The organism is Profundibacter sp. (genome assembly GCF_965277155.1).
In the GTDB taxonomy this organism is placed as follows: domain Bacteria; phylum Pseudomonadota; class Alphaproteobacteria; order Rhodobacterales; family Rhodobacteraceae; genus Profundibacter.
On record NZ_CBDIBV010000013.1, the window covers coordinates 581,709 to 639,379 of the forward strand.

The window sequence follows — 57,671 nt, forward strand, 5'->3', positions numbered from 1 at the left end:
GGGACGAGCCGATGGATATCGGGTTTGTTGATGAAAGCTCGATGCTGACCAGCGATCAACTGGACGATTTGAAGGAAATATTCCCGACGCTGGTGCTGTTTGGCGATCCGGCGCAGTTAGCGCCGGTTGGCCAATCCGGCGAGATGGTGTTTGACAATTTCAAAGGCAAACAAAAGCTGGTGCTGCACCGTATCCACCGGCAGGACGCGGATAACCCGATCCTTGATCTGGCCCATGCGCTTAGCGACGAAAGCCTGCAATTCCATGATTTTGAGCGCATGGTCGAGGATGCCTCGAAACGCGATGATCGTGTGATCTTTGCGCGGCGGGTCGAGGCGGACATGATGGCGCGCTCGCCCGTACTGGTCTGGACCAACAAAACGCGCGTGCGTTTGATACAGGCGTTTCGCGGGGCATTTGGGGCGCCACCGGATGAATTGCTGGCGGGCGAGCCGCTGATTTGCGACGGGATTGAACTGCCCCTGAAACACCGCAAGAAACGCATTGATCTGGAAGCCCGCGGGCTGATCAAGGGCGCGCAGGTGATCTATCTGGGGCCGGGGCGCAAGGCAGGATTTTCGCGCCTGCATGTGATCGGGGCCGAGGACCCGCAAGTCTCGGCCGCGTCAATCATCAAGATCGAACTGCCGAACGAGGAAGAGCCGTTCATCCCCTTCGCCGCGCGTATGGGGGCGGCGTTTTTGCATGGCTCGGCTGTGACGATCCACAAGGCGCAGGGGTCGCAGTGGGAGGACGTGCAGGTGTTCGCCCCCGATCTGGCGATTGCTGCGCGGATGGGGCGCGTCGAGGCCGGACAGGCGCTGTGGAAACGGCTGGCCTATGTGGCGATCACGCGGGCGGAAAAGCGGCTGTTCTGGGTAACACGCAACATGTTGGCGCGGCCTACAGGGCCACTGCGGGTGGATGATCTGGTGGTGGCCCCGGCGCCGCTGAAACTGGATGGAGGCGAAGAATGAGCAAAGCAATTGTTATCACCGGTGCCAGTTCAGGCATTGGCGCGGCCACGGCCAAGGTGTTTCTGGACACCGGTTGGCAAGTGGGTTTGATTGCACGCCGGCGCGAGGCATTGGAGGCCGTTGCAGCAGGACATCCGGCAGCGCATGTGTTGCCTGCCGACGTGACGGACGATGCGGCGCTAGAGGCTGCGTTTGACGGGTTTGCCAGGGCCACGGGGCGGGTGGATGTGTTGTTCAACAACGCGGGCACTTTTGGGCCTGCGGGGTTGATTGACGAAATCCCTGTGGATGAATGGCGCCAAGTGGTGGACCTGAATCTGACGGGGATGTTTCTGGCGGCGCGGTTTGCCTTTGCACAGATGCGGCGGCAAAAACCGATGGGCGGGCGGATCATCAACAACGGGTCGGTTTCAGCCCATGCACCACGACCCGGATCGGTGGGCTATACCAGCACCAAACATGCGATCACGGGGTTGACCAAAACGCTAAGTCTGGACGGACGGGCGTTCGATATTGCTTGCGGTCAGATCGACATTGGCAATGCACAGACCGAATTGCTGGACCAGTTGAACGCGCGGGCGCTAAAAGCCAATCCGGATGTGCCGGTTCAGCCAATGATGGATGTCGGGATTGCGGCAGATGCCGTGTTGAAAATGGCACAGCTGCCGCTGTCGGCCAATATGCAGTTTATGACATTGATGGCGACCAAGATGCCTTTGATCGGGCGCGGGTAGAGGCCCCGGATCAAGCCCGGGGCAACACAAATCTTAGCGTTTGAAGTAGCTGAAGACTGCCGAAGCGGCCCAACCGGCTACAATCGCGATGAACAGCGACATCAGCCCGTAATAAAGCGCATTTTCATGGGCCAGATTATAGAGCCAGCGTTCCAGTCCGACCTTGTGAATATCCAGTTTGGTTTCGAATACATCCACCACCTGTTTGTCACGGGTGATCAGGATGCGGGCGGTGTACACACCAGCGGTTAGGTTCGAAGGCAGGTCGATTGATGTGCTGAACAATGTGCCCGATTTCAGTTCCACCGCGCCTTCGCGCACATGATACAGGTTGTTGTTTGTCCGGATGCGGATCAGGGCTTCGGTAAATTCGGCCGCATGGCCCGAGGCAATCTGCGCACCGATGGATTCGATTGCGCGCCGGATCGAGACCTTGTATTTCAGATCGGCTTCGTCAGACAGAATCTCTTTTAGAGGGGCTGTTGTGGCCACAGAGTAAAAACTGGGCGCTTCGTCAATCAGCACCGATGCGCTGTTGACCCAGATGATCCCTGCGCGTTTGTCTTTGCGGCGTACTGTCACTGGTTCCAGAGGGCCGGAAACTGACACAACCACTTGCAGAGGACTCCCGCCGGGGGCAGGGGCATCGCGACTAATCGCGCCAAAAATCAAGATATCGGAGCCATCAAACGTGGCCGAGATGCCGACGCGGCTTTGTGACAGGTCGGCGATTATTTCTTCTCCGGCATCCAAGGGTAGGGCGAACAGGAGGAACAGGGCAATGTAACGCAGCATCTAGTGGCCTCCACCGGCGCCAAGGGAATATATTTCGCCTGGCTGCAGCAGCAGATCAAACGCCAGTTTGCCACAAACCGTCAGCACCATCAGGGCCAGCAGAATGCGCAATTGTTCGGCTTTCATTTTGACCCCGATGCGGGTGCCGATCTGCGCACCAATTACGCCACCGACCAGCAGCAAAACCGCTAACACAATGTCTACGGTAAAGTTGGTCGTTGCGTGCATCAATGTGGTAAAGGCGGTCACAAAGATAATCTGATACAGTGATGTTCCGATAACAACTTTGGTCGGCATGCCGATCAGATAGATCATAGCAGGCACCATAACAAAGCCGCCGCCAACCCCCATAATCGCAGCCAGAACACCAACGAAAATACCAACAATAAAAGGAGGGATCACCGAGATATAAAGCCCTGATGTGCGGAATTTCATTTTGAATGGCAGGGCATGAATCCATGTGTGTTTCTTGCGCTTGCCAGTCATGCCGGTTTTCTGGGCGCGCCGGATGGCGTTTAGGCTTTCGACAAACATCAGCGAACCGATGATGCCCAGAAATACAACGTAGCTGAGCTTGACCAGAAGATCGACCTGCCCAAGACTTTTAAGGTAGTTGAATAACAGGATACCAAGGTAGGCACCTATCAAGCCGCCAATCAGCAGCACAGTGCCCATTTTCAGATCCACCGTCTTTCGCTTGAAATGCGCCAGCACACCGGAAAAGGACGAGGCAACAATCTGGTTGGCCTCGGTTGCCACAGCCACGGCTGGCGGGATGCCTATGAAGAACAGCAGGGGCGTCATCAAAAAGCCGCCACCAACGCCGAACATGCCCGACAGGATACCAACAAGCCCGCCAAGACCGAGTAAAAGAAATGCGTTTACCGAGATTTCGGCGATAGGAAGATAAATCTGCATATAACTACCTAGGACAAAAAGACCCGCCCAGACAATAGCTCTGGGCGGGTTTTGCGCGTAATAGATGCAAAAATTCGTATATATGCGGTTCTTTTACCGCTCTTTTACATATGGCTCGCCGCCTGCACGGGGGGGAATCGCCTTGCCGACAAAGCCTGCAAGAATCACCACAGTCAGGATATAGGGCAGGGCTTGGGTGAACTGGACCGGGATTTCAAACAGTCCAAACACGTTGATATTGGGGAACAGGTTGCTGATTGCTTCCAGAAAACCGAACAGCAAACAGGCCATCAATGCATACCACGGACGCCACTTTGCAAAGATCAGCGCCGCCAGCGCGATAAAGCCGCGACCGGCTGTCATTTCCTTGCCAAAGGCGGCCCCTTGGGAGGTTGACAGATAGGCCCCGCCCAATCCGCACAACACTCCGGCAATCAGTACAGCGGCATAGCGATAGCGAACGACCGAAACACCGGCGGTGTCCACAGATGCGGGGTTTTCCCCGACTGCCCGTAAACGCAGACCAAAACGGGTGCGATACAGCAGCCACCATGTCAGCGGCACAATCAGCATCGCAACATAGACCAGTAATTTGTGACCCGAGATCACGTCGGCATAGATTGGTCCCAACACCGGCACATCACGCAGCGCATCGGCAAAGGGCAGGGTGATTTCATGGAACCGCCCGGCATCGCTCAAAGGGGGGGTCAGGCCACCCTTTTTGAACCATGCATGGCCGATCACCACTGTCAGACCCGAGGCCAGAAAGTTTATCGCCACACCGGAAATCAGCTGATTGCCGCGGAAGGTGATCGAGGCCACGCCGTGGATCAGCGCAAACACCATCGAAGCGGCGACCCCTGCAGCGACGCCATACCAGATATAGCCGGTCTGGTAAGAAACGGCGGCAGTGAAAAATGCCGAGATCAACATTTTACCCTCAAGCCCGATATCAAAGATACCGGCGCGTTCAGAATACAGTCCGGCAAGGCAGGCGAATATCAGAACCACGGACACACGGATTGTCATATCGGCGGTCAAAAGGGCCTGTAGGAAGAAGTTTGCAGTATCCATCGCCTAGGCTCCCTTTTTCATGCGCAGGAACAGTTTTTCGACCGGTCCCCGCACCATGTAATCCAGTGCGCCGGTAAACAGGATGATCATCCCCTGAATCACCAGCACTACTTCTTTGCTGATATTGGGCATTTCCCACAGCAGTTCGAACCCGCCCTGTGTCAGCATCCCGAACAGGATGGCCGCAAGGATAATGCCGACCGGGTGGTTACGCCCCATCAGGGCCACGGCGATGCCGACAAAACCGGCGCCTTCCACGAATTCCTTGATCAGACGTTCTTGTTCGCCCATCACCACGTTTATTGATAGCATTCCGGCCAAAGCGCCGGAAATGAACATCGAGATCATGATGATCTTGAAGGCCGAAATACCGGCGTATTTCGCCCCCTTTTCGGATTGGCCAAAGGCGCGGATCGAATAGCCAAGGCGCGTACGCCACAGCAGGAACCACACCAAAAACGCGCAAAGCAGGGCCAGCAGAAAACTGATGTTCAACGGTGCGGATTTCGAAAAGTTGATGCCAAGCGGGGCCAGCATTTCATGTGCTGTGGGCAGATGCGCCCCGGCGGGAAATTTCACCGTTTCGGCGTTTTGCGTGTTGGGGTTTTTCAGTACCCCGTTCAGCAGGAACCCCATGACGGCGGCGGCGATAAAGTTGAACATGATTGTGGTAATCACGATATGGCTGCCGCGTTTGGCTTGCAAATAGGCCGGAACAGCCGCCCAAAACCCCCCAAATACCGCCGCTCCCAGAATGGCAAACGGCAAGGCCAACGCCCAGTGCGGCCAGTCAAAGGCAAGGATAACAAGGGTTGCGCCAACACCGGCAATTGCTGCCTGACCTTCGCCACCGATGTTGAACATCCGCGCATGAAATGCCACGGCAACGGCAAGCCCCGTGAACATATAGTTGGTGGCATAATAGAGCGTATAGCCAAGGCCCGAAGTGGACCCCAGCGCACCCTTGACCATAACAGTGATGGCCTGAATCGGGTTTTCCCCGATCGCCAGCACTACAAGGCCAGACGCCGCAAATGCAAGCATCAGACTGATCAGCGGGATCAGGACGACATCGGCCCATCTTGGCATCTTGTCCATCAGTTCGCCCCCCCGTTGGTTTCCATACCGGCCATCAGCATTCCCAGTTCTTTTTCATCAGTTTTTGCGGGGTCGCGTTCGCCCATGATATGCCCGTCAAACATCACAAGAATGCGGTCCGACAGTGACAGGATTTCCTCAAGTTCAACGCTGACCAGCAAAATTGCTTTGCCTTCGTCGCGCAATTCGACAATCCGCTGGTGGATGAATTCGATCGCACCGATGTCTACGCCACGGGTGGGCTGGCCAACCAGCAGCAGATCGGGGTTGCGCTCGATTTCACGCGCCAGCACGATTTTTTGCTGGTTGCCGCCGGAAAAGTTTTTCGCCTTAAGCGCGGGGATTGGCGGACGCACATCAAAGCGTTCCATCTTGGCAGCCGTTTCCTTGCGGATTGCCGCGTTGTCCATCATCAGGGCATTTTTGTTATAGGCGGGGTCATTGTGATAGCCGAAGATCATATTTTCCCACGCGGAAAAATCCATGATCAGCCCTTCGGACTGCCGGTCTTCGGGCACATGGGCAATGCCGCGATTGCGGCGGGATTGACCATCGGAATGTTTGCCTGTCAGATCAATTTCGGTACCATTGATACGGATGGTGCCGCTGGCAGGCATATAGCCGCCAAGTACTTCCAGCAATTCGGTTTGCCCATTGCCCGAAACACCGGCGATGCCAAGGATTTCACCTGCTCGAACCTCAAGTGAAATGCCTTTCAGACGCTTGACCCCCTTTTCATCGGTGACTTCCAGATCTTTGATTTCCAGAATATCCGCGCCGGGTGTGGCCGGTTTCTTGTCGATATGCAGCAGAACCTTGCGGCCGACCATCAGCTCGGCCAGCTGCTCGGGGCTGGTTTCGGCGGTTTTCACAGTTGCCGTCATTTCACCACGGCGCATCACGGATACGGTATCGGTGATCTCCATGATTTCGCGCAATTTATGGGTAATCAGGATGATGGTTTTGCCCTGCTCCTTCAGCCCTTGCAGGATTCGAAACAGGTGGTCGGCCTCGGCCGGAGTCAGAACGCCGGTGGGTTCATCCAGAATTAGAATGTCGGCCTTGCGATACAGCGCTTTCAGGATCTCGACGCGCTGTTGGTGGCCAACAGACAGGTTTTCGACCAGCGCGTCGGGATCGACGCTAAGTTCGTATTCATCGGAAAGCTGTTGCAGCAGCTTGCGCGCCTTTGCCAGTGACGGGCGCAGCAGCGGGCCGTCCTCCATGCCCAGAATGACATTTTCTAGGACGGTGAAATTCTCGACCAGCTTAAAGTGCTGGTGCACCATGCCGATACCGGCTGCAATCGCGGCAGAACTGTCAGGGATAGGGGTTTTCTTGCCACCGATATAAATCTCGCCTGCGTCTGCCTTGTAAAACCCGTAAAGGATCGACATCAGTGTGGATTTTCCGGCGCCGTTTTCGCCAACGATCCCGTGGATCGAACCGCGCGCAACAGAAAGCGAGATGTCCTTGTTTGCCTGCACTGGCCCGAAAGCCTTGGAGATGCCGACAAGTTCTATAGCGGGAGCGGCAGTTTCCTGCCGCTCCTTAAGTTGTGCATTAGCCATGAGTGCTTATTTCACCGGGCAAGAGTTGTCGGACATATAGTCGTAAACCTCGATCTCGCCAGCAATGATTTTGGCTTTGGCATCATCTACCGCAGCTTTCATTTCAGGTGTAACTAGGTCTTTGTTGTATTCATCCATTGCATAGTCAACCCCGCCTTCGGCAAGACCGAGCACGTTGAAGCCGGGCTTCAGGTCGGGGCCAGCCGAGAATGCGTTATAAACAGCCACATCAACACGCTTCATCATGGATGTCAGCATATGACCCGGGTGCAGATAGTTCTGGTTTGAATCGACGCCGATGGCCAGAATATCCTCGTCAGCAGCGGTTTGCAGCACGCCAAGGCCGGTGGAACCGGCTGCGGCATAAACGACGTCGGCACCCTGTGCGATCTGTGCTTTGGTCAGTTCGCCGCCTTTGACCGGATCATTCCATGCGGCAGGTGTTGTGCCGGTCATGTTCTGGATAACCTTTGCATCGGGGTTTACTGCCTTGACGCCCTGCACATAGCCACAGGCGAATTTGCGGATCAGCGGAATATCCATACCACCGACAAAGCCGACAGTGCCGGATTTGCTGGCCATAGCGGCCATCATGCCAACCAGATACGAGCCTTCTTGCTCTTTATAAACGACCGATTGCACGTTTGGCTGATCAACAACCATGTCGATGATGGCGAATTTGGTGTCGGGGAAATCGGGGGCCACTGTATCCAGCGATGATGCAAAGGCAAAACCGGTCATGACAACGGGGTTATAGCCGGCTTCGGCAAAACGGCGCAGGGCCTGTTCGCGCTGGGCTTCGGATGTCAGTTCGATTTCGCGGAACGAACCGCCGGTTTCTTCGGCCCAGCGTTTGGCACCGGTAAACGCGGCTTCGTTGAACGATTTGTCGAATTTACCACCAAGGTCAAAGATGATGGCCGGATCGGCCAGCGCGGCACCTGCGGACAGGGCAAGCGTGGCAGCAGCACCAAGGAATTTCTGCATAAGGGTCATATTTTCTCTCCCGATTTTTGTTTTTGGGTTGCCGCCGGAATGGGGCAGAACCCAAGTAAGCGAGCAGATCGTTTTTCAAGATCATCTGCAATTAAGCGCGCAGTGGGCGGGGAGCGTCAATAGCTTTTTACCATTTGGTAGCGCCTAAGGCGGGGTTTTTGCGGTTGATGGCCTGATTGGCTGAAAATCTTGACTCAAATCAGGGCCTTACGCATCAAGATTGCGTCGATTTTCTCGCCTTGTGGTGGAGTGTAATACAACGGGCGGCGCCCAGATTCGCGGTATCCGACGAGTTTATACAAGCTGCGGGCAGCGAAATTGGATGCGGCGACTTCCAGCAGGGCCTCGGTTGCGCCGCGTTTGCGGGATTCGGCCTCGAAGGCGGTTAACAGGCGGCGGCCGTGGCCTTGGCGTTGCAAGGCTGGATCGACCGCAAGGGTCAGCAATTCGGTTTCGCCCGCTATTTCGCGACCCAATGCGAAACCGGCGGGTGAGGTTTGCAAAAAGATGCCTTTTGACGTGAGCAGCGCGGCGAACTCAGCCGCCGACCATGGGCGCGGCATGGTAAAACATCTGGCGTGCAGGGCCGCGAGGGCAGCAGGGGTCATGGCAGGATGACAGGCGCCGGATCCCGCGGCGGCGCAGCGTCGGGTGCGCGGACATACAGCGGGGCGGGGCGGGGCAGATCGGGGTCGGCAAAGCGGGTGGCGGTGATGCGGGCGATGGCCACGGGATCAACGGTATCGAAAGGGCCGATGGTGGGCATATCGGGCAGGGTGTCTTTGGTGGCCATGAACGGGGCCTGCGCCCCGTTTGCCGACAGTTCCTGCGCAAACACCTGATCGCGGCGTGCATCCACCAGCGACAGGACGGGGCGGGGGGCGTTGAGGGCCAAAGCCTCGAAACTGGAAACGCCAACGGCGGGGATGCCCAGTGACAGGGCCAGACCACGGGCGGCGGATACTGAAATGCGGATGCCGGTGAAATTGCCGGGGCCGGTGCCAACGCCGATGGCGCTTAGATCGGCCCATGTTTTGCCCGCCTCGAACAGCACCTCTTGCAGCAAGGGAAACAGGCGTTCGGCCTGTCCTTTGGCCATTGGCTCGTCCCGTTGCACCAACAACCGTTCGCCCCAAAGCAAAGCGGCCGCGCAATGCGCGACCGATGTATCAAACGCTAGTATCAGCGGTTCAGAGGTCAATCGCGCGCACCTCGGTCACTTCGGGGATATAATGGCGCAGCAGGTTCTCGATGCCCATTTTCAGGGTTACGGTTGAGGATGGACAACCGGCACAAGCGCCCTGCATGTGCAGGTAAACCACGCCCTGATCAAAGCCGTGAAAGGTGATGTCGCCGCCATCCTGTGCCACAGCGGGGCGCACGCGGGTGTCCAGCAGTTCCTTGATCTGGGAAACGATCGCTTCGTCCGCTTCTTCGTGGTCTGCATGGCCTGCACTTTCGGCCTCGCCAATCAATACGGGGTCGCCGGATTGGTAATGCTCCATGATCGCGCCAAGGATCGCGGGTTTGATGTGTTCCCACGCGATGTCTTCGCCTTTGGTCACGGTGATAAAATCGGTGCCCAGAAACACGCCGTAAATGCCGCCAACCGCAAAGATACGCTGTGCCAGCGGCGATTTTCCTGCCACCTCGGCCGATGGAAAATCGGCGGTGCCTTTGCCAAGCACGCTTTGGCCCGGTAGAAATTTAAGGGTCGCGGGATTCGGGGTGGATTCGGTTTGGATAAACATTTGGCACACCTTTTTGGTCAGGATTATGGATATGCGCCTGCAACGCCGCGCTGTCAAGGTTTGGAATGGTTCTAATCGTGGATCAGGTAATCGCTTCCAGCCGTTCTTTGGACATTTCGCCCGGCACGATAGTGATTGGTATCGGGAAGTTGGCCACTGATTTCATCAGTTGGGCAATCAGCGGACCGGGGCCTTTTTTGTCGCTGCTGGCCCCCAACACCAACAGGCCGACTTCCTTGTCTTCTTCGATCTGGGCCAGAATTTCAGTCACGGCCTCGCCCTCGCGGATCACCAGTTCGGGGTCGATCCCCTGCCGGTCGCGCATCCATTTGGCGAACACCTCGTAATGCACCTCGATCCGTTCACGGGCCTCTTCGCGCATGATGTCGCCGATGCCGATCCAGTGGTTGAACTCCTCGGGCGGAATGATCGAAAGCACCTCGACCCCGCCCCCCGATTTCGCCGCCCGCATCGCTGCAAAACGCATCGCATTCAAACATTCACGGCTGTCATCCAGCACCACAAGAAATTTACGCATGTGTTTTTCTCCTTGTAGCCAATGATGCAGGGGAAGCGGATGCAACGCAAGAGGGCAATGATGCGACGGATTGTGCGTTGTTAAAATAACCGGCTAGCTGGCTTTGCGGGCTATTGATATTAATGCATCCACATCCAGCGGAGCTGTGTTCATGGCCAGATTTCCTTCAGCATCGCGGGGCCATTCATCCTTGGGGCGGTCATAGTATAATTCCACTCCGTTACCATCCGGATCACGCAGATAGACGGCTTCGCTAACGCCGTGATCGGAAGCCCCGTCAAATGGAATTCCTGCATTTTGAACGCGCAGCAGGGCGACTGCTAATGATTCCCGCGAGGGATAAAGGAATGCAGTATGATATAGGCCAGTATGCCCATGCGGCGGAGGTGTGCCATTCAGGCTGTCCCATGTGTTCAAGCCGATATGGTGATGATATCCGTCCGCTGCAAGAAAAGCGGCTTGGTTCCCGAATTGTTGCATCACCTCGAAACCGAGCACATCGGAATAAAACCTGATGGCCCGTTCCAGATCAGCCACTTTCAAATGGACATGTCCTATACAGACAGAAGGGTTGGTGGCGTTCATACCTTGGCTCCTTTCAGATTACAGGAGCCAAGGTAACATTGATAGAAAATTGGAAAATTGGCGGTTTACCCGCAGAATATGTGCGTTAACGCACCATCCCGACAATCTCCAGTGTCTTTTCCAGAATCGGATCGGCAATCACGCGGGCCTTGGCGGCCCCCTTGCGCAGTATCGCGTCGATTTCATCCGGTGCTTGCATCAGCCGTGCCATTTCGGCGGATATGGGCGACAGTTTTTCGACCGCCAATTCCGACAGCATCGGTTTGAATTCGGAAAACTGCTTGCCGCCAACTTCGGCCAGAACCTGATCGACCGAAATATCCGACAGCGCCGCAAAGATGCTGACAAGGTTCTTTGCCTCGGGACGCCCGTCCAGCCCTTCGGCCTCGGACGGCAAGCCATCCGAGTCGGTTTTGGCCTTGCGGATCTTTTTGGCGATCGTGTCGGCGTCATCGGTCATGTTGATCCGGCTCATATCAGAAGGATCGGATTTCGACATCTTCTTGGAGCCGTCCCGCAGGCTCATAACACGCGTGGCCGTCCCCTCGATCACCGGTTCGGTGATGGGAAAGAAATCAACGCCGTAATCATGGTTGAACTTGGCCGCGATGTCGCGGGTCAGTTCGATATGCTGTTTTTGATCCTCGCCCACCGGCACATGCGTTGCGTGGTAAACCAGAATGTCGGCGGCCATCAGGGTGGGATAGCTGAACAGCCCGACCGAGGCGTTTTCGCGGTTCTTGCCGGCTTTGTCCTTGAATTGCGTCATCCGGTTCAGCCAGCCCATACGGGCCACGCAGTTGAACACCCATCCCAGCTCGGCATGGGCAGACACCTGACTTTGGTTAAACAGGATGGATTTTTCCGGGTCCAGACCGGCAGCGATGTAACCCGCGCACAGCTCACGCGTGGCGTGGCGGAGTTTGGCGGGGTCTTGCCAGACAGTGATGGCGTGCAAGTCGACCATGCAATAGATGGATTCAACGCCATCCTCCTGCATTTCGACAAAGCGCTTGATCGCGCCCAGATAATTGCCAAGGGTCAGGCCGCCCGAGGGCTGAATGCCTGAAAAGACGCGGGGTGTGTGGACCACCTCTGTCATAATATGTACTCCGTCTGGATTATGTTGTGCGTTTCGCTTACCCATAGGGGCAAGGGCCGTCAACCAAAGGAGCCTATGGATATGAGCAGTAATCCCAATGTGTCACCCGTTAACCCCCTGCCGCCGGTGATTGTGGCGCTGGCGGGGGCGATGTTTGTGATCGAATTAGCGTTCAATCTGGGCGCGCGCGGGCTGATCGGCGGACCGCAGGCGGTGGGTTGGCGGATTGCCGCAATGCAGGAATATGCACCGTCGGGCCTGTTGATTGACCGGATGATCGAGGCAGGGCGCTATCCGCCCGAGGTTTTACTGCGGTTTGTGGCCTATCCGTTCATCCATGTAAATTTTACCCATAAAGACCTCTGCATGAGGCCATGGCTTTCGGTTGAAGCAAGATTTCGGCCGCCCACCTTGCGCCCCTGCGGGTCCGGCGGACAGACGGGTGGCGGGGTTTGGGGCTATGCGATTGCGGGGGTTTGCGGGTTGAGGGTGATCCTGTTTGCGGCCTTGAGCAGGTTTTGCGCGATGGCGGCCATGACCATCTGGGCATGCACCCTGGCGCGCCCGAAATATCTCGCCCGCTGCAGGCCGAAGAGGCGTTTCATCGTGCCGAAAGTCTGCTCGATGCGGAAGCGGCGTTTCGAAATCAGCCGGTTGAAGCGTTTCTCCGATTGCCGCAGGGGGCGGCCGCGCGCTGCCTTGCGCAGGATGCCGTCGCGGTATTTGCCGCGCAGCATCTGGCGGTTGGCCTTGCTCGCATAGGCCTTGTCGGCCAGCACCCGCTGCGCCTTTGCGCCCGCGATCATGGTGGCGAATTCGGGGCTTTCGGCGGCATTGGCGGGCGTGGTGTGCACCTTGTCGATAAAGCCCTCTTCGTCGCAGCGGGCAAAGCCCTTGTAGCCGAGCGTGCTCTTGCGGCCCTTCTTGACCCAGCGGGCATCAGGGTCGGCGCTGAAATGCAGCTGTGCCCCGTCGGGTGAGACCTCGGGCGGATCATCCGGCGTCCCTTCCCTTGCCCCGTCCTCTGCCCGGTCCTGCGGGGCGTCGATATGGGTGCGCGGGCGCGCCGCCGCCGCGATCAGGGTCGCATCAATGATCGCCGCCTCAGCCTCTTTCAGCTTCAGCCCATGCGCCTCGATCTGGCGGCAGACCTCGGCCAGCAGCTCATCGTAAACGCCACCCCGGACCAGCGCATTGCGGAACCGGCAGTGGGTCGTCTCATCCGGCACCGACGCGTGCAGATCGAGCCCGCAGAACAGCATGAAATCCAGCCGCACCTTCAAGGCCCGCTCCAGCTTCGGGTCGCTCAGCCCGTGCCACTGGCCAACCAGAAGACACTTGAACAGAACCAGCGGATCATAGCCCTGAGGCCCGATCCCCGAGCGCCCCAGACCGCGCCGCAGGATCGGCAAAAACGAGTTCCAATCCATCAGCGCGTCGATCTTCGACAGAACGTCATCCGCGCCGATCCGTGCCGCCGCTTCGTGCAGGAAAAGGTCCATCTATTCACCCCAGAGATTTCCCGGCTAGCTTACCAAAACGGCCAACCCGGGGGAATCCCGATGTTATGCAGAGGTCTTCCATATGCTGTTTGCTGTTGTGATCCTGCTTGCGATGGGCAAATTCGTGGGCGAGGTGTTTCGCTGGTGGGCGCTGTTGTTGGTGTTCTTTGCGGCCGCTATTGTCGGGGCCGTGGTCTATGGGCTGTTTGTGGACAGCCGTGTGGCGCTGGTGGGGGCCTATCCGGGCGATTACGGGTTGATCGGGGCGTTTACCTTTTTGCTGTGGGTCAATCTGGCCGCCCAGGGGGCAAATAAATACCGTGCTTTTACGCTGATCGGGTTTTTGCTGTTTATTAAATTGATTTTCGGGTTGTTTTTTGGTGGCGGGCAGGACTGGATTGCCGATCTGGCCGGATTTGCCACAGGATTCGGGTTGTCCTTTGTGGTTAGTCCAGGCGGCTTTTCACGGGCTTTGGCGCAGGTGCGGCGGCGGGGATAAAGATTCTATGCCTGCGGCGCGGATATTTGGGCCATTTGGAAAGGCTAACGGCGCAAGGAGCGGCGGAATTCCGACAGTTTGAATGCACCGATCATCTGGCCGATGCCAAAATAGCTGACAAAGCCGATGCAGATCAGCAGGGCTAGCGCCAGATAACGCCATGCGCCCGCGCCGAACATTGGATTCAGCACCAGTTGCGCGGCAAACAGGACCACCCCCATCAGGGCGGAGGCAGCCAGAATGCCGATAATGCATTTGCGGAACCGTTTGTCAAAGCGGGCTGCATCCCCCATTTTGCGCGATCCGGACCACAGCAGGAACACCATGCCCCAACTGGCGAATGTCGCGCCGATGGCGGCTGCGAGGTAGCCGATAATTGGCGCCAGCCCGATGGCAAGGCCCGCATTGATCACCATTGCGACCAGTGCATAGTAGAACGGGGTTTTGGTATTTGCGCGGGCAAAGAACAGCGGTTGATACACTTTTTGCAGCACAAAGGCGGGCAGGCCGAGGCCGTAGATTTGCACAGCCGCAGCGGTGGCGGCTGTGTCATCGGGGCCGAATTTGCCACGCTGGAACAACACTTCGACCAGCGGCAGCGGGATCACGACCAACGCCACGGCGGCGGGGATGGTCAGGGCAAGCGAGATTTCACCGGCGCGGCTGAAGGCCTCTTGTCCGCCAGCGGTATCGCCTGCCTGAAGGCGGCGCGACAGTTCGGGCAGCAGCACGATGCCGATGGCGATGCCGACCACGCCAAGCGGCAGTTGATACAGCCTGTCCGCATTATACAGCCATGCTACTGCGGCGTCGAACTGGCTGGCGACCTGGCGACCGACAAGCAGGTTGACCTGCACCACTCCGCCGGCCAAGGCGGCAGGGGCGGCGATGATGGCGAGGCGTTTCAGATCAGGGGTTAGCTTTGGCCATGACGGGTAGAGCGCGAAACCCGCGCGTTTGGCCGCAATCCAGACCAGTGACAGTTGTGCGATACCGGCAACGGGGACCATCCATGCCAATGTCAGGCCAACGTCAAATCCGGCCAGATTGCCCATCACCAGTGCGCCGATAAAGATAACATTCAACAAAACAGGTGCCGCCGCCGCCGCAGTAAAACGGTGGGTGGCGTTCAGCACGCCGGACAACAGCGCCGCAAGTGAAATGAACAGGATATAGGGGAAAGCGATGCGTCCGTAAGTGACCGCCAGATCGAACCGTTCATCCCCGACAAATCCGCTGGCCATCGCCCAGACCAGCCACGGCATCAGCACCATGGCAACGACCGTCAGGGTGATCAGGATGCTGGCAAGGCCGGAAAAGGCATCGCGGGCGAATTCAAGCGGTTCGTCGCCGGATTCCAGTTTCTTGGAAAACATCGGCACAAAGGCCATGTTGAACGCGCCTTCGGCAAAGAAGCGGCGAAACATATTGGGCAGGGAAAAGGCTACAATGAACGCCTGTGCTGCCGGACCGGTGCCCAGAAAGGCCGCGATCATCACATCGCGCGCAAAGCCCAACAGCCGGCTAAGCAATGTCCAGCCGCCAACGGTCAGAAATCCGCCCAGCATGCGTTTGCGTCCCGTCATCCGGCCTGTGCCCTTTCAAAGCCTTCTTCAATCGCCTTTCGCAGGCGTTTTTCCAACGTCTTTTGCCTGCTTTCCTCGTGATATTTAAGGCCGAACATGTCTTTGACGTAAAATGTATCGACCACCTGTTCCCCGTATGTCGCAATCACCGCGCTGGCGATATAGACATTTGCATGAGCCAGGGTGCGGGTCAGATCGTATAGCAGTGCGGGACGGTCGCGGGTGTCGACCTCGATAATCGTGTAAATCTCGCTGCCTTCGTTGTCGAAGGTAATCGTTGTTGGCACTTTGAAGGCGCGCTCGCGTTTCTTGATCTTGTCGCGTGATTGCAGGGCATCGCGCGCGATCACCTCGCCTTTCAGGGTCTTTTCGATCATCACGCGCAACCGGTTCAGGCGCGATCCTTCGTAAGGCGAGCCATCGCCATCCTGAATCCAGAAAACGGCGGTCGCATAGCCGTCTTTGGTGGTATAGGTGCGCGCGTCCACCACATTGGCCCCAACCAGCGCCAAGGCGCCGGCCAGTCGCGAGAAAATGCCGGGGTGGTCGGCCAGAACGAAACAGGCTTGGGTCGCGTCACGGTCCTCGTCGGGTTTCAGGTCGATGCGGATTTCGTCTTCGGTCAGATTGCGCAATTGCTTGGCGAAAATCACATGGGCGCCGGTTTGCAGGCCCTGCCAGTAGGGCGGATAATGGCGGGCGGTTTCGACCTTCAGATCCTTCTTGTCCCAATCTGCCAGCGCCTGACGCAGCGCCTTTTTGGCGGCATTTTCGCGGGCGGTGCGGTTCACAGCCTCCATACCGGTTTCCAGCGTGGTTTCGGTGTCGGAATAGAGTCGCCGGATCAGCATGGCCTTCCAGTTGTTCCATGTGTCCGGCCCGACCCCGCGAATGTCACAGACCGTCAGCACCGTCAGCAGGTCCAGCCGTTCCTTGTTCTTGACCGCTTTGGCAAAGCCGCGAATGGTGCGCGGGTCGGAAATATCGCGTTTTTGTGCCACGTCCGACATCAGCAGATGGTTGCGCACCAGCCATTCGACGTTTTTGCATTCGTCCGGTTTCAGACCCAGACGCGGGGCGACCTTGCGGGCGATTTTCGCGCCAAGGATCGAGTGGTCCTCGTCCCGCCCCTTGCCGATGTCATGCAGCAAAAGGGCCACATACAGCACCTTGCGATTGATGCCGCCCTTCAGGATTCCCGAGGCGATGGGCAGTTCTTCTTTCAACTCCTCGCGCTCGATCTGGGCAAGGTTGGAAATGCACTGGATGGTATGTTCATCCACGGTGTAGTGGTGATACATATTGAACTGCATCATCGCCACGATTGGCTCGAATTCGGGAATGAACGCGGCCAGCACGCCCAGTTCGTTCATCCGCCGCAAGGCGCGTTCGGGGTTGCCGTGTTTCAGCAGCAGATCAAGGAAAATGCGGGTGGCTTCCTTGTCGGCGCGCATCTCGTCATCGATCAGGTTCAGATGCGAGGACACCAGCCGCATTGCGTCGGGGTGGATCAGAACACCGGTGCGCAGGGCTTCCTCGAACAGGCGCAGGATGTTCATTTTGTCCTGAAGGAACAGTTTTTCATCCGCAACATTCAGGCGGTTCTGGACAATTCTGTAACCGGCTTTGGCCTTTTTGCGGCGGCGGAAAAATCGCAGCAGGCGGGGTTCCTGTTTGGCGTGGCTGGCTTCAAGCGCCGTCAGCAGGATGCGGGTCAGATCGCCCACATGGGTGGCGTGGCGGAAATAATCCTGCATGAAATATTCCACCGCGCGGCGACCATCGTGGGTCTTGTATCCCATGCGTTTGGCGACCTCGACTTGCAGATCGAACGTCAGCTGTTCCATCGCGCGGCCGGCGATCAGGTGCATATGGCAACGGGTTGCCCAGAGGAATTGTTCGGCCTTGGAAAAACTGTCGTATTCTTCTTGTGTGAACAGACCAAGGGCGACCAGTTCGGCCACGTCATCGACGCGGTGGATGTATTTGGCGATCCAGAACAGCGATTGCAGATCACGCAGGCCGCCCTTGCCCTCTTTTACATTTGGCTCGACCATATAACGCTGGCCACCCTGTTTGCGGTGGCGCTCGCTGCGCTCTTCCAGTTTGGCTTCGATGAATTCGGGGCCGGTGTTGCGGAACAGATCGTGCCACAGGGTTTCTTTCAACTCGTCCGCCAGCGGGGCATCGCCCGCCAGATAGCGTTCTTCCAGTAGGGCGGTGCGGATGGTGAAATCTTCGCGCCCCAAGCGGACGCAATCCTTGATGGTGCGGCTGGAATGTCCGACTTTAAGGCGCAGATCCCACAGGATATACAGCATGGATTCGATCACGCTTTCGGCCCAGGCGGTCATTTTGTAGGGGGTCAGGAACAGCAGGTCGATGTCGGAATGGGGTGCCATTTCGGCGCGGCCCGAGCCGCCCACGGCCAGCACGCACAGGCGTTCGGCATCGGTGGGATTGGCGATTTTGTGCAAATGGCGGGTGGCCACATGAAAGGCGGTTTCAACCAGACAATCGGCCAGATAGGCATAGGCGCGGGTGGTGCGATGGGCGGCAAAGGGGGCAGCGGTAAAGGCGGTCTCGATTGCTTCATTGCCGCGTTTGCGGGCCTCTAGCAGATACCCCACGGTTGCGGCACGAATTTCACGATCGTCCTTTGCGCCGTAAAAGGCGGCTTCAAGCGCCTCCCACGCCGCGGCTTTGTCGAAAATGTCATTCGCCGGACAGATCAGACTGTCCGGCGAAAACAAAGGCGTATGGGCGTTCATCGGGCCCGTCTAGAAACCGGCCCCGCCAAAGCTGCTGGGCGCAGCGTCAACGATAACGGCTTGATTGTTCTGAATTTGGGCAATGGCCAGACCACGCTGGTTGGTGCCATCATTGCGTAGTCGGAAGATACCGCTGGCGCCAACAAAACCGGCTCCTTGCGTCAGGGCGGCGGCAGTCAAAGCATTGGATTTTCCGGCTTTGACCAGCGCACCAATTGCTGCAATGCCATCATAGGACAACCCGGCGATGGGTAAAGGATTGCCGCCAAAGGCCGCTGAATAACGCGCCCTGAATTTGGCTGTCATACCGGGGTGGGGCCTGGCAAACCATGCCCCTTGTACGCCGGGCAGAGCCAACGTGGCGGGCGGGATATCCCAGCGGGTCAGGCCGATGAATTTGATCGTGTTGTTATTGATACCATTCTCGGGCAGCATTTGGGTTAACAGCGGCAGTGCTGCATCCGTGCTGGCCGTAAAGAATACAGCCTGAGCCCCGCCCGATTTGATAGTCTGGGTGATTTGCGGCACAGCGTTGATAATCCCGTCTTGCGAAAATTCATACGAGGCAACGCCAGCAGGTGTTGCACCTGCTCGGGAAATTGCATTGGAAATCGCGGCCCGCCCGATTTCACCGGCTTGGGTTCGGGCATGGACAATCGCGATTTTTCCACGACCTTGACGTTTGGAATAGCTTACCAGACGGTTCGCGGTGTTTTCAAAGGTCGGGCCAAGGATAAACACATTGCCACCGGCAATCTGTGCGTTGTTTGAAAATGCCAGCACATTAACATTCCGGTTTGCGACAGCATTGCCAACAGCATTTGCAGATTTGGCATAAAGCGGGCCAACGATGATTTTCGCCCCTTCATTGACGGCTTGAACCGCAACAGCAGCGGCCTGTGTCGGGTTGCCAGCAGTATTGTAAACCCGCAGGTCGATTTTGACGCCCTGAAGGTCAGCAATGGCCAGCCGCGCGGCATTTTCCAGGTTTTTGGCGTTCAGGTTGTCGCTTGGATTTGCCGACCTGCCAGGGACGAGCAAGGCTACGGGAACGGCAGCTTTGGTATTGATGCTGGGGCCGCTGTCACTCAGGCTGACCGGTTGACAGGCCGCCAACCACAAAATGGATAGTGCAGCAATAACACGGCCTGCAAACTTCTGGAAATTACTCAATAACAAAAACATAGGTTGATCCTCGCTCCCTTGCGCGTAATGATTCAGGGGGCAAGATTAAGCGCTTGCTTGCAAATAGTAAACGCCGTGAAAGGTGGGAATCCCGTGAATTTTGAAAAGAAGCAACTCTCTGCCGGTTTGTATTTCGTCGCTACCCCGATCGGGACGGCGCGGGATATTACGCTGCGGGGGCTGGATATACTGGCTTCGGCGGATGTAGTCGCCGCCGAAGATACCCGCACGGCAAAACGCCTGATGGAAATCCACGGGATCCCGTTGGGGGACCGGCCGGTGATTGCCTATCACGACCACAGCGGTGACAAGGTGCGCGCGCGTTTGATGCGCTATATTGCCGATGGAAAATCGGTTGCCTATGCCTCCGAGGCGGGGACACCGCTGGTGGCCGATCCGGGGTTTGCTCTGGGACGGGCGGCGATTGAGGCAGGGGAGCCTGTGATTGCGGCCCCTGGCCCCTCGGCGGTGATTGCGGCGCTGACTGTCGGGGGATTGCCGACCGACCGGTTTTTCTTTGCTGGCTTTCCACCAAATGCCAAAGGTGCGCGGCGCAAATTTATCGAGGAATACGCGGATGTACCGGGGACGCTGGTATTTTATGAATCCCCGAAAAGGATTCAGGGAATGTTAGGGGATTTGGTGCAGGTATTGGGGGGTGAACGGCAGGCGGCAGTCTGTCGGGAACTGACCAAACGGTTTGAAGAAGTGTCACGCGGCACATTGGCGAATCTGGCCGATGCCTTTGCAGGCCGTGCGGTAAAAGGTGAAATCGTGGTGCTGGTCGATCGGGCGCGGGGCGTTCAGGTGTCGGATCAGTCAATGGAGGATGCTTTGCGCGATGCGTTGAAAACCATGCGTCTGAAAGATGCGGCAACGGCTGTGTCCGAGGCATTGGGTTTGCCGCGCCGCAAGGTTTATCAGGCCGCGCTGGAGATGGGGAAAGAGACGTGAGTGGTCTGACCTCTTATCATGCGGGATTGGTGGCCGAAGGGGCGGTGGAAAAACATTATGCACGTAACGGACATGCGATTGTCGAACGGCGTTGGCGCGGGTCTGGTGGTGAGATTGATCTGATTGCACGGGATGGCGACGGGCTGATTTTCATCGAGGTCAAGAAAAGCCGCGATTTTGCGCGGGCCGCTGAACGGGTCTCGCCGCGTCAGATGCAGCGGATTTATGCAACAGCATCGGAGTATCTGGCAGGGGAGCCGGGCGGGCAGGATACGGATGTGCGTTTTGATGTGGCGTTGATGGATGCAACCGGTCAAATTCGGGTGATCGAAAACGCTTTCGGGCATTGTTAGGCTTTGCCCCATTGAACCCCGCGCTACCTTGGGCCATGTAGAAGAGGCAGATAAAGGGGACCGATATGCCGTTGAAAGTAGCGATCCAGATGGATCCGATTGGGCCGATTGATATTGAGGCCGACAGCACATTCCGCATCGCCGAAGAGGCGCAGGCGCGTGGGCACGAGTTGTTTTACTACACACCGGACAAGTTATCCTATCGCGAAGGCCAGATCATGGCGCGGGGCTGGCCGCTGACCGTGCGGCGCGAAAAGGGCAATCATTTCACGCTGGGCAAGGAACAGGATATCGATCTGGCAGATTGGGATGTAGTCTGGCTTCGGCAGGATCCGCCGTTTGACATGGGCTATATCACCACCACGCATCTGCTGGACATGATTCACCCCGAAACGCTGGTGGTGAATGATCCGTTCTGGGTGCGCAATTACCCCGAAAAACTGCTGGTGTTGCAATTCCCCGATCTCACGCCTCCAACCATGATCGCCCGTGATCTGGAGACGCTGAAAGAATTCAAACACAAGCACGGCGATATCATTCTGAAACCGCTTTACGGCAACGGCGGGGCCGGTGTGTTCCGGCTGGATGTGAATGACCGCAACCTGACCTCGCTGCACGAATTGTTCATGGGCATCAACCGCGAGCCGCTGATTGCGCAGAAATTCCTGCCTGATGTGTCCAATGGCGACAAGCGGATCATTCTGGTTGATGGCGAGGCCGTGGGCGCAATCAACCGGGTTCCGGCCAAGGGCGAAACCCGTTCCAACATGCACGTCGGGGGGCGGCCGGAAAAGATCGGCCTGACCGCGCGCGATCAGGAGATTTGCGATGCCATTGGCCCGCTCTTGCGGGAAAAGGGGCAGATATTTGTGGGCATTGATGTGATCGGTGATTACCTGACTGAAATCAACGTGACCTCGCCCACCGGCATTCAGGAACTGGAGCGGTTCGATGGCACCAATATCGCCGAGAAAATCTGGCAGGCGATTGAACGTAGAAAGGCGTAATTTGTGGCACTTCGTAAATGGTTGATCAATGTAGGATCAAGGCTGGTTGCCAAACGGCATCTGGCCCGCGTGCAGGAAATCCCTGACGCAAGGCGCAGTTTTCACCGCATGGCGCGGCTGGGGTTTCACACCCCGCCGCTGAGTCTGTTTCTGGGGGATACACTGGCAGGTCGCCCCGCATTGTGGGTGTCCTCGGGCGTGAAATCGCGTGAAAAGGTGATCTAGGGAACCTCTGTAAATTCCCGTTTTCGCCTTCTTCGCGGCGGGGTGGACGGTTTTTCGCCTGTCCCGCCTGATTGCTTCGGATCATAAACCCATTTTCACCGGTTTCAAGCCGGTTTTGGGTATTTCAGGCACACCTCACCCCATGAACCCTTATCCCGGCGCCGCCAGGCCGCATTCGAACTGGACGAAGCGCTTCATGTTGTAGACCAGGTTCATCATCCCGATGCGAAATCGCGCCCGCTTCAGGCCGATGGAGCGGATCAGCTTGCCGCCCATGGAGCGCTCCTGAAAAGCGAATACATGCTCGACCCGGACCCGCACTTTCGAGCGCCTCCGGTTGGCCTTTTGCTGGCGCTCGCCAAGCGGCTTGCCGCGCCTGCCCTTGTGATGGATATGGCTGTGAAGCCCCCGCTCTTCCAGCTCGCTTTCGATCTTTTGCGAGCGATAGGCGCTGTCGGCCCACAGGTCCGATGAGGTGTTGCTCGCATCAATCAGACCGGCAAGCGCCTGGCTGTCATGCACGGCGGCATCGGTGACATCATAAGCGCGGATGAATTTGTGCCGCCGGTCGACATTGATGTGGTTCTTGTAGCCGTAATAGCTCTTGCCGTGCTTCTTCGTCCAGCGCGCATCCACGTCCTTCTGGCGCTTCTTGTGGGGTTTTTCCTCCCACTCTTCAGGCGTTTCGCCCGCCTTGATTTTCTCGTTCTCGTCCCTTTTGTTGTGCTGGCGCGGCGCCGGAACGATGCTCGCATCAACAATCTGCCCGCCCATCGCCAGATAGCCCTTTTCGCGCAGAAAGGCATCGAACTTGTCAAACAGCTCCTTCATCTTCCCGGCCCCGGCCAGCCTTTCACGGTAGGCCCAGATGGTCTTGGCGTCAGGTACGCTGTCTTCAATGCCAAGGCCGAGAAACCGCATGAACGACAGGCGGTCGCGGATCTGATACTCGATCTGATCGTCAGAGAGGTTGTAGAGCTGCTGCAAAACCATCGTCTTGAATATCAGCACCTCATCCCAAGGCGGGCGGCCAGCGTTGGATTTGCGCTGTTCGGGCGGCGTGCGCCATATGGCCTTCAGCTCGTCCCGGTAATCCTCGAACGGCACCATGTCGTTGAGCAACACCAGCGGATCACCAGATTTGTCCAGTCCCGCGTATCGGCTGGAAAGATCAAAAAATCCCATCTGACCCATGACAAAACCCCGTCGGTCGAATCATTTTCATCCTGATGACGATTCTACCCCGTCAGGCCGGATTTTGGGGGATTTTTAGAGGTTCCCTTTACATGGTCAAGGCCGGTCATATCGCGGTGATGGTGGAATTGCTGGAAGGGCGCGATTTGCCCGACGGTAAGGGCCAGATCGCTTATGCGCAGGCGATGGTCAAGGAACGGTTCGGCCAGTCCTCGATCCTGTTTGCGGTCGATCAACTGGTCAAAGGCGTGGTGCGGGCGATTACCGGATTAATTCAGGGCATCGCATCCTTCCTGCCGATTCCGGGGCTGAGCAATATCATGGGTGTGGTGCGGGCGTTTCTGCGGGTCGCTGTGGGACTGATTGACGAGGTGATCCTTGCACAGATTTTCCGCACCCGTTCGGAGAACCCGTGGGAAACCGCGCGGGATTCCGTGGTGCTGTATGGGCAAAACGCCAAGCCGATGCTGATCAATGCCGCGTGGATTACGATCATTTCCTATGCACTGGCCTTTGTGGTGTTCCTGCTGATGCTGGCCCCTGCCGGCGCCATCGTTTACATGATGCCCGGTGCGGTGTCGGCAGGCGGGTTTGTCTTTGCCATTCTGTTTGCATGGGCGGCCAAGGTGGCCCTGATCGAACCCTTTGCCATTGCCTGCCTGTTGCAGGCGTTCTTCAAGGTGACCGAAGGACAGGAGCCAAAACCCGAATGGACTGCCAAACTGGACGGGGCCTCGGCCAAATTCGGCAAGTTGGCCGAGAAGGCAGCGGGTTGGGTCGGGGGCAGGAAAACACCCGAACCGGTTGCGGATGCGACTACATCTTGAGCCTAACCCCGCCGCGGAAAAACTTAATGCCTCCGGCGGGGATTTTTATGCGAAAAAGAAACCCTTACGAAGTGGCTGCTACTAGGGCTTTGTCCATCAATGCCTTGATCTGTTTTTTGGCGGTTCCCGCAACGATGCGACCCAATTCCTTGTTCCCTTTCAATACAACCAGAGTCGAGCGGCGCGGGATTTTCAATTCGTTGGATAATTTGCCGTCACCGTAATCATCCCAGTCCACTTTGATGAAGGTGATGTTTTTGTTATAGGCGGGGTTTTCTTCGCGTAGTGCGGTGATTACCCGATCTTGCGCGGCGCAGGTGCTGCACCAAGTGGCCGAGAAATCAAGGAATATAGTCTTGCCTTCGGCCAGTGCTTTTCTGGCCATGCCGGGGGTGTAGTTGGCCGGTTCGGCGGCCACAGCCAGCGGGCTTAGGGTGGCAGCCGCGGCCAAGGCGATAAATTCGCGACGTTTCATATCAAGGCTCCTTTAGATTGTTACGGAAAAGTCGATCAGCCAGACGGGCAGGTTTTGCACTATCCAGCCTTCGATGATTTGTTGAAAGTTGGTCAGGATCGCAACCCCGACCAGAATGAACACAACACCCATCACCGGGCGGGATTTGTCGGCAATTTTGCGCATCACGGCCTGACGTTTCATAATCACCGACCGCGCGCCATAACCCAGCGCCAGAATGATCGTGGAAATGCCCATGGCAAAGGCAAACATGATACCGCCTGCCAGCCACAGGCTTTGACCTTGCGATGCCAGCCCGATTGCACCGCCCAAGGTCGGGCCGACACAAGGGGACCAGACCGCGCCCAGCAGCATACCCCCCAAAAACTGCCCCTTTAGGCCGGACCGGTCCATGGTATCCATCTGGCTGTCGGCGCGGGTAGAGACCCCAGCCGTGGCGGTGGCAAATCCGGCGCTGAAACGTGGCACCAGCAGGATCAGGCCAAAGCCGATCATCATCACCGCTGCGGCACGCGCGACGGTTTCCTCGCGGATGCCCAGCGCATAGCCAAGGGTGGCAACGCCAATACCAAGGGTGACAAAAGCAAGGCTCATCCCTGCAGCCAGCGCCAGCGGGCCGCGTTTGTCGGCCTGAATGGCGGTGGCCAGTACAATCGGCAGCACCGGCAAAACGCAGGGGTTGATCAGGGTCAGCAGACCGGCAGCATATCCAAGCAATAGATCCATAGCCGTTACATGCCGCGAAAAGGGGCGGTCTGTCACCCGTTCGGGCGATGCCGGATGTTCACATCCTTGTTAGATTTATGCGGTGGTTTGTTTGGAAAGCTGCACTGCCAATATGCCGCCCGCGATAATTGCTACGCCCAGCACATCCGCAAGACCTATCTTTTCGCCCAGCAGGGCGGCTGCAATCGCCACACCGAAAAACGGGTTCAGGAAATGGAAGGTGGCGGCCCGCACCGCCCCGATCCGCGCCACCAGCGCGAACCAGATCCATGTGGCCAACAGGCCCGGTGCAAGGGTGGTGTAGATAAACGCCAGCACCAGCGGCCATGTGAAATTTACCTGAATGGTTTCCAGAAACAGCGACGCCACGGCCAAGAACGCAGCCCCGACGAACATCTGTAACCCGACGATCATCATCAGGTTGCCGCCACTGGACGCCCCGCGCATGGATAGTGTTGCGACGGTTAGTGCAACAGTTCCGATCACGCACAATCCGATGCCAAACATATCTACCCCGCCGTTGATGCGTGATCCCATAATGATCACCACGCCGATCACTCCGGCAACCAGACCGGCCACAGCCAACGGGCGTAACCGGTCGCGGTAAAACACCCAACCGGCAAAGGCCACCATCAGCGGCATAACGGAGGCGATGATTGACGCCAGCGAGGCTTCGATCGTTTGCATCGCGTAAAAGAACAGCCCCAGATAAAGTGCGTTCTGACACAGGCCGAAAATGAAGGTCGCGCGCCATTGGTCGCGGGTCAGTTGCCATGTCTGGCCCATCAGGCGGGCCAGCATGACGCCCAGAATGCCCGAGATGAAGAACCGCAGTGAAAGCGAGGCCAGCGGCGGGGCATTGGCCACGATGATCCGCGCCGAAGAAAAGGCCGACGACCAGATAAAGGCAAAGCTAAGCCCCATAAAGATTGCGCGAATGTCCATTCCTGTATCCCACGAAAAAGGGCCGCCCCGTCGGGCGACCCTAACTGTTTTCCGTCAGGGCACAAGGCCCGCAGGAAATTAGCCGTTTACGCTGTCTTTCAGCGCTTTGGCGATTGTCATTTTGACAACTTTGTCAGCAGCTTTTTTCAGTTGCTCGCCAGTGGCGGGGTTGCGCACCATGCGTTCGGGGCGTTCGCGGCAATAGATTTTGCCAACGCCGGGCAGGGTTACTGCACCACCGCCGGAAACTTCACGGGTGATGATCGCAATGATCGCATCCAGCGCACCGGATGCCGATTTCTTGTCTGTGCCCATTTCTTCGGCCAGAGCGGCTACAAGTTGGGTCTTGGTCATTGGTTTCGTCGCCATTTTACAGGTCTCCTTGTTCTGCCCGCGTTATCTTGGGCCTCATTGGGCGTATTTAACTGAATGTTGGGGGCAGGCACAACGATTAGCTGTGCCTTTTCCCCTTTTTTTGCCGATTTTATCTGGTTTTAGGCGAAATTACAGGAATGCAGTCTCTTCGAAGCTGCGTAATTTGCGTGAATGGATGCGTTCCAGCGGCATTTCGCGCAAGGATTCCATGGCGGAAATGCCGATTTGCAGGTGTCGGGCAACCTGTGTGGTGTAAAAATCGGACGCCATACCGGGTAATTTCAGCTCGCCATGCAGGGGTTTGTCGCTGACACATAACAGCGTGCCATAGGGCACCCTGAAGCGAAATCCGTTGGCCGCAATTGTTGCGCTTTCCATATCCAGCGCGATGGCGCGTGATTGGGACAGGCGTTGCACGGGGCCGGAATCGTCGCGCAGTTCCCAGTTGCGGTTATCCAGTGACGCCACAGTGCCGGTGCGCATGACCCGCTTTAATTCGAACCCTTCCAGCCTGGTGACTTTGGCCACGGCCTGTTCCAGTGCAATCTGGATTTCGGCCAGCGCGGGGATGGGCACCCAGACGGGCAGATCATCGTCAAGAACGTGATCCTCGCGCAAATAGGCGTGGGCCAGAACAAAATCGCCAAGGCTTTGGGAATTACGCAGACCTGCACAATGGCCAACCATCAACCACGCATGAGGGCGCAGCACCGCGATATGGTCGGTGGCGGTTTTGGCGTTTGACGGGCCAACCCCGATGTTAACCAAGGTAATCCCGCCACCACCTTTGCGTTTCAGATGGAAGGTCGGCATTTGCGGCTGTTTCGCGGGCAGTGGCATCGGCGCGTCTGCATCGGTGATCTCGATATTGCCAGTGCCGACAAAGCTGGTGTAGCCGCTATCAGGGTCGGCCAGCTGGGCACGGGCATAGGCCTCGAATTCCTCGAAATAAAACTGGTAGTTGGTGAACAGGACATGGTTCTGGAAATGCTCGGGCTTGGTGGCGGTGTAATGGGCCAGACGGGCCAGTGAATAATCGATCCGTTGCGCGGTAAACGGCGCCAGCGGGCCGGAGCCATCGGGGTTTTCAAAGCCAAAGCCGTTGACGATATCGTCATTGGTGGTGGACAGGTCTGGCACATCAAACACATCACGCAGCGGGAAATCCATTGCGCCCTCTTGCGGCACGGTTACGTTGGCTTCGCTCGCCACCGCGAAATGCACCGGCATCGGGGTTTGCGACAGGCCGATTGAAACCGGCACGCAGTGGTTTTCCAGCAGCAGGCCGATTTGTTGTTCCAGATAGTAACGAAACAGATCGGGGCGGGTGACCGTGGTGGCATATGTACCCGGTTCGGAAACATGGCCAAAGCTAAGGCGGGTATCGGTTTGCGCATAGCTGGTCGTGGTGATGCGGATTTCAGGATAGAATGCCCGCACCCGTGCCTTTGGCCGTTTCCCGCTAATGGTGTCTGCAAAATGTTTGCACAGGAATTCTGTCGAGGCGTTGTATAGCGCGCATAACCGGTCAACGGCGGCGCGGGCATCGGTGAATTCTTCGGCTGTAATAGAGGGAGGGGTCAGAGTGTCGGTCTCTGTTATTATCATTTTCGTCATTTATTTTCCTCAAATAACTCGGTCAGTTCGAATTTGGTGACATCCACCAGCCCAAGGTCGGAAATCCGCAATTCGGGGATCACCACAAGGGCCAGCAGGGAATGTTGCATATAGGCGTTGTTCAGGGTGCAGCCGCAGGCGGCCATGGCCTCGACCATCTTTTGCGCGGCGGCGGCAACTTCAACGGCGGGAGCATCGGACATCAGGCCGGCGATGGGCAGTTGCACCAGCGCCAGTTCACGCCCGTCCTGCCAGACGGTCACCCCGCCGCCGACTTCGCCCAGACGGTTGGCGGCCAGCGCCATATCCTCGCGGGATGTGCCGACAACGATCATGTGGTGGCTGTCATGGGCAACCGAGCTGGCCATCGCCATCCGGCCCTTATAGCCAAAGCCCGAGACAAAGCCGTTCACCACCTCGCCCGTGGCGCGGTGACGTTCGACCAGCGCGATCTGGCAGACATCGTTTGCCTCGTCACTTAGAACCAGCCCGTCTTTCACATCCAGTTCAGCGGTCAGCGCCTTGGTCGGGGCCTGATTTTCGACCACGCCGATCACCTTGGCCTTGACCGCGTTCGCCCCTTCGGGCGCCTTGATTTCAAAATCCGCAGCTTGCAGATGTTTGCCCAGATGCACGGTACCGCGGGCATCCTCGGGCCAGTCCAGATGCGGGCAATCGACCCTGATTTCCCCCGCCTCGGCCACGATCACCCCGCGGGCGATCACGGTTTCGATCGGCAGGGTTTTCAGATCGGAGGTCAGGATCAGATCGGCACGGCGGCCCGGTGCGATTGAGCCAAGTTCACGTTCCAGCCCGAAATGGGTGGCGGTGTTGATGGTGGCCATTTGCAGCGCGATCAACGGATCACAGCCACAATCAATCGCATGACGCACCACGCGGTTCATATGACCATCATTGACCAGCGTGCCGGAATGGCTGTCATCGGTGCACAGGATAAAGTTGCGCGGGTCCAGACCTTTTTCCGTCACCGCCGTGATCTGGGTTTCCACGTCATACCACGCCGACCCCAGCCGCATCATCGAGCGCATCCCTTGGCGCACACGCGCGATTGCATCGGTTTCGCAGGTGCCTTCATGATCATCGGCAGGACCACCGGCAGCATAGGCGTGAAAGGCGGGGCCAAGATCGGGGCTGGCGTAATGCCCGCCCACGGTTTTGCCTGCGTTCTGGGTGGCGGCGATTTCGGCCAGCATTTTCGGATCGGCATTGATCACACCGGGGAAGTTCATCATTTCGCCAAGGCCGATGATGCCGGGCCATGTCATTGCCTCGGCCACGTCTTCGGGGGTGATTTCATAGCCGGTGGTTTCCAGACCGGGTGCGGATGGGGCGCAACTGGGCATCTGGGTGAAGATGTTGATCGGTTGCAACATCGCCTCGTCATGCATCAGGCGCACGCCGCGCAGTCCCAGAACATTGGCGATTTCATGCGGATCAGTGAACATCGACGTGGTGCCGTGCGGGATGACCGCGCGGGCAAATTCGGCAGGCGTTAACATACCGGATTCGATGTGCATATGCGCATCACACAGACCGGGGATGATGTAACGCCCCTCGGCCTCGATCACTTTGGTGCCCTCGCCAATGCAATGCGACGCATCCGGCCCGCAATAGGCGAACCGCCCGTCGGCAATGGCGATGTCGTGGTTTTCAAGGATTTCGCGGGACTGGACGTTCACCCATTTCCCGCCGCGAATAACGGTATCGGCCGGTGCGCGCCCTGCCGCAACAGCGATCAGGGTGGTAGCGGATTCTGGCCATGTTTTGAGAGTTGTATTTTCCATTTACCTATTGTCGTCAGATTTGCGCTTGATGCAAGCCCTGAAAACGCATGGCTGGTATGAATTAGATAACTGCATGATAATTATGCGGAAATCTTTTTACTAAACCGGTTTAATGGATGTGTTCCTGCTATCCTTGCAGGGCCATTTAGCGCCCGCCATCAATAATATTCTCCAGCACATCCCTAAGCAGCCTTTCGGCCACATCATCACGGGTTGATAGCGGTTGTGGGGCCGGTTGTACCGGGGCCTGCGGTGGGGCCGGTTTGATCATCGGCAGTGGTTTTGGCTCGATCCCGTCCAGAACCCGCACCATTGTTTCATTCCAGATACTCGCGGGCAAACCACCACCGGTTACACCCTTTAGCGGGGTATTGTCGTCATAGCCCATCCAAACGCCGGTGACGTAATCTGCCGAAAAGCCGATGAACCACGCATCGCGCGCCCTTTGCGTGGTACCGGTTTTCCCGGCCAGTTGCCAGCCGTCAATCCGTGCACGCCGTCCGGTTCCGCGTTCGACCACCTGACTCATCATATAGATCAGTTTTCCTGCGGCCTCTTTGCTAATCACCCGTTCGCCATAACCGCCTTCCTGTTTCATCACAGGTTCGGAATCGCCCTGAAGACGCAATTCGACCAGACCATAAGGGGTAACGCTGCGCCCGCCGTTCAGGATACCGGCATAGGCGCCTGTCATTTCGATCAGGGTGGATTCGGACGCACCCAGTGCCAGTGCGGGACCTGCGGCCAGATCTTCGCGGATGCCAAACCCGGTTGCAACGGCCCGCACCGCATCACGCCCCACGCTTTCGGAAATCCGCACGGTGGCGGTGTTCAGCGAGCGCATCAGGGCTTCGGTCAGGGTGACGCGGCCATAGTATTTGCCACCATAATTCTTCGGCGTCCACGGGCCGGAACCAGGGATGTTGATGGTCAGCGGGCCATCCATCACATAGTCATTCGGGCTGTATCCCAGATCAAGCGCTGCGGCATAAACGAAGGGCTTGAAGGTGGACCCGGTTTGGCGCAACGCCTGTGTGGCGCGATTGAAGGCGCCGGACACTTTGGTCTGGCGTCCGCCAACCATTGCCCGCACTGCGCCATCTGCCGACATCACGATTATTGCGGCCTGCGCCTTGGATCCGGGGCTGACTTTGTTTTCAAAGATGTAGGACAGCGCATCCTCGGCCGCCCGCTGGATGCGTGGATCCAACGTGGTGCGGATGATCACATCCTCGGTGGTGTCTTTGGTGAAAAACGAAGGCCCGCTGCTCATCACCCAATCGGCGAAATAGCCACCGGCGCGGGCTTGGGCAGCTTTGGACAATACCGCAGGGTTTTCCCGTGCCTGGGCGGCCTGGGCGCTTGTCAGATATCCCTGTTCTTCCATCAGCTTCAAAACCGTCAACGCCCGATCCTGCGAGCGTTGCAGATTGTTCGTCGGTGCATAGCGCGTCGGCGCTTTCAGCAAACCGGCCAGCATTGCGGCCTCGGCTGGATTTACATCGCTGGCGGATTTCCCGAAGTAACGCTGTGCGGCGGCTTCGAACCCGCGGGCACCGGCGCCCAGAAAGGCACGGTTCAGATAAATCGTCAGGATGTCGTCTTTGGAATATTTGGTTTCAAGCGCCAGCGCATAAACCGCTTCCTTGATCTTGCGCCAAAGCGATCCTTGACGGCAGTCATCCTCGTATGCTTTTTCCGAATCCCATGCTTTTGGATCATAGGGTTTGCCAAGACACAGCAATTTCGCGGTTTGCTGGGTCAGGGTTGAACCACCATTGCCCGACAGCGGTCCGCGACCAGCGGCCAGATTGATCTTGATCGCACTGGCCACGCCGCGCGGGCTAAGGCCGAAGTGGCCGTAGAAACGTTTATCCTCGGTTGCGACGACTGCGTTTTTCAGATGCGGCGAAACCGTGTTTGCGGTGACAATCCCGCCAAACAGATCCCCGCGCGAGGCAAAGCGGCGGTTGTCACGATCCAGCAAAATGACCGAACCGCGCACGCGACCGTCGACCAGTTGTTCAACAGGGGGCAGGCTGGAGTAATAATACATCACCCCCGCGCCGACCATCACACCGACCACAGCCGCAACACGCCAGCCGATCCGCCACATCATCCTTAGGATCCAGCCGAAAATGCCCAGAAAGAAGCCAACGACGGGGTTGAATTTGCGCTTGGTCCGGCGGGTTCTGCGCCGCGTTGTCTTGCGAGCGGCGGGTTTGCGGGTTGCCGGTTTGCGCGCTGGTGCCTTTTTCTTGGCTGCCGGCTTGGATGTCTTGCGTTTGCCCGCAGCCGGTTTGGCCGCCGGATAGCGCTTGTCGGCCACCAAACGGCCGCGTTTTTTACCTGTACCACTCATTCGTCACCCTATCTGGTGCTTGCCTGTTTTTTGCCAACCTACACCGGCAATACAGGATTGTAGAGGGGGTAGTTCGCATTGCGTGGCGTTAAGTTAGTGCCTAAATTTTAGGCGACAACCCGTAATTGCGCATAAATTGTGCGTTATACTCCAATTCCCCAATAAAAGAACGCTCTGGTTGCTTGAGAATCGGGTCCACACGCCACTTTACCTGAACGCATAATTCGCAGGATGTCTGCCAAACACAGGGAAAACGTCGTGAAACTGATCAAAGCAATTCTGAAACCCTTCAAACTGGAGGAAGTCCGCGAGGCGCTGACCTCTATTGGCGTGCGCGGCATGACCGTGAGCGAAGTCAAAGGCTTTGGCGCGCAATCGGGCCACACCGAAATCTATCGCGGAGCCGAATACACCGTGAATTTCGTGCCCAAGGTGATGATCGAAATCGTGGTCGCCGCCGATGTGGTCGATCAGGTGGTTGAAACCATCCAGAACACCGCCCGCACCGACAAAATCGGGGACGGCAAGATTTTCGTGCTGGATGTTGAACAAATCGTCCGCGTGCGGACAGGTGAAACCAACGAGGACGCGATCTAGGCCCCTGCGCCGGATCGAAAAAGGGGAATTCGAACAATGAACTTTCGCAAACTTACACTGGCAGCAACCGGCGCGGCCCTGACCGCCACCGCCGCGTCTGCCGAAACCATGGACAAGGGCGACGTGTCCTTCATGATCTTTTCCACCGTGATGGTGCTGTTCATGATCCTGCCGGGTCTGGCACTGTTTTACGGCGGCCTGGTGCGCACCAAGAACATGCTGTCGGTGCTGACGCAAACCACAATGATCACCGCACTGGTGATGGTGGTCTGGGTGATCTACGGCTATTCGTTCGCCTTTGGCGGCGGCACCAGCCCCTGGTGGGGCGGCACGGGCAAGCTGTTTCTGGCCGGCGTGACAATGGATTCAAAGGCGCCGACGTTTACCGACGGCGTGGTCATTCCCGAATATGTATTCATCGCCTTCCAGATGACATTTGCGGCCATCACCCCCGCCCTGATCATCGGTGCCTTTGCCGAGCGGGTGAAATTTTCAGCGGTGATGGTATTCACCCTGCTGTGGGTCACTTTTGCCTATTTCCCGATTGCCCATATGGTTTGGGACAGGGCCGGTTATATCATTAACCTTGGCGCGCTTGATTTCGCGGGCGGCACTGTTGTGCACATCAACGCCGGTATCGCCGCGCTGATCGGCGCGATCTTGATTGGCCCGCGCAAGGGCTATGGCAAAGACATGATGGCCCCGCATTCGATGACGCTGACACTGGTTGGCGCGGGTATCCTGTGGGTTGGCTGGTTCGGTTTCAACGCCGGTTCCAATCTGGAAGCCAACGGCGGCGCCGGTCTGGCGATGATCAACACCTTTACCGCCACCGCCGGTGCGATCCTTGGCTGGACCATTGTCGAAGGTTCGATCCGCGGCAAGGTATCCCTGCTGGGTGCCGCTTCGGGTATGATTGCCGGTCTGGTTGCTGTCACCCCTGCGGCCGGTTCTGTCGGCCCTGTGGGCGCGATTGTTCTGGGCGCCGGTGCCTCGATCGTTTGTTTCTTCTTTGTCACCACGGTGAAAAACAAGCTGGGCTATGACGACAGTCTGGACGTGTTCGGCATCCACGGCGTTGGCGGCATCATCGGTGCGGTTGGCACGGGTATCTTCACGGCCCCCTCATTGGGCGGCATTGGGGACGCGGAATACGACATGATGGGCCAGACCCTGATACAGGCACAGGCCGTCGGCATCACCATCGTCTGGACCGCGGTTGTATCATTCGTTCTGTTCAAAGCCATCGACATGACCATCGGCCTGCGCGTCTCGGAAGAAGACGAAGCCCGCGGTCTGGACCTCGCTACTCACGGAGAGGCCGCTTACCACAGCTGATTTATCGGTTAGAGGTGGTCCCACTTTTTTGACCAGTCAGCAGCCAGTTTAAGATGGATCAGGGTTTCATTTAGGCTGCCAAACTCATTGGTTTTGTTTTTCTGTCATAGGCTTCATCCGGGGTCAATATTCCGTGGGTGGAATGCGGGCGCTCGGTGTTGTAGTAAGCCAACCATTTCCCGATCCCGGCGCGGGTCTGCGAACCCGTTTCAAATGCGTTGAGGTAAATGCATTCGTATTTCAAGGATCGCCAAAGCCGCTCGATCATCCGGTTATCGACCCAGCGACCTTTGCCATCCATCGAGATTTTCACGTCGGCTTCTTTCAGCGCCTGCGTCCATTCAAACCCGGTGAACTGGCTGCCCTGGTCGCTGTTCATGATATCGGGCTTGCCGTATTTGGCCATAGCCTCTTTCAGGGCTTCAACGCAAAAATCTGCCTCCATGCTGTTTGACAATCTCCAGCTCAAAACCTTGCGGCTGTGCCAGTCCATGATCGCGACCAAATAGAGGAACCCGCGCTGCATCGGAATGTAGGTGATATCTACGCACCACACATGGTTTGGACGATCAATCGTCAGGTCTCGCAGCAGATACGGGTAGATCTTATGCTGCGGATGTTTCTTGCTCGTGTTGGGCGTCTGGTAGATCGGAACCAACCGCATCAGCCGCATCAAACGGCGGACCCTGTGGCGACCACACTTGTAACCTTGGCGCTGCATGTGCCGGGCCATTTGCCGTGATCCATACCACGGCGTCTGCAAGAATTGCTTGTCGATTATTGTCATGAACCGCAAATTTTCAGCACTTTCGCCTTTTGGCTGGTAATACAGGTTCGAGCGCGCCAGAGAAAGTAGCCCGCATTGTCGTCGCACACTCAGATCATGCTCACGGCTCACCATTTTTTGCCTCGCTTCCCGAGCAACTGTTGCGAGGCGTTGGCTAAAAAATCCCGTTCCACGACCAGCTGACCAATCTTGGAGTGCAGCTTCTCAATCTGGGCTTCATCAACCCGATCAGGATCACGGCCCCGTCTGGAAAATGCCGTGGCCATGTTTTCAATCGCTGCTCGTTTCCATGTGCCAATCTGGGTTGGATGCACACCATACTTCTTCGACAGCTCCGCCATCGTCATTTCCTCGCGGATTGCTTCAAGCGCAACGCGGGCTTTGAATTCGGGAGAATGGTTCTTTCGTTTCGTCATTTTGAATCGTCTTTCTCATAAGTCGATCCACCTTAACAACTGGTCCGAATTTCCGCGACCACCTCTGGATCAAGCAACATCAAAACGCCGCTTAATCAAGCCGTCACCAACTTTTGGGCATAACTCATTATGAAATGCGAATGGGCGGAACTATCAGACATTCTGGATATTCCCAAAGAACAAATAGAAGCCTTTTCTACCACCCTAAGAACACTTACCCCCGAACCCGTTGCACACCACCATAATGAATCCCTGCCGCTGGTTGCCGATATTATTGTCGAAATTGATGAGAACCGCAGGATTTCGGTTTCTCTATCTGAAAACTACTTGCCGGATTTAACGATTGATGCCGACCTATACTTACAGGCCAAATCGGATGCCAAAGCAAAGGAATATATCGAGGCTCAGTACAATCACGCACAATGCCTTATCCGCGCTATCCAGTTTCGAGGAGAAACTCTTTTGCGCATTGCAAGAGCCATTGTAACCCGGCAACATCGGTTTTTCAGTGATGGCAGCAATCATATGACCCCTTTGACACGGCGCGCGCTTGGCGAAAAGCTGGCTCTTCATCCATCAACCATCGGCCGGGCAATTGCCGGAAAAAATCTTGAACTGAATGGTGCCATCTACCCGCTGTCATTTTTCCTGGGCACAGGCCTGAAAAAAGGCATCTCTGGCGAAATATCAGCCTATGTCGTACAACAGACCATTCGCCAGATGATTGAGCAAGAAACACCCGATTCCCCCCTGTCCGATGATACGATTGTTAAAAAATTACGTGCGGATGGAGTTGACATTGCCCGTCGAACTGTCGCCAAATACAGGGGATGTATGAATATACCATCATCGTATGTGCGCCGCAAAATCGCGGCTGCACAGCAAGCGCCCCACAGATCGCCGGGCCACAGAAATCATTTGAACTGATAACTGGGATGAAATCCTTTCTGTGCCAGCTTTGCGGGGCAATTTCAGCTTTTAACCCTAAGGAGATGTGATGCGGTACCAAATCAGCGGAAAACAGATTGATGTAGGTGAAGCCCTTCAGACTCATGTCAAAGACGAACTTGGTGCAGTTGTCGGAAAATATGCCGAACGCCCGACAGACGCGAATATTATTTTTTCGCGCGATGCCAGTGAATATGTCTGCGAGGCAACTGTACATCTCTCGACTGGACTGACCGCATCAGCCAAGGCGCATACCCATGAAATCTATGCCGCTTTTGAGAAATGTTCGGATAAGCTTGAAAAACAGCTTCGCCGCTACAAGCGCCGATTGAAAGATCATTACCGCGAGCGTTCGCAACCGGTTGAACTTTCTGGTGCCAACTCGTATATCCTCGCCGGATCAACTAATTCGGAAGAATCAGAACCTGAAACACTCCAGCCCATGATCATCGCTGAAATGGAGACGAAAATCCCGTCTCTTTCTGTTGGCGAGGCCGTGATGCAAATGGAATTAGCCGGGGCACCGGTTCTGGTTTTCCGCAACGAAGGACATAGCGGGGTTAACGTGGTCTATCGTCGTGATGACGGCAATATAGGCTGGGTGGACCCATCAATCGCTAAATAGGCCCTAGGTATTTGGGCGGAGTAAAGTGAAGGCAGATGGAACTTTCGAATATTCTTTTGCCCGACGCCGTGCGCGTTATCGGTCAGGCAACCAGCAAAAAGCGTCTTTTCCAACAATTGGGCGAGATCGTTTCCTCTGCGCATGGTATTGACGCGGCCAAAGCGGCCAAAGCGTTGCAGGATCGTGAAAATCTGGGACCAACCGGGGTCGGGCATGGTGTTGCCCTACCCCATGCCCGCATTGCCGGTTTGCAGTCTGTCGTTGGCACATTTTTGCGTATCGAAAAGCCGTTGAATTTCGATGCGGTGGATCGTCAGCCTGTGGATCTGGTTTTCACCTTGTTTGCGCCAATTGATTCCGGTGTCGAGCACCTGAAGGCGCTTGCCCTTGTATCGCGCACAATGCGCGACAGCGCCATTTGTGCCAAACTGCGGGCCAATACGGACCCCGCAACGTTGCATACGCTTTTGACAGATACGCAGGCGTCACAGGCCGCTTAGGCTATCTTAACGCTTTGTACCCGAACATCATGTAATCCCGCTGGTAGGCATCACGCGCTGCGGTCTCGATTTCGACATCATATATCTGATCCAGCGGGAACGGGTAATTGGCCGACACATCGGGCAACGGCCGCGGTTCAAGGCCCACCTGTGCGGCCAATTGGGCCAGGCCCACATTCAACTGGTCTTCGCGTATAACCATATCGGGCAAGGCAAACTGGCCGAACCCCTGCAAAACCTGCGACTGGCTGGCCCATGATGGATCAACCCGCAGGCTGGTCTGCATTTTCAGATTTTTCTTTAGAAACTTCAAAAATGCCAGAAATGCCTTGCGGTGGTCATCAGCGGAATATGAATCACTCACCCCTTCTTCGGGGATCAGCAGGTCATAATCACGCAACAGGGCAGCACGGATTTCGGGAAACCCATCTGGACCGACCTCAAGAACATGCTCGCAAAATGCAGCGTGCGCCCGCACGACAGGATGGCGAATTACGGTAAAGCTGCGATGCCCGCTGTGTTTGCGTTTCCATTGCCGCAGGGTTTTCTGGTTGAACCCGCCGGTCAGATCACCGTTGCCAATCTCTTTCAGCCATTCATGAACCTGCGCTTCAGGTCCGCCCTTGATCGGCAGATACATCAACGGTGCATTTGCTGCCGCCACATAGCCCGGCACGACAGGGCCACGGCGTGGCTCGAAGTTCGGGGTGCGGGTCAGATCGAATGGATCCATTTTTTGCAGATCGGCGACCATTTCTTCATAGTTGACCACCTTATCGCGCAATGTTCCCGGATTCTGTCGGCGCAGATTGTTTGATAATGCATCGATCCGGCTGTCTACGCCAAGGAAACGCGCCAACCCGTTCAGCACATCAACGTCCTGCGTATCCTCGTAAGACAGGTAAAACGCCGTCTGGCCGCTGCATTGCAACTCGTGCAGTATCTTCACCTGAAACGCCTGATACTCTGCCACATGTTTGCGAAATTCATCCAGCTTGAATGTCACCTTTGACGACTTGCGTGTATCGCCGCGCCCCAGTTTCCACTGGTTTGTGGACCAGGCGATCAATTCGGATACATAGCTTTCCAAAGGGTTGCGCGTCAGGATGATTTTGCCACAGCGTTCGTCCGGCAGGAAATGAGCCAAGGCGCGTGGATCATGCGTGGAAAAGAACCGGAACCCCACCAGATTTTTCGGGTCGGCCTTCATCCGCTCCAGCAAATCAACCGGATCTTTTTCCCGCATTTCCAGCGTCATACCGTGCAGTTTTTCACGGTTGGTGTCACCGATAAAATAGGGATTAAAGGCCTCGCCATGCGCTGTAATGCCCTTGAACTGGTTCAGGTTGGAACACAGGAAATTGGAACCGGTCCGCTTTTCTGCAAGCATCACGAAATAGTCGAATTTGTCGGACATTATGGCTTACTTTCTTACCAGATATGGCTTGCGGGATTTTGGAGGCTTTTGAATGCCCAGAGTATTGGTTGGAAAATCGCCCATCAAATACGGATGCATCCCCTGATTTTTCAGGTTTTGCAGGAATTTCCCGAATCCCGTCAGATCAACCAGCCTTGGAACCTCGGACAGGGCACGCATATTGCGCGGGCCGATTGCATCAAGAACAGTTTGCAGCACTTCCATAGGGGATTCGACAAATTCAGCCATATTCATGGTTTGCACCCGCGCCTTGACATAAGGCGATCGCAACACATTCAACTGGGCCTTTCGATCTGCTGCAAACGGGCCGCTTCCTTGCGAATTTCGCCAAAATTCAAGTTGGAATGGAACAACGGAACAACCCACGCCCCTGTGATAATGTAAATATGCGCATTCGGGTCTTTGGCTATAAACCAGTTCAATGTCTGCGTATCATTCGGGCCGTATTGAAAGCATTGGTGTTCACCGCGCGCATTCCATATCAGATTTGTCAGAAAAGATTTAGGATTATAATCCCTCACCAGTGCAGAATCCGACAGACCACCATTATAGACCTCCCCCCCATCAGAAAACTCGGCCTTTTCGGGGGAAAACAGATGCCCATGCACCTTGACACCTGCGTTTTTTTCAAGCCACGGCGCAAAATCCACAAGCAACTCATCAAACCCCTGCAATACGGAATAACCCGAGGCCGTCAGCCCGTTTTCCCGCCCTTCGACAGGGTAGCGGCTTTGCATATACAATCCTGCCCGACCAAGGGTTCGCCGCTCGACCGCCTTGGAGAATACGCGGTCAATCTTGCCGGGGTTTGGCTCGGTATGTTTTAGATCGCTGGCATCCGTGTTCAAAAACGCCTGATACAAACGGTCTGCATGGGGCCATATCTTGCGGGCGACAAAGCAATCGGACCGTCGCAACAATTGCAGGTGGTCATTATAAAAGGTATGCGGTTTGCCCTGATAATCGAATTTTGCAAGGGTAAGCGAGCGGCTCTCGATATTGGTAGAATACAGACGCACCATGGTTTGGTAATAGGATTCATCCGGTATCCAGACCCATTTGAAATAGCCTTCATAGGTTTTACGTTTGGGGTCTTCCAAAATGGCCGACAGGGTTTGTCGGGTCAGGCACCATCACTGTGATCCCAAATGCGGGATCAACCCTTCAGGCATCTTGCGCTTGTATCCTATGCGGCGCTGCAATCTGACGAAACGATCAAACAATCGCCTGTGCCGTTTCCATGAAAACGGGAACCGCAGGGTAAACCGTTCGGCATTCAATCCGCCTGTTGTCCAGGGAACATCCTGCGTGGTTGTGGATTCAATGAAATCCGTGCGCGGGCGTTCATCCAGATAGTCCACCAATTCCTGAACAGGGCGCAACGGCAGGCAAGAGCCAGACGCCAGATAGACATGGCGCACATCGGGATAGGTATCCAGCATCAATTCTGCCGCTGTTTGCGATGCCTGCACCAAAGACCACGCGCCCCATTCGCACCGGTGGCGGTCGGAAAAGACAAGATTGGGCAAATCAGACAAACTGCTGGTAAAAGTGGCAAAATCTTCGTCACTGACCTGTAAATCCACATGCACCACCACAGGACAGCCGCTTGCGGCCCAATGGCGGGCTACTTGCGCGGCACGGCCCAGTGCCTCGTGCACCAACATGACAACACCGACTGTGCCCGGATTGCTCATGCCCAGTTCCCCTTGGACATCAGGCCCAGAATTTCAAGCTGTCGCCAGTTGATATACTTCTCGCTCCATTTGCACCACAGATCAGGGTCTTGCCTCATTGCATCATGATAGGCCTTGTATTCGTGGCTATTGGCATAATGCTGGCCACGTTCCAGTTCTTCTTTGGCCTTTGCCCCAAAGGTGTCCAGAAATTTGGCATGCAGCAAACAGCCTGACGCCTTTTCCCCGCCGCCAACATCATAAACCTTGTTCAGGACCCGCGGCAGCAACATATGGGTCGAGCTGACATAGGTGTAATGCCGATCCCATTTGACCAGCGTGTAAACGGTTGTGTCTCGAAAGTGGTGGAAATTGATTTCAGGCACCTCCGAGCGGGTTGAGTTATGCGCCGGTCAGGCGGCTTGGTCAAGGGTTGCGTCGGCGACGGGCTGAGCGAGCGTTTCCCAGCCATCGACCTTTCGCATGACGATCTGCCCCGAGGCCATCAGAGCCCAAAGCAGCATCGGCACGGTCTCGGCGCATGGCAGCACGGTCTGGGTCTTGATGCGGCGGCGGAATTCCTCGTTCAGGCGTTCGATCGCATTTGTCGTTCTGGCCGATTTCCACTGGCCTTGTGGCAGACGCGTGAAGGTGAAAAGCTTATCTCCTGCTTCTTCCAAGCTGTCAGCGACGGCCTTGCATTTCAGCCGCCATTTTCGCAGAAATGCCTTGCGGCGGGTGGCGATTTCCTCGGGTGTTTTGGCGTAGATCATGTCGCGGTAATCTTCTGTCAACTCATCATGCATACGCTTGGGTGCCTTGGCCAGAAGGTTGCGGTGCTTGTGCACCGTGCACCTCTGGATCGGCAGATCTTCACCCCAGAGGGCAATGAGAGCGACCTCAAGTCCCGGTGCCCCGTCCACGATGACAAATTCGGCCGTTTCAACCCGCGCGCATCCAGATCGTTGATGAACTGACGCCAGGCGGAGGTGCTTTCGCCGCCCATGTTCATCAGTGATAACAAGACCTTCTGCCCATCCCGGCGCACGCCAATCGCGGCCAGAACCGAGATATTGGTGGCCTTCCTGTCAATCCGCGTTTTGATCACGGTGCCGTCCAGGATCAGCCGCACGATGTCTTCATCCGCAAGGCTGCGGGCGCACCACGCCTGCCAGTCCACCTTCACCTTGCGCCAGGCGCGGCTCACCACATCCTTGCTGACCGCCCCCTGAAACAGGCCGAACAGGGCGCGTTTTACCCGCCGTGTGTTGGTGCCCGAAAGGTAGACAGCAGCGATCAGCGCCTCGGCCTTCTTCGTCAGCCGCTGGTAGCGGGGCAATGCCTTCGAGCGCCATTCTCTGGCCTTGCCGGCCTCGCCTGTGATCCGCGCACGCGGCACGCGCACCGTTTCGGTTCCAAATGTTCCGACCAGTTGCCGCTCGCGATGCCCGTGGCGGTATCCGGCCTTTGCCCCGCCGCTGCGGCCATACCGGCAACGGCCCAGAAACTGCTCCAGCTCCTCTTCGAAAACCGCCTCGATCGTCGCGCGGATGTTCTGGCGCAGCCGGTCTTCAATCGGGTCATAGCCTGCTTCATTGGCCAGTAGCGCGGATGTCGATGTTGCTGTATTCTTTGTCATGGCGTGATCTCCTTGGCGGTTCCAGCCGCCGGTTGGGTGGCTTCGATGCACCCGGAGATTACGCCGTCCTCGAATTTCCACCAAACTCGCGACACTACCGTGTAAACGGCGGAGCAATACTAGGCCACAGTAGCGGCGGCATTCTGCTGTCGCGGGCGGCGTAAAAACCGGCCACTTATGTCCTTTCGATATTATCGGGAGGGCTTGGAGATTTATACTGTGGAGATGTATTTGAAGGTGCGCCGTGCCCATTTTCATGATGGGCTGAGCGGTAGGGCGATAGCGCGGGATTTCGGGATCAGTCGGGATAGTGTGGCCAAGATGCTGGCCTATTCGGAACCTCCCGGATATCGCCGGAATGCCCCGGTCAAGCGGCCCAAGCTGGATGGTTTTACGCACCAGATTGATATCTGGCTGGGGGAGGACAAGGGGCGACCGCGCAAGCAGCGCCATACGGCCAAGCGGATATTTGACCGGCTGCGGGGCGAATGCGGGTTCACAGGCGGCTATACGATTGTGAAGGATTATGTCCGCAGCAAGAAGCGTGGAAGCAAAGAGATGTTTGTGCCGCTGTCCCATCCGGCAGGCCATGCGCAGGCTGACTTTGGCGAAGCGCTGGTTGTGATCGGTGGCATTGAGCAAAAGGCTTATTTCTTTGCCTTTGACCTACCGCATAGCGATGCCTGCTATATCAGGGCCTATCCGGCGGCCAATACCGAGGCCTGGTTGGACGGGCATGTTCATGCATTCGCATTCTTCGGGGCGGTTCCGCAGTCCATTCTTTATGACAATGACAGATGCCTTGTCGCCAAAATCATGCCAGACGGGGTTCGCAAACGCACCCGGCGGTTCAGCGCCATGTTATCGCATTATGTGATCAATGACCGGTATGGCCGCCCTGGAAAGGGCAACGATAAAGGCAAGGTTGAAGGGCTGGTTGGTTATGCGCGGCGCAACTTCATGGTGCCGATGCCGCGCTTTGCCAGCTGGGATGCGTTCAATGCTTATCTGGAAGAGCAGTGCCTGACACGGCAGCGGGATTGTCAATGGCGGAGTAAAAACCTGCCAAAGGGCGGCGTAAAACCAGGCCACTTTGGGCGTGTGGGTTCGGAGCGAGTTTTCGGTTAATCTATGGTGTTTGCGGTTATCGCGCCTTGGTGCGTGCGGCCCCCAAATAGCAAGCACGTTCCAAGGCGCATTGGCCGCCAGGCCAATTATTGTGTCCGGCGTTGTGCGCGGCTTTGGTTGAGCCGATAGCTTTCGCCGTTCATTTCCAGGATGTTGACGTGGTGGGTCAACCGGTCGAGCAGAGCGCCGGTGAGGCGCTCGGTGCCAAAGGTTTCTGTCCATTCCTCGAAGGGCAGATTGCTGGTGATAAGTGTCGAGCCTTGCTCATAGCGCTGCGAGATCAGCTCGAACAGCAGTTCCGCGCCGGTTTTGCTCAGGGGCACAAATCCCAACTCGTCGATAATCAGCAGCTTGACCTTGGCCAACTGTCTTTGGCGGCGTAGCAAGTGCTTTTCGTCACGGGCTTCCATCAGTTCGTTGACCAGTGCGGCGGCTGTGACAAACGCCACCGGCAGGCCCTTTTGGCAAGCTGCCAGACCCAGCCCAAGGGCTACATGGGTTTTGCCGGTGCCGCTGGGGCCAAGGGCGATGACGTTTTCCCGGCGCTCGATCCAGTCACACCGCGCCAGTTCCAGCACCATCATCTTGTTCAGCGAAGGGATGGCTTTGAAGTCGAAGCTGTCCAGGCTTTTGACCGCCGGAAACTTGGCCGACTTTATCCGCCGTTCGACCATACGTCGTTCGCGGTCAATCAGTTCTAGCTCCGTCAGCCGTGCAAGGTAACGCACATGGTCCAGCCCCTCGGCAGCACAGATGCGGGCCTGCTTGTCATGTTCGCGCAAAAACGTGGGCAGGCGCAGGGTTTTGAGGTGATGCGCCAACAGCAGTTCGGGGGCTTTGTTCATGATGTTGGCCCCGTCAAAAGGCTCATATAGGCCGAAGCGGATGTGGTCGCCACATTCATTCTGGGCAGGAACGGGTAGGTATCCAGATCCAGCCTTGGCGGGCGATGCTCCACGCGGCATAGGGCCAGATGTTTGATGGCGTCAAAACTGATGGCCCCCATGCGCAGCGCATCTTTTACGGCCCCGTGCAGTTCTTCCATCCCGAAGCGCTCCAGCAAGCGCAACACCTGCACATACTCCCGCTTTCCGGATTTCCCTTGGCGCGTTTCCAGCAAACGTTGGAGCGTGCCAAAGGCTCCGGGCAATTCCCAACCCTGTAAGGGCGCAGCCTGGTCAAAGGCCATGATCTTGCGCTCGATCAGCGGCAGGTAATGCAGCGGGTCAAACACCATATCGCCCGCCTCGTAGGAACGGGGGTGATCGGCAATCACTTCCGCCGCACAACCAATAACAACACGGCCAACGAAGCCTTTGATCCAAACGTCCCTGTGGCCATAAGCAACCGGCACGGAATAATCATTGCCTCGGTAGCGCACCATCGAAGTGGATGTCACTTGCCCGCTTTGTAAATCACAAGCTTCAAACGGGGCGGCCGGCAAAGCCTGCATTGCAGCCAGATCTGACTTCAGTCGTTCGCCAATACTGGCCGTGTGGCCCCGCAGGTTATCCCGCTGCCGTGTCAGGCACTGCTCTTCCAGATAAGCATTGAACGCATCCCAGCTGGCAAAGCGCGGCATCGGCACCATGAAGTTGCGCCGCGCATAACCAACCAGCCCTTCAACCTTGCCTTTATCGTTGCCCTTTCCAGGGCGGCCATACCGGTCATTGATCACATAATGCGATAACATGGCGCTGAACCGCCGGGTGTCCGTCGTCATATAAAATGGGACATCAGAGCGGTTTGAGATTTGGAGGCTCTGGTTCGTTTGTGTGATTGATTATGCAGCTTGTTTTTGATGTTGCAAGCGGCGTTGTTGGATTGTCTGTTTCTTGATCTTTTCCCTTTCTCTGATGATGGTTTTGTCACGCCCAAAATAGACGTCGGCGGGCGTGACGTTGTTTAGGCTCTCGTGGTACCGTTCGTTATTGTAGAATTCGACGAAGGCCTCAATCTGGCGTTCCAGATCGCCGGGCAGGTAGTAGTTTTCCAGTAAGACCCGGTTCTTCATGGTCTGGTGCCAGCGCTCGATTTTGCCTTGAGTTTGTGGATGGAACGGGGCTCCGCGAACGTGACCCATTTTATGATCATCCAGCCAGTCGGCCAGATCACCCGAGATGTAACAGGACCCATTGTCACTGAGCAGGCGTGGCATGTGCCGCACAACCGCCTGGTCGCATCCTGACGCTGCCAGAGCCAGCTCAATCGTATCAGTCACATCCTCGGCCCGCATGTTGGTGCAGAGCTTCCACGAGATGATATAGCGGCTGTAATCATCCAGGATCGTGCTGAGATAATACCAGCCCCAACCGATGATCTTGAAGTAGGTGAAGTCGGTCTGCCACATCTCATTGATGGCGGTGGTTTTGTCCGTGAACTCGTCAGCGGCCTTGATTACCACATAGTCTGGTGCAGTGATCAGATCAGCAGCCTTCAGAATGCGGTAAGCCGATGATTCAGAGATAAAATATCGCTTCTCATCGGTGTATTTGACAGCCAATTCCCGTGTCGTAAGCGCCTCATGTTCCAGTGCGAACTCGATCAGGTCATCACGCCTGTCTTGAGGGATGCGGTTCCAGACAGACTTGGGCCGGGGTGAGCGATCCGCCAACGCATCAAGACCACCTTCGACATAAGCATCATACCAACGGTAAAATGTGGTGCGCGCAATACCCAGCATGTCGAGGGTTTGCTTCACAGGCAGATGTGATTTTTCAACGGTGTCGATAATCGACAATTTCTCAGATGCAGGATATCTCATTCCTCGTACCCCCCAGCCCCTGTCATGCTTTTTTTGAGCAGGCGGTTTTCAATGGTCAGGTTGTGTCTCGAAAGTGGTGGAAATTGATTTCAGGCACCTCCGAGCGGGTTGAGTTATGCGCCGGTCAGGCGGCTTGGTCAAGGGTTGCGTCGGCGACGGGCTGAGCGAGCGTTTCCCAGCCATCGACCTTTCGCATGACGATCTGCCCCGAGGCCATCAGAGCCCAAAGCAGCATCGGCACGGTCTCGGCGCATGGCAGCACGGTCTGGGTCTTGATGCGGCGGCGGAATTCCTCGTTCAGGCGTTCGATCGCATTTGTCGTTCTGGCCGATTTCCACTGGCCTTGTGGCAGACGCGTGAAGGTGAAAAGCTTATCTCCTGCTTCTTCCAAGCTGTCAGCGACGGCCTTGCATTTCAGCCGCCATTTTCGCAGAAATGCCTTGCGGCGGGTGGCGATTTCCTCGGGTGTTTTGGCGTAGATCATGTCGCGGTAATCTTCTGTCAACTCATCATGCATACGCTTGGGTGCCTTGGCCAGAAGGTTGCGGTGCTTGTGCACCGTGCACCTCTGGATCGGCAGATCTTCACCCCAGAGGGCAATGAGAGCGACCTCAAGTCCCGGTGCCCCGTCCACGATGACAAATTCGGGCCGTTTCAACCCGCGCGCATCCAGATCGTTGATGAACTGACGCCAGGCGGAGGTGCTTTCGCCGCCCATGTTCATCAGTGATAACAAGACCTTCTGCCCATCCCGGCGCACGCCAATCGCGGCCAGAACCGAGATATTGGTGGCCTTCCTGTCAATCCGCGTTTTGATCACGGTGCCGTCCAGGATCAGCCGCACGATGTCTTCATCCGCAAGGCTGCGGGCGCACCACGCCTGCCAGTCCACCTTCACCTTGCGCCAGGCGCGGCTCACCACATCCTTGCTGACCGCCCCCTGAAACAGGCCGAACAGGGCGCGTTTTACCCGCCGTGTGTTGGTGCCCGAAAGGTAGACAGCAGCGATCAGCGCCTCGGCCTTCTTCGTCAGCCGCTGGTAGCGGGGCAATGCCTTCGAGCGCCATTCTCTGGCCTTGCCGGCCTCGCCTGTGATCCGCGCACGCGGCACGCGCACCGTTTCGGTTCCAAATGTTCCGACCAGTTGCCGCTCGCGATGCCCGTGGCGGTATCCGGCCTTTGCCCCGCCGCTGCGGCCATACCGGCAACGGCCCAGAAACTGCTCCAGCTCCTCTTCGAAAACCGCCTCGATCGTCGCGCGGATGTTCTGGCGCAGCCGGTCTTCAATCGGGTCATAGCCTGCTTCATTGGCCAGTAGCGCGGATGTCGATGTTGCTGTATTCTTTGTCATGGCGTGATCTCCTTGGCGGTTCCAGCCGCCGGTTGGGTGGCTTCGATGCACCCGGAGATTACGCCGTCCTCGAATTTCCACCAAACTCGCGACACTACCCAGCCAAGACATCGAACGTGTTCACGACTACGGAAGGTCGTTCTTGGGAGGTAAAGCGATACGCGTGTCATCCTGCGGCTTATACTTTCTGGGTGGTAGCTTAAAATTTACAAGGCCTTCTTTTTTCATATCGCACAGAAGAGATTTTGTCTGGGTCAACCTGATTGGGAATTTATCCATCACGCGGCTTGATAGTTCTGCAAATTTTGAGGCTCCATGTGACTGGAGTGCTTCCAATATCCCATCCTTGGCTTGATCCAGATACTTCGCACATCCCACGCCTTCCCGTTCTTGCTGGAACTCGGCGATGTAGTCATCCGAAAAGAGGCCCTTTTGGTTGCTGTTATTATCACGGATGCTGTTTCGGATCGCGATTTCGTCGCGCTCAACCTTTGCCTGCACATCTCTGAACACTTCAAGACCCTTAGCTGAATGTGTTCCGAGGATCAGCCGCATTTTCAGGCGCTCTTTAGCTGGCATCAAGATTGGAAAATCAGGAAGGTACTTTGTGTCTGACGTCAGCACTCGTGGGACAGATTTAAGGTTTAGCTAACGGAGGATTTCTGGTTCATCGTAACCGTCAAGGAGTGAAGATGAACAAGAAATCCGGAACGAGTAAAGCAGCGGCAGATAAGCTGGTAAAGAATATCCGCCGCAAACCCAGACAAACCTATTCTGCCGAGGAGAAGATCCGCATTGTCTTAGCGGGCCTTCGAGGAGAGGAAAGCATATCCGCGCTGTGCCGTCGTGAGGGCATTGCGGAAAGCCTGTATTATAGCTGGTCCAAAGAATTCCTCGAAGCAGGCAAGCGGCGACTTTCTGGCGACACTGCTCGTCAGGCGACATCACCAGAAGTCAAAGAGTTGCGTTCGGAATCTATGGCCCTGAAAGAATGCGTAGCCGATCTGACCATTGAAAACCGCCTGCTCAAAAAAAGCATGACAGGGGCTGGGGGGTACGAGGAATGAGATATCCTGCATCTGAGAAATTGTCGATTATCGACACCGTTGAAAAATCACATCTGCCTGTGAAGCAAACCCTCGACATGCTGGGTATTGCGCGCACCACATTTTACCGTTGGTATGATGCTTATGTCGAAGGTGGTCTTGATGCGTTGGCGGATCGCTCACCCCGGCCCAAGTCTGTCTGGAACCGCATCCCTCAAGACAGGCGTGATGACCTGATCGAGTTCGCACTGGAACATGAGGCGCTTACGACACGGGAATTGGCTGTCAAATACACCGATGAGAAGCGATATTTTATCTCTGAATCATCGGCTTACCGCATTCTGAAGGCTGCTGATCTGATCACTGCACCAGACTATGTGGTAATCAAGGCCGCTGACGAGTTCACGGACAAAACCACCGCCATCAATGAGATGTGGCAGACCGACTTCACCTACTTCAAGATCATCGGTTGGGGCTGGTATTATCTCAGCACGATCCTGGATGATTACAGCCGCTATATCATCTCGTGGAAGCTCTGCACCAACATGCGGGCCGAGGATGTGACTGATACGATTGAGCTGGCTCTGGCAGCGTCAGGATGCGACCAGGCGGTTGTGCGGCACATGCCACGCCTGCTCAGTGACAATGGGTCCTGTTACATCTCGGGTGATCTGGCCGACTGGCTGGATGATCATAAAATGGGTCACGTTCGCGGAGCCCCGTTCCATCCACAAACTCAAGGCAAAATCGAGCGCTGGCACCAGACCATGAAGAACCGGGTCTTACTGGAAAACTACTACCTGCCCGGCGATCTGGAACGCCAGATTGAGGCCTTCGTCGAATTCTACAATAACGAACGGTACCACGAGAGCCTAAACAACGTCACGCCCGCCGACGTCTATTTTGAGCGTGACAAAACCATCATCAGAGAAAGGGAAAAGATCAAGAAACAGACAATCCAACAACGCCGCTTGCAACATCAAAAACAAGCTGCATAATCAATCACACAAACGAACCAGAGCCTCCAAATCTCAAACCGCTCTGATGTCCCATTTTATATGACGACGGACAAGGCCCGCTAAGACAATGCGGATCTTCTCCTCGGCAGAATAGGTTTGTCTGGTTTTGCGGCGGATATTCTTTACCAGCTTATCTGCCGCTGCTTTACTCGTTCCGGATTTCTTGTTCATCTTCACTCCTTGACGGTTACGATGAACCAGAAATCCTCCGTTAGCTAAACCTTAAATCTGTCCCACGAGTGCTGACGTCAGACAGAACTGGAGGCGGAAAGCGAAGCTATGTTCGGCGGAGAAATCGAAGTTCCCTCTCGGGATCATGCTGCGCATAACCCTGCCGGGCAATGGACGAAAGCTACTTTGGCGGCAAACGCAAAGGTAAACGCGGGCGTGGTGCGGCGGGTAAAATACCCGTTTTTGGTATATTAAAAAGGGGTGGGAAGGTTTACACCAAGATTATCCCGGATGCCAAATCCGCCACTTTGATCCCGATCATCGAGCGTAAAGTCGTGCCGGACAGCATCGTCTATTCAGACTGCTGGCGGGGCTACAACGTGCTGGATGTGTCAGATTTCCACCACTTTCGCATCAACCATTCCAAGCTCTTTGCAGACCGTCACAACCACATCAATGGCATCGAGAATTTCTGGAACCAGGCCAAGCGCCACATGCGCCGATTTAATGGTGTCCCCAAGGCCCAATTTGGGCTATATTTGAAGGAATGCGAGTGGCGTTTCAACAACAGTGACCCTTCAGGTCAGTTATTGCTGTTAAGACAATGGGTTAAACGACATTTGAAGTAATTATCTGGGTCAGCCCCTTTATCTATTTTCTCGACCCTGAAAGAGAAAACGCAGGCCGTAGCCTGCGCTTCAATTTGGTGTAGTCCAAGCTACTTGTTAACGGCTCGACCACGATTTCTGAATAACTCTAGAATATTTAATTTCCTGCTTGAGTCAATGTTGATTTCAGGTTGACACCAAGAAAGAGTAGCGCAACCTTGCAGAGAAAAATTGCGGAGAATTATTATGATGCGCCTTGGTCTCGACATTGGAACATCTTCAATCGGTTGGTGGCTCTACCAAGTTGAAAACGATAGGCCTGTTGCGGTTATTGACGGTGGTGTGCGGATCTTTTCGGATGGACGTGTCGCCAAAACAGGGCAATCCCTGGCTGTTGCCCGCCGCGAGGCCCGTGCTGCGCGGCGCCGGCGTGATCGTTATCTGCGCAGACGAGTGGTGCTGATGGAACGGCTTGCTGCGGCAGGCCTTATGGCTGCTGATCCTACCGAGGCAAAAAAACTGGAATTGCTAGATCCCTATGCGATACGCGCGCAGGGGTTGGATGAAAAACTGCCTCTTACCCATCTTGGTCGTGCGCTGTTTCACTTGAACCAGCGGCGGGGCTTCAAGTCAAACCGCAAAACAGATGGTGCAGACAACGAGGCCGGCAAAATCAAAATGGGCACTGCGCGTCTAGAGCAGGCAATGATGGCAGCTGGCGCCCGGACCTATGGTGAGTTCCTGTATAAACGCCGCATGAATGCGGATAAGCCGCACCAAACTCCCAGTGTGCGAACACGTTTGACTATTGCCAAGCGGGATAATGCAGAGAAAGAAGAGGCGGGTTACGATTTCTACCCGGACCGCAAACATCTGGAAGAGGAATTCACCAGGCTGTGGTATGCGCAAGCCAGATATCACCCGGAATTGACGGATGAACTGCGTAGCATCCTGTTCGAGACAATCTTTTATCAAAGACCATTGAGGGCACCAGAAGTAGGTTTGTGTCTGCTGACGGATGAACGCCGATTGCCCAAGGCCCACCCACTAACACAGCGCCGCGTGCTGTATGAAACAGTGAATGCCTTACGCATTACTGCGGACGGGCGTGCAAAGCAGCCGCTTTCAACCGAGGAACGCGACAAGATTATCCTTGCGCTGGATGGTAAAAAACATACCAAAAACCTGTCCGGCATGAAATTGTCGTTGAAGAAATTGGCCACGATCATAGGATTGCAACCGAACCAGCGTTTTAGCCTCGAAACCGCCGCACGGAATTCTATCGCCTGCGATCCGGTGCGTGCAAGCCTGTCACATCCTGACCGCTTGGGTTCGCGATGGAGCACCCTTGATACAGAAGAACAATGGCGGATTATCCAGCGGCTGCGCGAGGAAACTGATCCGGATGAGATGATATCATGGCTAAAGAAAGAATACGATCTGGATGATACCCATGCCACGGCCACGGCCAGTGCACCGCTGCCTGAAGGCTATTCGCGCTTGGGTGAAAGCGCCACTCGTAATATTCTGGAACATTTGAAATCCGGTGTGATCCCCTATTCAGAAGCTGTTTCGCGATGTGGCTACCACCATTCCGACGAACGCACAGGAGAGGTAATTGAGAGCCTGCCATATTACGGAGAAGTGTTACAACGACATGTGATCCCCGGCACTGGTCGGGAAGAGGACGACGACATCACCCGTTTCGGCCGTATTACCAACCCAACGGTGCATATAGGTCTGAACCAACTGCGCAGGCTGGTGAACAGGATTATCGAAGTGCACGGCAAGCCGGACCAGATCGTGGTGGAACTGGCCCGAGAATTGAAACAGAACGAAAAGCAGAAAGCCGAAATTCAACGAACCATTAATAAGAACACCGAAGCCGCCATCAAACGAAGCGACAAGCTGGTCGAGCTTGGCCAGCGCGATACCGGCGCCAACCGAATGATCCTGCGTCTATGGGAAGATCTGGGCGAGGATTGCCTAAAGCGGCTTTGCCCCTATACAGGCAAACGCATCTCGGCTGAAATGCTGTTTGACGGGTCTTGCGAGGTGGATCACATCCTGCCCTACTCCCGCACGATGGACGACAGTTTCGCCAACCGCACCCTGTGCCTGCGCGAGGCCAACCGCGAAAAGAGAGACCGGACTCCGTTTGAAACCTGGGGACATGACGAGGATCGCTGGGTCATTATTCAGGCCAATCTGAAAAATCAGCCCGAGAACAAGCGCTGGCGTTTTTCCCCCGATGCGATGGAACGGTTCGAGGGTGAAAGAGATTTCACCGACCGCTCCCTAAATGATACTGCCTATCTTTCACGTATTTCCAAAGCCTATCTAGAGGCCCTTTATGATGGTGGTGACGGGAAAAGCCATGTCTGGGTGGTGCCCGGGCGGCTGACCGAAATGCTGCGTCGTGTCTGGGATCTGAACAGCCTGCTGCCCGATCACAACCGTGCCACTAAGGCCAAGAACCGTCACGACCACCGTCACCATGCCATTGACGCTGCTGTGATTGCGGCCACTGACCGCGGGTTGATAAAACAGATGGCCGACATTGCCAGGCAGAAAGAAAATGAAGGCGCAAATGACAAAGCCCGCGGGACCAATCCGCCTTGGGACGGCTTCAGGAATGATATTGCTGCAAAGGTCAATGTCATCACCGTCAGCCACCGCGCGGATCATGGACTTGGACCGCAGCGCAAGGCGGGGCAGACCTCGGGACAATTACACAATGATACGGCATATGGCTTGACCGGAAAAAACAAGGGCAACGTGCCACTTGTTGTGACGCGCAAACCGCTGGGCAGTCTGACGTCGGCTATGATTGACAAGATCCGCGATCCATATTTGCAGAATGCATTGCTGTTTGCGACGCAGGATAAAACTGGCAAGGATTTCGACAAGGCGGTTCAGGAATTCGCTGCCAAGGATGGTCCCTATCAGGGTATACGACGGGTGCGGATTATCGAGCCGATCGATGTTCTGGAAATGAAAGACCAAACCGGAAGGACCTACAAAGGTTATAAACCTGATAGCAACCACTGTTACGAGATTTGGCAATTGCCCAATAAGAAATATAAAGCGCAGGTTATAACTACGTTCGAGGCACATCAAAATATATCGCCCCGCCGTCCACACCCCGCCGCAAAAAGAATTGAGCGTATTTTTAAGAAGGATATGGTTGCTCTCGATCATCCTGAGCTTGGTTTCGTTAATTGTTATGTCCAAAAGTTTTCAGAAGCGCATGGGCTATATCTTTGCGGAAATGTGGAGAGCAATGCCGATGCACGAAACCGGGACAAAAATGATAAATTCAAATTCATACAGATGAGTGCTGGGCCGTTAATGAAAGCAGGGTTTCGCCGTATTTTTGTTGATGAAATTGGCCGCATCCGTGATCCCGGACCGCATGGGAAAATCTGATTTGGCGCGAATCGCACAGTTTGCTATCCTGCAAGGGTTGAAATAACTCTTGTTATCTATTTGGATCAGATCATTGATATAGCGACCGATGGGCGCCACTTATCGCGCGACCGCGGGTTTCTGAAGGTTGAGGAAAATGGCACCGAAGTTGGTCGTGTTCCGCTGGATCAGATCACTGCCGTTATTGTTCATGCCCACGGGGTAACATGGACGAACTCGCTTCTAGTGGAATTGGCTGATCGCGGTGCAATGCTGGTTCTGTGCGCCGCCAATCACCAGCCACGCGCTCTGCTCTGGCCGCTTGAGGGGCACCATGCCCAAGGGGCAAGGATGCGGGCCCAATGGACTGCCAAAACTCCTATGTTGAAACAGGCGTGGAAGCAGGTTGTCACGTCGAAGGTAAAAATGCAGGCTGCAGCCCTTGCCGCATTTGGCCATTCACCGGCCCGTTTGGAACAATTGACCCGGCAGATCAAATCTGGCGACAGTTCAAATATCGAGGCCCAGGCTGCTCGTCATTACTGGCCGCTTTTAATGGGCACAGATTTCCGCCGAAACCCTGACACGCCTGATATCAATTCCCTGCTTAATTATGGTTATACGGTGCTGCGGGCCGCGGCTTCACGGGCCATTGTTGCCGCGGGCCTGCATCCGACCATCGGGTTGCACCACTCCAACCGTGGCAATTCATTTGCCCTTTCCGATGACCTGATGGAACCATTCCGGCCATTGGTAGACGCAACAGCTTACAACATCGCCCGTCAGGACGGCCCCGAGGTTACCCCGGATGCCAAACAGGCCCTTGTTCGCCTGATTGCACTTGACCTGCCCCTTGGTGGCGTCAACAGCCCATTGTCAACCGCCCTAGGCCGGCTGGCGACATCGCTTGCCCTCAGCTTTGAAAAAGGCCGTCTGGAGCTGGCCTTGCCGACATCCCCTGATCCACTTGTCCTTGCAGGATTGGGAAAATGAGCCATCACGACACCTACCTTTCAGGATACAGGATCATGTGGATACTTGTAATGTTCGATCTTCCCACCGACACCAAGCTGCAACGCAAAGCGGCGACAAAATTTCGTGAATACCTGTTGGACGAAGGTTTCGAAAGAAGCCAGTTCTCGGTTTATGCGCGTTTTGTAAATGGAAAAGAAGGCTTTGCTACACGAGTGCGCCGAATCGAGCAAAATCTTCCTAGCTGGGGGGATGTGCAGATTCTGAATTTTACCGACCGGCAATATCGTGATATAGTGCATTTCTCAGACCAAGGGCGAAGGCCCAAGCGGAAAAACCCTGATCAACTGGTATTGTTCTGATGCGATTCGTTTGGAAAACTGACAATAGATCAACAGATAATCCCTGTATTATCAAGGAATTACCTACCGATCTATTGTAGCATTTCAGAAATCGAGGTCCAGCCGCAACCCGATGGTCAGCACATCGTCGATAATACTAATTGTAGCATTTCAGAAATCGAGGTCCAGCCGCAACAGGACTGGCACGGAAGAAATGCTAAAGCGAATTGTAGCATTTCAGAAATCGAGGTCCAGCCGCAACAGAATAAGTGCACGACGAAGTCCAGCCAATATTGTAGCATTTCAGAAATCGAGGTCCAGCCGCAACTTTCCGATCCCGCTCCTGATCCCGCTCCTGATTGTAGCATTTCAGAAATCGAGGTCCAGCCGCAACCGATTTAGTGTTTCAATCGCCTGGAATGATATTGTAGCATTTCAGAAATCGAGGTCCAGCCGCAACCACTCTCCCTTATGGTGGTTCGCTGCGTCGATTGTAGCATTTCAGAAATCGAGGTCCAGCCGCAACCTGTGAACGCAACGACAGACGGCGTGGTGATTGTAGCATTTCAGAAATCGAGGTCCAGCCGCAACAACAATACTCAATTACAAATTGCTGATATGATTGTAGCATTTCAGAAATCGAGGTCCAGCCGCAACCGAAATGAAGGCTTAAGAAGATAATGTTGTATTGTAGCATTTCAGAAATCGAGGTCCAGCCGCAACTTGTATCCAGCCTTGTTTACCGTTATTGTATTGTAGCATTTCAGAAATCGAGGTCCAGCCGCAACTCCCAGCCAGTTGGCCCCTGTTATCCGCGAATTGTAGCATTTCAGAAATCGAGGTCCAGCCGCAACTCATCAGTCGGATGCTTAAAATAACGATTAATTGTAGCATTTCAGAAATCGAGGTCCAGCCGCAACTTGTAACCTGCTTTATTTACCGTAATTGTATTGTAGCATTTCAGAAATCGAGGTCCAGCCGCAACCTTAATGGCAGTCAACAATATTCTCATTTTATTGTAGCATTTCAGAAATCGAGGTCCAGCCGCAACGACGGATGATGATATTTTATTTCCTAATAAATTGTAGCATTTCAGAAATCGAGGTCCAGCCGCAACTTGGTGAATCTTATCGAGCTCAAATGCAAGATTGTAGCATTTCAGAAATCGAGGTCCAGCCGCAACAACCTCGGGCTTGTTCGAATTCTTCGACAATTGTAGCATTTCAGAAATCGAGGTCCAGCCGCAACGTTCACCCGCATTCATCCGCGCAAGGTTATATTGTAGCATTTCAGAAATCGAGGTCCAGCCGCAACTGATAACACCACGCACACCGGATTCTACAAATTGTAGCATTTCAGAAATCGAGGTCCAGCCGCAACTGATATTATCGAGAATATGTATGATTCGTTATTGTAGCATTTCAGAAATCGAGGTCCAGCCGCAACTTGAAATGGCCATCCGCATTCGGGAGTAAAATTGTAGCATTTCAGAAATCGAGGTCCAGCCGCAACTTACCAGCACGAAATTGTCCACCACCTTCAATTGTAGCATTTCAGAAATCGAGGTCCAGCCGCAACAGCTTGATTCAAGGACTCTTCAGTAAAAGAATTGTAGCATTTCAGAAATCGAGGTCCAGCCGCAACTCATTGTCACTACTTTCTCCCGGGGAGGACATTGTAGCATTTCAGAAATCGAGGTCCAGCCGCAACTAACGACCGTTTGTCCAAGTAGTAGTAAAAATTGTAGCATTTCAGAAATCGAGGTCCAGCCGCAACTCAATCTGGAATGTTTCGATCAAATGAACGATTGTAGCATTTCAGAAATCGAGGTCCAGCCGCAACTTATATCCCGCCTTGTTGACTGTAATCGTAATTGTAGCATTTCAGAAATCGAGGTCCAGCCGCAACACAGCTGATATTGATTTATTTGCTCAACGTATTGTAGCATTTCAGAAATCGAGGTCCAGCCGCAACTTTTCATTGTTTTATACTCTACCAGCAAGCATTGTAGCATTTCAGAAATCGAGGTCCAGCCGCAACTTTGGTGCCGGACGTTCATTCGGCAAAGTATTGTAGCATTTCAGAAATCGAGGTCCAGCCGCAACCATAGATATGGTCGTATTTATTTTACTGGATTGTAGCATTTCAGAAATCGAGGTCCAGCCGCAACAACTTCGGGCTTGTTCGAATTCTGCGACATATTGTAGCATTTCAGAAATCGAGGTCCAGCCGCAACACGGCGACAACGCAGATCAACGCATTTTTATTGTAGCATTTCAGAAATCGAGGTCCAGCCGCAACAACCAAACACAATTACAAATTGCAGATATGATTGTAGCATTTCAGAAATCG

The 57,671-nt window shown here is 55.6% G+C and carries 46 protein-coding genes, 8 pseudogenes and 1 CRISPR repeat array (2 of these 55 cut by a window edge); of the genes and pseudogenes, 19 read left to right on the forward strand and 35 right to left on the reverse strand.

Features of this window, described 5'->3' with window-relative positions; genetic code table 11:
• Positions 1–977 carry the 3' portion of an AAA family ATPase gene (locus ACQY4M_RS18105; protein ID WP_428547059.1) on the forward strand. 550 nt of this gene lie to the left of the window's left edge, so 977 of the gene's 1,527 nt are visible here — the last part of the coding sequence; the start codon falls outside the window, past its left edge; the stop codon is at positions 975–977.
• Complete coding sequence (locus ACQY4M_RS18110; RefSeq protein ID WP_428547062.1) at positions 974–1,711, forward strand: SDR family oxidoreductase; 738 nt, start codon at positions 974–976, stop codon at positions 1,709–1,711. Before ACQY4M_RS18105 ends, ACQY4M_RS18110 begins: the two co-directional genes overlap by 4 nt.
• Before the next feature lie 33 nt (positions 1,712–1,744).
• Here ACQY4M_RS18110 and ACQY4M_RS18115 read toward each other — a convergent pair whose 3' ends face one another.
• The 13 genes from ACQY4M_RS18115 to ACQY4M_RS18175 form a co-directional block, all read right to left on the reverse strand.
• Entirely contained in the window at positions 1,745–2,506 is a 762-nt protein-coding gene (locus tag ACQY4M_RS18115; RefSeq protein ID WP_428547065.1) for a TIGR02186 family protein, read from the reverse strand.
• The gene (locus tag ACQY4M_RS18120) at positions 2,507–3,424 is read right to left on the reverse strand and encodes a sulfite exporter TauE/SafE family protein (protein ID WP_428547068.1); all 918 of its coding nucleotides are present in this window, start codon (positions 3,422–3,424) and stop codon (positions 2,507–2,509) included.
• 93 nt (positions 3,425–3,517) lie between these two features.
• Positions 3,518–4,498, reverse strand: a complete 981-nt coding sequence (locus tag ACQY4M_RS18125) for an ABC transporter permease (RefSeq protein ID WP_428547071.1) — start codon at positions 4,496–4,498, stop codon at positions 3,518–3,520.
• A 3-nt stretch (positions 4,499–4,501) separates the two neighbouring features.
• Positions 4,502–5,596, reverse strand: a complete 1,095-nt coding sequence (locus ACQY4M_RS18130) for an ABC transporter permease (protein ID WP_428547074.1) — start codon at positions 5,594–5,596, stop codon at positions 4,502–4,504.
• Positions 5,596–7,167, reverse strand: coding sequence for an ABC transporter ATP-binding protein (locus ACQY4M_RS18135; RefSeq protein WP_428547077.1), 1,572 nt, complete (start codon positions 7,165–7,167; stop codon positions 5,596–5,598). The genes ACQY4M_RS18130 and ACQY4M_RS18135 overlap by 1 nt, the downstream gene beginning before the upstream one ends.
• A 6-nt stretch (positions 7,168–7,173) precedes the next feature.
• Entirely contained in the window at positions 7,174–8,163 is a 990-nt protein-coding gene (locus ACQY4M_RS18140) for a BMP family lipoprotein (RefSeq protein ID WP_428547080.1), read from the reverse strand.
• A 194-nt stretch (positions 8,164–8,357) separates the two neighbouring features.
• Positions 8,358–8,666 (reverse strand): GNAT family N-acetyltransferase, encoded by a 309-nt coding sequence (locus tag ACQY4M_RS18145; RefSeq protein WP_428547083.1) that lies wholly within the window; start codon positions 8,664–8,666, stop codon positions 8,358–8,360.
• A gap of 101 nt (positions 8,667–8,767) precedes the next feature.
• Positions 8,768–9,364 carry a tRNA (adenosine(37)-N6)-threonylcarbamoyltransferase complex dimerization subunit type 1 TsaB gene (gene tsaB, locus ACQY4M_RS18150; protein ID WP_428547086.1) on the reverse strand — a complete coding sequence of 199 codons (597 nt, stop codon included), beginning with the start codon at positions 9,362–9,364 and terminating at the stop codon, positions 8,768–8,770.
• A complete protein-coding gene (locus tag ACQY4M_RS18155; protein WP_428547089.1) occupies positions 9,354–9,914 on the reverse strand; it encodes a NifU family protein in 561 nt (186 codons plus the stop codon). The genes tsaB and ACQY4M_RS18155 overlap by 11 nt, the downstream gene beginning before the upstream one ends.
• A gap of 82 nt (positions 9,915–9,996) precedes the next feature.
• Complete coding sequence (locus ACQY4M_RS18160; RefSeq protein WP_428547092.1) at positions 9,997–10,452, reverse strand: universal stress protein; 456 nt, start codon at positions 10,450–10,452, stop codon at positions 9,997–9,999.
• 93 nt (positions 10,453–10,545) lie between these two features.
• Positions 10,546–11,037 carry a VOC family protein gene (locus ACQY4M_RS18165; protein WP_428547095.1) on the reverse strand — a complete coding sequence of 164 codons (492 nt, stop codon included), beginning with the start codon at positions 11,035–11,037 and terminating at the stop codon, positions 10,546–10,548.
• Between the two features lie 85 nt (positions 11,038–11,122).
• A complete protein-coding gene (trpS, locus tag ACQY4M_RS18170) occupies positions 11,123–12,139 on the reverse strand; it encodes a tryptophan--tRNA ligase (protein ID WP_428547098.1) in 1,017 nt (338 codons plus the stop codon).
• 458 nt (positions 12,140–12,597) lie between these two features.
• The gene (locus ACQY4M_RS18175) at positions 12,598–13,641 is read right to left on the reverse strand and encodes an IS5 family transposase (RefSeq protein ID WP_428539221.1); all 1,044 of its coding nucleotides are present in this window, start codon (positions 13,639–13,641) and stop codon (positions 12,598–12,600) included.
• Positions 13,642–13,717: 76 nt separating this feature from the next.
• Here ACQY4M_RS18175 and ACQY4M_RS18180 point away from each other — a divergent pair.
• A pseudogene (locus ACQY4M_RS18180) lies at positions 13,718–14,140 on the forward strand (rhomboid family intramembrane serine protease); the annotation flags it as partial.
• Positions 14,141–14,184: 44 nt separating this feature from the next.
• Here the strand turns inward: ACQY4M_RS18180 and murJ are convergent.
• The 3 genes from murJ to ACQY4M_RS18195 are packed head-to-tail and all read right to left on the reverse strand — an operon-like array spanning position 14,185 to position 19,682.
• The gene (murJ, locus tag ACQY4M_RS18185; protein WP_428547101.1) at positions 14,185–15,726 is read right to left on the reverse strand and encodes a murein biosynthesis integral membrane protein MurJ; all 1,542 of its coding nucleotides are present in this window, start codon (positions 15,724–15,726) and stop codon (positions 14,185–14,187) included.
• Positions 15,723–18,497 (reverse strand): [protein-PII] uridylyltransferase, encoded by a 2,775-nt coding sequence (locus tag ACQY4M_RS18190; protein ID WP_428547104.1) that lies wholly within the window; start codon positions 18,495–18,497, stop codon positions 15,723–15,725. Before ACQY4M_RS18190 ends, murJ begins: the two co-directional genes overlap by 4 nt.
• 9 nt (positions 18,498–18,506) lie before the next feature.
• Positions 18,507–19,682: a penicillin-binding protein activator gene (locus ACQY4M_RS18195; RefSeq protein WP_428547107.1), complete on the reverse strand. Its 1,176-nt coding sequence runs from the start codon at positions 19,680–19,682 to the stop codon at positions 18,507–18,509.
• Positions 19,683–19,775: 93 nt separating this feature from the next.
• Between ACQY4M_RS18195 and rsmI the strand changes: the two genes are divergently transcribed.
• The 4 genes from rsmI (at position 19,776) to ACQY4M_RS18215 (ending at position 22,221) form a co-directional block, all read left to right on the forward strand.
• Positions 19,776–20,636, forward strand: a complete 861-nt coding sequence (gene rsmI, locus ACQY4M_RS18200) for a 16S rRNA (cytidine(1402)-2'-O)-methyltransferase (protein ID WP_428547110.1) — start codon at positions 19,776–19,778, stop codon at positions 20,634–20,636.
• On the forward strand, positions 20,633–20,989 hold the full coding sequence (locus ACQY4M_RS18205; RefSeq protein ID WP_428547113.1) for a YraN family protein: 357 nt from the start codon (positions 20,633–20,635) through the stop codon (positions 20,987–20,989). Before rsmI ends, ACQY4M_RS18205 begins: the two co-directional genes overlap by 4 nt.
• Before the next feature lie 65 nt (positions 20,990–21,054).
• The gene (gene gshB, locus ACQY4M_RS18210; RefSeq protein ID WP_428547116.1) at positions 21,055–21,996 is read left to right on the forward strand and encodes a glutathione synthase; all 942 of its coding nucleotides are present in this window, start codon (positions 21,055–21,057) and stop codon (positions 21,994–21,996) included.
• 3 nt (positions 21,997–21,999) lie between these two features.
• The gene (locus ACQY4M_RS18215; RefSeq protein WP_428547119.1) at positions 22,000–22,221 is read left to right on the forward strand and encodes a hypothetical protein; all 222 of its coding nucleotides are present in this window, start codon (positions 22,000–22,002) and stop codon (positions 22,219–22,221) included.
• 150 nt (positions 22,222–22,371) lie between these two features.
• Here the strand turns inward: ACQY4M_RS18215 and ACQY4M_RS18220 are convergent, their stop codons facing one another.
• Positions 22,372–23,415, reverse strand: a complete 1,044-nt coding sequence (locus tag ACQY4M_RS18220) for an IS5 family transposase (protein WP_428539227.1) — start codon at positions 23,413–23,415, stop codon at positions 22,372–22,374.
• A 35-nt stretch (positions 23,416–23,450) separates the two neighbouring features.
• On the opposite strand from ACQY4M_RS18220, the gene ACQY4M_RS18225 reads away from it, so the two are divergent.
• Positions 23,451–24,242 (forward strand): hypothetical protein, encoded by a 792-nt coding sequence (locus ACQY4M_RS18225; protein ID WP_428547122.1) that lies wholly within the window; start codon positions 23,451–23,453, stop codon positions 24,240–24,242.
• 64 nt (positions 24,243–24,306) lie between these two features.
• Here the strand turns inward: ACQY4M_RS18225 and ACQY4M_RS18230 are convergent, their stop codons facing one another.
• The 7 genes from ACQY4M_RS18230 to ACQY4M_RS18260 form a co-directional block, all read right to left on the reverse strand.
• Entirely contained in the window at positions 24,307–24,717 is a 411-nt protein-coding gene (locus ACQY4M_RS18230) for a thioredoxin family protein (RefSeq protein WP_428547124.1), read from the reverse strand.
• Between the two features lie 12 nt (positions 24,718–24,729).
• A complete protein-coding gene (locus ACQY4M_RS18235) occupies positions 24,730–25,443 on the reverse strand; it encodes a cytochrome c biogenesis CcdA family protein (RefSeq protein ID WP_428547127.1) in 714 nt (237 codons plus the stop codon).
• Positions 25,444–25,518: 75 nt separating this feature from the next.
• Positions 25,519–26,388, reverse strand: a complete 870-nt coding sequence (locus tag ACQY4M_RS18240) for a DMT family transporter (RefSeq protein WP_428547130.1) — start codon at positions 26,386–26,388, stop codon at positions 25,519–25,521.
• A 78-nt stretch (positions 26,389–26,466) separates the two neighbouring features.
• Entirely contained in the window at positions 26,467–26,757 is a 291-nt protein-coding gene (locus ACQY4M_RS18245) for an HU family DNA-binding protein (RefSeq protein ID WP_428547133.1), read from the reverse strand.
• Between the two features lie 135 nt (positions 26,758–26,892).
• Positions 26,893–28,371: an AMP nucleosidase gene (locus ACQY4M_RS18250; RefSeq protein ID WP_428548267.1), complete on the reverse strand. Its 1,479-nt coding sequence runs from the start codon at positions 28,369–28,371 to the stop codon at positions 26,893–26,895.
• A gap of 5 nt (positions 28,372–28,376) precedes the next feature.
• A complete protein-coding gene (gene ade, locus ACQY4M_RS18255; protein ID WP_428547136.1) occupies positions 28,377–30,185 on the reverse strand; it encodes an adenine deaminase in 1,809 nt (602 codons plus the stop codon).
• A gap of 145 nt (positions 30,186–30,330) precedes the next feature.
• Entirely contained in the window at positions 30,331–32,547 is a 2,217-nt protein-coding gene (locus tag ACQY4M_RS18260; protein ID WP_428547139.1) for a transglycosylase domain-containing protein, read from the reverse strand.
• A gap of 258 nt (positions 32,548–32,805) precedes the next feature.
• On the opposite strand from ACQY4M_RS18260, the gene ACQY4M_RS18265 reads away from it, so the two are divergent.
• Both ACQY4M_RS18265 and ACQY4M_RS18270 read left to right on the forward strand, forming a co-directional pair.
• Positions 32,806–33,144 carry a P-II family nitrogen regulator gene (locus ACQY4M_RS18265; RefSeq protein WP_428547142.1) on the forward strand — a complete coding sequence of 113 codons (339 nt, stop codon included), beginning with the start codon at positions 32,806–32,808 and terminating at the stop codon, positions 33,142–33,144.
• Positions 33,145–33,180: 36 nt separating this feature from the next.
• A complete protein-coding gene (locus ACQY4M_RS18270) occupies positions 33,181–34,482 on the forward strand; it encodes an ammonium transporter (RefSeq protein WP_428547145.1) in 1,302 nt (433 codons plus the stop codon).
• Between the two features lie 70 nt (positions 34,483–34,552).
• Here the strand turns inward: ACQY4M_RS18270 and ACQY4M_RS18275 are convergent.
• Positions 34,553–35,685, reverse strand: a protein-coding gene (locus ACQY4M_RS18275; RefSeq protein WP_428539245.1) for an IS3 family transposase whose coding sequence is annotated in 2 segments (ribosomal slippage) — positions 34,553–35,433 and positions 35,433–35,685 — 1,134 coding nt in all. Because the reading frame shifts where the segments join, the coding sequence is not laid out codon by codon here.
• A gap of 129 nt (positions 35,686–35,814) precedes the next feature.
• On the opposite strand from ACQY4M_RS18275, the gene ACQY4M_RS18280 reads away from it, so the two are divergent.
• The 3 genes from ACQY4M_RS18280 to ACQY4M_RS18290 all read left to right on the forward strand — a co-directional run bounded on the left by ACQY4M_RS18280 (position 35,815) and on the right by ACQY4M_RS18290 (position 37,758).
• Positions 35,815–36,612 carry a hypothetical protein gene (locus ACQY4M_RS18280; RefSeq protein ID WP_428547148.1) on the forward strand — a complete coding sequence of 266 codons (798 nt, stop codon included), beginning with the start codon at positions 35,815–35,817 and terminating at the stop codon, positions 36,610–36,612.
• 70 nt (positions 36,613–36,682) lie between these two features.
• A complete protein-coding gene (gene hpf / locus ACQY4M_RS18285) occupies positions 36,683–37,258 on the forward strand; it encodes a ribosome hibernation-promoting factor, HPF/YfiA family (protein WP_428547151.1) in 576 nt (191 codons plus the stop codon).
• A gap of 35 nt (positions 37,259–37,293) precedes the next feature.
• Entirely contained in the window at positions 37,294–37,758 is a 465-nt protein-coding gene (locus ACQY4M_RS18290) for a PTS sugar transporter subunit IIA (RefSeq protein WP_428547154.1), read from the forward strand.
• A 1-nt stretch (position 37,759) separates the two neighbouring features.
• On the opposite strand, the gene ACQY4M_RS18295 is transcribed toward ACQY4M_RS18290, so the two are convergent.
• The 4 genes and pseudogenes from ACQY4M_RS18295 to ACQY4M_RS18310 form a co-directional block, all read right to left on the reverse strand.
• Positions 37,760–39,175 carry a nodulation protein NodH gene (locus ACQY4M_RS18295; protein ID WP_428547157.1) on the reverse strand — a complete coding sequence of 472 codons (1,416 nt, stop codon included), beginning with the start codon at positions 39,173–39,175 and terminating at the stop codon, positions 37,760–37,762.
• Between the two features lie 6 nt (positions 39,176–39,181).
• Positions 39,182–40,893 (reverse strand): annotated as a pseudogene (locus tag ACQY4M_RS18300) (beta-1,6-N-acetylglucosaminyltransferase).
• Positions 40,890–41,210 (reverse strand): annotated as a pseudogene (locus tag ACQY4M_RS18305) (glycosyltransferase family 2 protein); the annotation flags it as partial. The pseudogenes ACQY4M_RS18300 and ACQY4M_RS18305, both read right to left, overlap by 4 nt.
• A 75-nt stretch (positions 41,211–41,285) precedes the next feature.
• Positions 41,286–42,511 (reverse strand): annotated as a pseudogene (locus ACQY4M_RS18310) (IS256 family transposase).
• A 219-nt stretch (positions 42,512–42,730) separates the two neighbouring features.
• On the opposite strand from ACQY4M_RS18310, the pseudogene istA reads away from it, so the two are divergent.
• A pseudogene (istA, locus tag ACQY4M_RS18315) lies at positions 42,731–43,552 on the forward strand (IS21 family transposase); the annotation flags it as partial.
• A gap of 173 nt (positions 43,553–43,725) precedes the next feature.
• On the opposite strand, the gene istB reads toward istA, so the two are convergent.
• The 5 genes and pseudogenes from istB to ACQY4M_RS18340 form a co-directional block, all read right to left on the reverse strand.
• On the reverse strand, positions 43,726–44,484 hold the full coding sequence (gene istB / locus ACQY4M_RS18320) for an IS21-like element helper ATPase IstB (RefSeq protein WP_428547160.1): 759 nt from the start codon (positions 44,482–44,484) through the stop codon (positions 43,726–43,728).
• Positions 44,481–45,341, reverse strand: a pseudogene (locus ACQY4M_RS18325) (Mu transposase domain-containing protein); the annotation flags it as partial. The pseudogene ACQY4M_RS18325 and the gene istB, both read right to left, overlap by 4 nt.
• 81 nt (positions 45,342–45,422) lie before the next feature.
• Positions 45,423–46,465: pseudogene (locus ACQY4M_RS18330) on the reverse strand (IS3 family transposase); the annotation flags it as partial.
• 62 nt (positions 46,466–46,527) lie between these two features.
• Positions 46,528–47,754, reverse strand: coding sequence for an IS256 family transposase (locus ACQY4M_RS18335; protein ID WP_428539582.1), 1,227 nt, complete (start codon positions 47,752–47,754; stop codon positions 46,528–46,530).
• Between the two features lie 126 nt (positions 47,755–47,880).
• Positions 47,881–48,309, reverse strand: a complete 429-nt coding sequence (locus tag ACQY4M_RS18340) for a hypothetical protein (protein WP_428547163.1) — start codon at positions 48,307–48,309, stop codon at positions 47,881–47,883.
• Between the two features lie 137 nt (positions 48,310–48,446).
• Between ACQY4M_RS18340 and ACQY4M_RS18345 the strand changes: the two genes are divergently transcribed.
• Positions 48,447–49,798, forward strand: a protein-coding gene (locus ACQY4M_RS18345) for an IS3 family transposase (protein WP_428547166.1) whose coding sequence is annotated in 2 segments (ribosomal slippage) — positions 48,447–48,782 and positions 48,785–49,798 — 1,350 coding nt in all. Because the reading frame shifts where the segments join, the coding sequence is not laid out codon by codon here.
• A 33-nt stretch (positions 49,799–49,831) separates the two neighbouring features.
• Here ACQY4M_RS18345 and ACQY4M_RS18350 read toward each other — a convergent pair.
• A complete protein-coding gene (locus tag ACQY4M_RS18350; protein ID WP_428548332.1) occupies positions 49,832–49,990 on the reverse strand; it encodes a hypothetical protein in 159 nt (52 codons plus the stop codon).
• A gap of 170 nt (positions 49,991–50,160) precedes the next feature.
• On the opposite strand from ACQY4M_RS18350, the pseudogene ACQY4M_RS18355 reads away from it, so the two are divergent.
• From ACQY4M_RS18355 to cas2, 4 genes and pseudogenes are all read left to right on the forward strand, one after another.
• Positions 50,161–50,619, forward strand: a pseudogene (locus ACQY4M_RS18355) (IS1595 family transposase); the annotation flags it as partial.
• 225 nt (positions 50,620–50,844) lie between these two features.
• On the forward strand, positions 50,845–54,027 hold the full coding sequence (gene cas9, locus ACQY4M_RS18360; protein ID WP_428547169.1) for a type II CRISPR RNA-guided endonuclease Cas9: 3,183 nt from the start codon (positions 50,845–50,847) through the stop codon (positions 54,025–54,027).
• A gap of 60 nt (positions 54,028–54,087) precedes the next feature.
• The gene (cas1, locus tag ACQY4M_RS18365; protein WP_428547172.1) at positions 54,088–54,999 is read left to right on the forward strand and encodes a type II CRISPR-associated endonuclease Cas1; all 912 of its coding nucleotides are present in this window, start codon (positions 54,088–54,090) and stop codon (positions 54,997–54,999) included.
• Positions 54,996–55,340 (forward strand): CRISPR-associated endonuclease Cas2, encoded by a 345-nt coding sequence (gene cas2 / locus ACQY4M_RS18370; protein WP_428547175.1) that lies wholly within the window; start codon positions 54,996–54,998, stop codon positions 55,338–55,340. The genes cas1 and cas2 overlap by 4 nt, the downstream gene beginning before the upstream one ends.
• A gap of 73 nt (positions 55,341–55,413) precedes the next feature.
• Positions 55,414–57,671: a CRISPR direct-repeat array (repeat unit 36 nt; unit sequence ATTGTAGCATTTCAGAAATCGAGGTCCAGCCGCAAC); it runs 805 nt beyond the window's last position.

Excerpts from the sequence above, each read along its gene's own strand:
- ACQY4M_RS18110 (WP_428547062.1), top strand. The coding sequence starts at position 974 with ATGAGCAAAGCAATTGTTATCACCGGTGCCAGTTCAGGCATTGGCGCG.
- ACQY4M_RS18115 (WP_428547065.1), bottom strand. The coding sequence starts at position 2,506 with ATGCTGCGTTACATTGCCCTGTTCCTCCTGTTCGCCCTACCCTTGGAT.
- ACQY4M_RS18120 (WP_428547068.1), bottom strand. The coding sequence starts at position 3,424 with ATGCAGATTTATCTTCCTATCGCCGAAATCTCGGTAAACGCATTTCTT.
- ACQY4M_RS18125 (WP_428547071.1), bottom strand. The coding sequence starts at position 4,498 with ATGGATACTGCAAACTTCTTCCTACAGGCCCTTTTGACCGCCGATATG.
- ACQY4M_RS18130 (WP_428547074.1), bottom strand. The coding sequence starts at position 5,596 with ATGGACAAGATGCCAAGATGGGCCGATGTCGTCCTGATCCCGCTGATC.
- ACQY4M_RS18135 (WP_428547077.1), bottom strand. The coding sequence starts at position 7,167 with ATGGCTAATGCACAACTTAAGGAGCGGCAGGAAACTGCCGCTCCCGCT.
- ACQY4M_RS18140 (WP_428547080.1), bottom strand. The coding sequence starts at position 8,163 with ATGACCCTTATGCAGAAATTCCTTGGTGCTGCTGCCACGCTTGCCCTG.
- ACQY4M_RS18155 (WP_428547089.1), bottom strand. The coding sequence starts at position 9,914 with ATGTTTATCCAAACCGAATCCACCCCGAATCCCGCGACCCTTAAATTT.
- ACQY4M_RS18160 (WP_428547092.1), bottom strand. The coding sequence starts at position 10,452 with ATGCGTAAATTTCTTGTGGTGCTGGATGACAGCCGTGAATGTTTGAAT.
- ACQY4M_RS18165 (WP_428547095.1), bottom strand. The coding sequence starts at position 11,037 with ATGAACGCCACCAACCCTTCTGTCTGTATAGGACATGTCCATTTGAAA.
- trpS (WP_428547098.1), bottom strand. The coding sequence starts at position 12,139 with ATGACAGAGGTGGTCCACACACCCCGCGTCTTTTCAGGCATTCAGCCC.
- ACQY4M_RS18175 (WP_428539221.1), bottom strand. The coding sequence starts at position 13,641 with ATGGACCTTTTCCTGCACGAAGCGGCGGCACGGATCGGCGCGGATGAC.
- murJ (WP_428547101.1), bottom strand. The coding sequence starts at position 15,726 with ATGACGGGACGCAAACGCATGCTGGGCGGATTTCTGACCGTTGGCGGC.
- ACQY4M_RS18190 (WP_428547104.1), bottom strand. The coding sequence starts at position 18,497 with ATGAACGCCCATACGCCTTTGTTTTCGCCGGACAGTCTGATCTGTCCG.
- ACQY4M_RS18195 (WP_428547107.1), bottom strand. The coding sequence starts at position 19,682 with ATGTTTTTGTTATTGAGTAATTTCCAGAAGTTTGCAGGCCGTGTTATT.
- gshB (WP_428547116.1), top strand. The coding sequence starts at position 21,055 with ATGCCGTTGAAAGTAGCGATCCAGATGGATCCGATTGGGCCGATTGAT.
- ACQY4M_RS18220 (WP_428539227.1), bottom strand. The coding sequence starts at position 23,415 with ATGGGTCAGATGGGATTTTTTGATCTTTCCAGCCGATACGCGGGACTG.
- ACQY4M_RS18225 (WP_428547122.1), top strand. The coding sequence starts at position 23,451 with ATGACGATTCTACCCCGTCAGGCCGGATTTTGGGGGATTTTTAGAGGT.
- ACQY4M_RS18230 (WP_428547124.1), bottom strand. The coding sequence starts at position 24,717 with ATGAAACGTCGCGAATTTATCGCCTTGGCCGCGGCTGCCACCCTAAGC.
- ACQY4M_RS18235 (WP_428547127.1), bottom strand. The coding sequence starts at position 25,443 with ATGGATCTATTGCTTGGATATGCTGCCGGTCTGCTGACCCTGATCAAC.
- ACQY4M_RS18240 (WP_428547130.1), bottom strand. The coding sequence starts at position 26,388 with ATGGACATTCGCGCAATCTTTATGGGGCTTAGCTTTGCCTTTATCTGG.
- ACQY4M_RS18245 (WP_428547133.1), bottom strand. The coding sequence starts at position 26,757 with ATGGCGACGAAACCAATGACCAAGACCCAACTTGTAGCCGCTCTGGCC.
- ACQY4M_RS18250 (WP_428548267.1), bottom strand. The coding sequence starts at position 28,371 with ATGATAATAACAGAGACCGACACTCTGACCCCTCCCTCTATTACAGCC.
- ade (WP_428547136.1), bottom strand. The coding sequence starts at position 30,185 with ATGGAAAATACAACTCTCAAAACATGGCCAGAATCCGCTACCACCCTG.
- ACQY4M_RS18260 (WP_428547139.1), bottom strand. The coding sequence starts at position 32,547 with ATGAGTGGTACAGGTAAAAAACGCGGCCGTTTGGTGGCCGACAAGCGC.
- ACQY4M_RS18270 (WP_428547145.1), top strand. The coding sequence starts at position 33,181 with ATGAACTTTCGCAAACTTACACTGGCAGCAACCGGCGCGGCCCTGACC.
- ACQY4M_RS18280 (WP_428547148.1), top strand. The coding sequence starts at position 35,815 with ATGAAATGCGAATGGGCGGAACTATCAGACATTCTGGATATTCCCAAA.
- hpf (WP_428547151.1), top strand. The coding sequence starts at position 36,683 with ATGCGGTACCAAATCAGCGGAAAACAGATTGATGTAGGTGAAGCCCTT.
- ACQY4M_RS18290 (WP_428547154.1), top strand. The coding sequence starts at position 37,294 with ATGGAACTTTCGAATATTCTTTTGCCCGACGCCGTGCGCGTTATCGGT.
- ACQY4M_RS18295 (WP_428547157.1), bottom strand. The coding sequence starts at position 39,175 with ATGTCCGACAAATTCGACTATTTCGTGATGCTTGCAGAAAAGCGGACC.
- istB (WP_428547160.1), bottom strand. The coding sequence starts at position 44,484 with ATGAACAAAGCCCCCGAACTGCTGTTGGCGCATCACCTCAAAACCCTG.
- ACQY4M_RS18335 (WP_428539582.1), bottom strand. The coding sequence starts at position 47,754 with ATGACAAAGAATACAGCAACATCGACATCCGCGCTACTGGCCAATGAA.
- ACQY4M_RS18340 (WP_428547163.1), bottom strand. The coding sequence starts at position 48,309 with ATGCGGCTGATCCTCGGAACACATTCAGCTAAGGGTCTTGAAGTGTTC.
- ACQY4M_RS18350 (WP_428548332.1), bottom strand. The coding sequence starts at position 49,990 with ATGAACAAGAAATCCGGAACGAGTAAAGCAGCGGCAGATAAGCTGGTA.
- cas9 (WP_428547169.1), top strand. The coding sequence starts at position 50,845 with ATGATGCGCCTTGGTCTCGACATTGGAACATCTTCAATCGGTTGGTGG.
- cas2 (WP_428547175.1), top strand. The coding sequence starts at position 54,996 with ATGAGCCATCACGACACCTACCTTTCAGGATACAGGATCATGTGGATA.